We start from the raw sequence: 55274 nt of genomic DNA on the forward strand, positions 1-55274 counted from the left end.
ATGTTAAATGTGATAGCGACCGCCAAGACCACCATCGATACGCCGGCCGCGATGCGAATCTTCTTCTCTGCCGATCGATATCGCGAGATGAACTCGGAGATCCTTCGTCCGGCGATGGCAAGTGCAAGAAGGGGAATCGCTACGCCGATTGCGAAGGAGACCGTTAGTATGACGATGCTTGCATCTATCGACCCAGTAGACCCGGCAATGATTATCGCGGAAAGAACGGGCCCGGCACAAGGAACAAAAACGGCACCAAGGGTAAGGCCTAGAACTAACGGATTGCCGCCGTTCTTGTTATTTCTAGTTCTGAGTTTACGGAACGGCGCTTCGAGGATCTGCTCGAAAGAAGGGAATATAAAAGCGATTCCGAGCACAAGAAGTGCTGCCACGCCGAACCACTTAATAGCATCCTGAGGCAAGCCCATTAATGCGAGAGCCGCGGACCCTATAATAGTGAAAGCTGAAAAACTTATCACCATTCCGAGAATGATGAAGTAGGGCCGGCTTTTCTTCGCTGGGATGACCTCCGGGAGGATTTTCCCTTTCGCTGGACGCGTTCCGGCGGTCAGAAATATTACGGGAAGGACTGGAAGGATGCAAGGAGAAACACCCGTCAAAAGCCCCCCGAGAAAACCAATGAATATCGTTTGCATTATTTTCCTATCGAGGGATTAATTCAGTGCTTCCCCTGCATAGTCCCATTGTCGTGAACGATGCACTGAAAAGATTGTGATGTTCACGACAAATCTCAGCGGCTCTATCAGCCCTGCGGTGGCATGAGAACGCTGTCAATCAGATAGACCGTGGCATTGCTCGTTTCTACCCCGCCACAGACGACACTGGCATCGTTGACCTTGAGCGCATCCTCCGATCCGCTCACCTCAACGTCTTTACCCTCGACAGTCTTGTGCATTCCTGCAAGGTCAGAGGGCAGCACACGTCCGGGAACGACGTGGTAGGTGAGGATGTCGCTTAACATGTCACTGTCGGTCTTGAGGGAATCCAGCGTCGCTTCGTCGATCTTCGCGAACGCATCATCCGTCGGGGCGAAAACCGTGAACTCATCACTGTTGAGCGTGTCCACTAGATCGACATCGGGATTCAGCTTTCCGCTGACTGCGTCAGTGAGGGTCTTCAGCATCGGGTTGTTGGACGCTGCTACAGCGACAGGATCCCCCGACATTCCCTCTATTGAACCGGGGCCGTCCGGAACCATGTCAGCGTACTGCTGGCAACCGGGGCCGACGAGGTTAGCTGCAGGATCCATCATCCCCATCGATGGGTCCGTGGTCTCGGTAGCCATGCCATCGGAGCTCTCTTCGGACATCGCGGTCGAGTTGTCGGACCCGGAGGACATGGACTCGCTGTCGTCATCCATCGAACAACCGGTCAGTACAAGCGTGCCAGTGAGGAACAGGACAGCTGCTCCAGTTTTTGCGGCAGTGTGGCGCATGATCAGAACCTCCATGTCAGTGATCACCTTTTGTGACCATCTGCCACTACTTCGGAACAGACGCCGGCCCGGATTGGATCCGGCCGCAACTTCTTTCTTAGTACCCCTGTACGGGGGTGGTAAACGATATCGTCCTGGACGTGTGAGACATCACGAACGTCGCCGGGTAGTGGCTCCGAAACCGTGCCGATGAACAGTTTTGGCGGCTCAACTCATCTCAACTCGTCTCAAGGCAGTCGCGCAGCCGCGACAGCGCCGACCGGATTCGGCTCTTCACCGTAGCCAGCGGAGCGGAGAGGTAGCGAGCAACCTCGGAGTAGGTCCGGCCACCGTAATAGGCGGCCATCAGTGACTCGTTCTCCATTGCGGTCAGGTCCTCCAGGCAGGAGCGGACCTGCGAGGCCTCCTCGTGCCGGAGCATCCCCTCGTCTACTTCGCTGGTCTCCCGCGGCTGGTGGTAGCTACGGTGCTCGCGGTTGCGGCGGGACGATTCAGAGCGGACCGCGTCGACTGCACGACGATGCGCGACAGTCGCGGCCCATGTGTACGGGGTACCCCGTTTCGGAGAGTACGAGGACGATTTCGTCCATAGTTCGAGCATTACTTCCTGGGTGGTCTCCGCGGCTATTCCCTCGTCCCGGAGCACGCGGCGACAGATTCCGTACACGACCGGAGACAACACGTCGTAGAGCACACCGAACGACTGTCGATCGCCGACGGCGGCACGCTCGACCAACCTGGTCAACTCGTTGTCGTCCCGTCGCGCGGAACCGGCCGTCTCGTCGATCATGACGTCGATAGTAAACAAAGGTCAGTGACTGCTGTGGCGAACCGGCATTTCGTGGTTGTGGGTTCGGGTCTGATGTATGACCTGAGACAGCGTCGTTCTACCGCCTCCGCGGCACGCGGCATAGACGGCCTGTTCAGAGCTGTGCACAGAGAACGCGGACGACGCGACTACGCAGCGGTCGTCAGGTGTGTTTCCGTATTCAGTTCTCGCCGCAGGCAGGAGGGCACCAGCACGTCCAGCCTCCGGTCACTTCGGATGCGGCTGGTCGTCTCCCCATTGCTGCAATGCGGAGAAAACGCCCTCCAAGCTCCTGCCTCGCTCCGTGATCCGGTAGGTGACTTGTGGTGGGACCGTTGCTTCCACTTCGCGTTCCACAAGTCCGGCGGCTACGAGTGACTTGAGCTCGCTGGAGAGCACTTTCTGCGAGATACTCCCTACGCTGCGCTGGAGCTCGGCGTAGCGGCACTCCTCCTGCAGCAGTTCCCACAAGATGAGCATCGACCATTTACCGCCGATGACGTCCAACGTCCTGCGTACTGCCTCTCCGCAGTATCTGTCTGGTCGGGAACTGGCCATCCTCACATCCTACCTACAGGTTCGTTCCTGACCTGAAAGTGCCTTCTTCCGCTGGTGAGCGCACGGTGCAAGGGTGGAAGAGGAAGTTCTCATTGAATGGCACGTCGCACCAGGAGGAAGCATGCCCATCGTCAATCTCAGTATCGTCCCGGAGCTCATGGAAGGGGACCGGGACACTCAGTACCGGCAGATCTCCGCGGGCATCACTGACGTCATTGTCTCAAGTACCGGTGCACCGGCAGGGTCGGTCCACGTGTTGATCAACGAGGTGTCGGACAGTCGTTATGCGGTCGGAGGCACGATGCTGCGCAGTACGCGGCCGCGTGACTGAACGTCATTGTGATTTCAAGGCTAAAATAACCTGATGGCGAAGTTCACGACAGTTGAGATGTACTCCACCGATGCCGCGGCGTCGGCGTCCTTCATGGCCGAGGTGTTCGGCCACCCCAACACCCTCTACGGCGATTCCTACTACGACGTGCACGTCGGCGACGGCTTCACCGTCGCCTTCCAGACGAACCCGGAGCCCCCGCCGCCGTTGACGATCTTCCAGGTCGACGACCTCGAGCAGATGCGCGAGACCGTCATGGCCGCCGGCGGGGTGATCACCGTTGAGCCCTTTGATTTCCCTGGGGGCCGGCGTTTCCAGTTCCGCGAGCCCGGTGGCAACGAGTTGTCCGTGTGGACCCCGGCGGGCGACCACTGACGGAACCCGCCCTCGCCAGAATTTTCTGCGGCGCTGAAACCTCAGCCAGCAGCACTCGTCACCGACGACAGGACCCGCAGACAGCGTTCCGTCATCTGCTGTGCGGACTGGTCCGGGTGGTCGGCCCACCAGGACACCGTCGACGAGACAATGGCGAACCACCAGGTCAGCAACAGTGAATGGTCGGTGTCCAACTCGGCGTCACCGGAACTGAGCACATCGGCGACACCCTCGGAGCCCATGTCATTGAGGGCCTTCTGATGTACGCGTGCACGGTCGTAGGCCTCTCCGGGCTTCGGCAGTGTGGGGTCGTAGATGACCCGCCAGTCCTCGGTGTGCCCGTCGAGCGCCTCGAAGATCGCGGTGAGAGTGGTCACCGCGCGAAGCGATCCGGGGGCTGACTGCGCTTCGGCAACGGCGGGCACCAGCCGTCCTGCGGCACGGTCCAGACAGGCGGCGTGCAGGCCGTCACGGGAACCGAAGTAGGTGTAGATCAGCGGCTTCGACACACCCGCGGCTGCGGCGATGTCCGCCACCGACGCCCCGGTGTACCCGCGATCCCCGAACTCCGCGGTGGCGACATCGAGGATCTGCTGTTCCCGCTGCTCACGGGGCACGCCCTTCGTGCCCGCCCGGCCGCTCCCGTTCACAGCACTCACGTCGGTGTTCACGGCGGCCTCGGATCGATCAGGACACCGGGGTTGAGCACACCGGCGGGATCCAGGGCGTCCTTGCTGGCACGCAGTGATCGCGCGAAAGGCTCCGAGCGTTGCTGGTCGTACCAGGGGCGGTGGTCACGTCCGACGGAATGGTGGTGGGTGATCGTTGCCCGGTGCTCGACCAGGACCGCGGAGACCGCCTTCTTGATCTGGTCCCACTGTTCCACCGTCTTGTCCCACGTTCCGCCAGCGTAGATGCCGAAGTAGGGGGCAGGGCCGTCCGGGTAGACGTGGGTGAACCGGCAGCTCACCACGCCGGTGATGCCGAGGGACTCGAAGGCGGACATCGCCGCGGCGTTGACCGCGTCCCGTAACTGCTCGACCTTGTCCCAGGTGCAGGACGTCTCGAAGGTCTCCACGATCATCGACGACTGCGCCAGCGCGTCACGCTGGTAGGGCATGCGGATGAAGGAGGACCGCCACGTCCCCGCCGCACCGGTCCGGGTGGTCTGCTGTTCGGAGTCGGTGCTGCGTACACCGTCCGGCACGGTGCCGCCGTGATCCTGGCAGATCTCCAGGGCGACCGACATCGCGTTGTCCATGGGCCGGGACGCGGACTCGAAACCGAGGACCAGTACGCCGCCGGAGGTCGGTGTCCCGGCGTTGAGGATCGCCTCCACCGGGTCGAGGAGCCGACAGTTCGCCGGGTACAGACCGGACTGGGCGATCTCACGGGTGGCTTGTACTGCGGCGGAGTAGTCGTTGAAGATGACCGAGGCTCCGGTGCGCCAGCGTGGGCGGTCCTGCAGGCGCATCCAGGCCTCGGTGATCACGCCGAGGGTGCCCTCCGACCCCAGGAACATCCGGTCCTGTGACGGTCCGGCACCGGAGCCGGGCAGGCGCCAGGACTCCGCGGCACCGACCGGTGTGATCACACGCATGGACTCGACGAGATCGTCGATGTGGGTGTAGACGGTGGCGAAGTGTCCACCAGCGCGGGTCGCGAGCCAGCCGCCGAGGGTGGAGAACTCGAAGGACTGCGGGAAGTGACGCAGTGTCAGACCATGAGGTTTCAGACCGTCCTCGATCGCCGGTCCGTAGGCGCCGGCCTGGATGCGGGCAGCACGGCTGGTGTGGTCGATCTCCAGAATCTGGTCCATGTCGGTCATGTCGAGGCAGACCACGCCTGGGTAAGTATCCGCGAGGCCCCGGGGCTCCACGCCGCCGGTGACCGACGAGCCACCGCCGAAGGGGACCAGCGCGACGCCGGCGTCGGTGCTCCACTGCAGGACGTCCACGACGTCCTGCTCGGTGCGGGGACGCACGACGAGGTCGGGGACGTCGTCGACCTGCCCCTTGAGGTTGCGGATCACGTCACGGTACGCCTTGCCGTGAGCGTGGGCGACGCGGTCGGTGAGGTCGTCGGACGCGAGATGACCCAGGGATGTCGGCGCCTGGATGCGCGGGGCGGGGACGGTGAGGTCGGCGACCTCGGGGGGTTCATGGGTGCTGAGGTCGGCGTCCGGCAGCAACAGTCGGACGCGGTTGAGCAGTTCTTCTTTCTCAGAGCCGGTGACCGCGTCGTCGACGTTGCCCCAGCCCCACCATGACCGTGTTTTCGCTGTCGTACTCGTCATTGTCGTACTCCTCGCGGGCGTGTGGTGGTCGTTCTACGGGGTGGTGATGTGACTGGAGCGTAATTTACTCTACGGTCAATTTCAAGGGGGATATCATTGCGTGACACAGCGGAGCGCACCACACGCGGGGGTCGGGATCCACCACGTACCATGAGCACACCGGACAGTCGCCGGCAATCACACGCAAGCGGAGGGCCAGACAGTGGGACAGTGGCGCAAGACAACAGCGGTGGACGACGTGCAGGCCGGCCTGGAACGCATGGACCACGATGTCTTCGAGGCGATCGCCGGGGCAGACAATCCCCAGCTGGACGCCGTGATTCCGCGGCTCACCACGGCAGCGAACTACTCCAGATTGTGGATCGGTCTCGCCGGTGCCATGGCGCTCACGCGCAAATCCACCATGCAGCGTGCAGCAACCCGCGGGCTGGTCACACTGGCCTGCACCAGTCTCGTGGCCAATCAGCTGGCGAAAAGGTCGTGGAGTCGCGACCGGCCCGGCCACGCCTCCGTCCCCCTCGCACGCCGGATCCGACGCTACCCACGGTCGAGTTCGTTCCCTTCCGGGCATTCCGCCAGTGCCGCCGCCTTCGCCGTCGGCGCAGGACTGGAGGATGCCCCTGCCGGAGCCGCCCTCGGCGCGCTGGCGGGTCTCGTCGGATTCTCCCGGGTGTACACCGGTGCGCACTATCCCAGCGATGTTCTCGCCGGGTGGGGATTGGGCACGCTCATCGCCGTTGTCGGTGGCAAGCTCGTTCCCCCGCCCACCACGCGCAGCCGCATCTCCACCGAGCCCTACGAGATCGATGAGCCGGGCCGCCCGGACGGCGACGGGCTTGTCCTCGTCGTCAACCCGGCATCGGGGGACGGCACAGGGGAGCGGATTCTCAAGCAGGTCGAGAAGGCTCTCCCGGCAGCCGAGATCATCGCACTCACGCCGGAGGACGATATCGTCCAGGTCCTTGAGGACGCCGCGTCCAGGGCAGCCGTCCTGGGTGTCGGTGGCGGCGACGGTACCGTGGCCACCGCCGCGGGAGTCGCACTCAAGGCAGGGACACCGCTGGCGGTCTTTCCCGCCGGCACCTTCAACCACTTCGCGAAGCAGATCGGCTGCGCTACGGCCAAACAGACCATCGGAGCGGTCCGTGCGGGGACGCTGGAGATGGTGGACGTCGCCACCTTGAACGGCGAGACCACACTGCTGAACACCGCGAGCATCGGCGCCTACCCTCGGTTCGTCGAGATTCGGGAGCGGTACGAAGGCAAGATCGGCAAGACGTTGGCCGGCGTCGTCGCCGCGTGGCGGGTGTTGAAAGACGAGAACTCCGTCCGGATCCGGTACGACAACAGGACGCTGACGACGTCCCTGTTCTTCCTCGGCAACTCCCTGTACCGTCCTTCCGGTTTCGCGCCCGTCGACCGTGCCAGTGTCGGCGACGGTCTGCTCGACGTGCGGATGCTGGAGATCGGCAAGCCGTTCTCCCGGATCCGCACCGTGGTGTCGCTGCTGACCGGACGGTTGAACCGCAGCCCGCTCTACCACGAGCTGCACCGGCCGTCGTTCCGGTTCGAGGTGCTCGGCGAGCCGTCCGCCGTGGCGCACGACGGTGAAGTCGGCGAGAAGATGTCGCAGGTCGAGTTCGTCTCGCACTACCGAGTACTGCCGGTGTACCGCCCCCGGTAGAGACCCCGGTAGAGAACCCCGGAAAGACACAGGCACAGCATCAGCCACGCGTAGCCCAGCGCCCATCCGGCCAGTACGTCCGAGGGGTGGTGCACGTTGAGCGCGACCCGCGCGACTCCGATCGCGATCACCAGCAGGACGCCGAGGATCACGATGACGGCGCGCCAGGATCTGCGGATCAGGTGTGAGTACACCACCAGGAGCGTGCCGACGGCGACCAGGACGCCGAGGGCGTGACCGGACGGGAACGATGTCCCGGACGCTGAGACGAGCTGAGTGACGGGCCGGTCCCGGTCAGCCAGGTGTTTGACCACCGTCGAGACAAGCCCGCTGCCCCAGATGCTGACCGCGAGGAAACATGCGGTACGCACCTGATGACGGCGGATTTCCAGCACGATCGGCACGACGACCAGGACTCGCCACACTCCAGGACCGACGATGGTGCTCAGGCCGTCCCACAGCGGCACCCACCACCCGTGGGCGTCCGCCATACGGTAGGCGGCGTCCAGGGCTCTGGCGTCAGGCCGGTCGATCCCTGCCCAGTGGTGCACCCACCCGGTCCACAGGCCGGCGACGAGCACCAGCGCCGCCACGACGGACATTGCGACTGGTATGGCCGCCGGACGCCTGTACGTCATTCACTGAACACCATGTCGCGCCGCTGGTCGCCGTAGGAGAACTCCAACAGCTCCTTGAGGTAGTTCTGCGAGTACACCCACGGTGAGGTGTGTCCCTGCCTGGGGAACCTGTCGGCGCTGCGCCGCAGGTAGGCGGCGGGGAAGTCGAACAACGGCCGGTCTGTCGGTGTCGGCGGTGGGGCAGGGTAGTAGAGCTCGTCGCCGTTCTTCCACAGCTTGATCATGTAGCGGGACACGAGATCCGAGCGCAATGTCCAGGAACCGTTGATGTAGCCGACGGTGAAACTGAAGTTCGGCAGACCGGCGATCATCATGCCGCGGTAGAAGGCCTGCTCGTTGACCTGCAGAGGACGTCCGTCGATGCTCAGGGTGCCACCGCCGAAGGCCTGCAGGTCCAACCCGGTGGCGGTGACGATGATGTCGGTGGGGATCTCCTCACCCGAGCTCACCCGGACGCCGTCGGTGGTGAAGCGGTCGATGGTGTCGGTGACCATGCGGGCGTTCCCGCCCAGGGCGGTGAAGATATCACCGTCCGGTGCCTTGCACACCCGCTTCTCCGAGGGCTTGTGGTGTGGTGTGAAATGCTGCTCGATCAACTCTGCGTCCAGGTAGGGGCGCTGCATGCGTCGCAGTGCCCGGGTGAACAGCCAGGGGGCGCGCCGACCGATGACGTGCTGCGTCATGTCACGGACCGCGTGGTGGAGTCGTGCGACGGGGTAGGCTGTCTTCTCCGGCAGAACCTTCTTCCAGAACCTGCTGATGGTGTCCACCGCCGCCATCGGAGCCACGTAGGTGGGACTGCGCTGGAGCATCGTCACCTGCGCCCCGCGTCGTTCCAGAGCGGGGACCAGCGTCACGGCGGTCGCGCCGGAGCCGATGACAGTGATTCTGCGCCCTGCGCAGTCGAGGCTGTCGGGCCACTCCTGCGGATGGATGATCATCCCGGCGAAGTCCTGCTCGCCGGGAAATTCGGGACGGTAACCCCGGCCGTGCACGAAGTACCCCGAGGCGTAGTGGACGCGGCGGGCGTAGAAGGTGTGCTCGCCGTCCGCCGTCACGGCGGTGACCGCGTACAACCGCAGGTCCGTCCGCCAGTCCGCATCGCGGATCCAGGACCCCGTCCGGAGCCGCTCGAGGGCCCCGCACTTCTCCGCGATGCCACGGATGTACTCCTTGATGTCCGCGCCCTGCCCCAGGGTGCCGTCGTGAGGCCACGGGGCGAACGGGAATCCGTAGGTGGCCATGTCGGAGTCCGACCGGATGCCCGGGTAGGTGAAGGTGTGCCAGGTCCCACCGAGATCGTCGTTGGCATCGTGAATCTCCCACGTCCACTCCGGGAAGTCGTGTGCGACATGGTGGGCGAGGTCGACGCCGGAGAGTCCGGCGCCGACGATCAGCAGGTCGAGAGGGTTGTCCGGGGAGCCGGCGAGTGTGCCCATGCACACAGCGTACAAGCGTAGGACGCGCTACGGAGGGCTCACAGCGAATCAAGTGAACCGAGTGAACCCAGCGATCCTTCCGGCGCCACCAGCGCGCCGGGCTCCCAGACCGGGTACACCAGGCGCGGCGGGACGGTCTGCCAGGACTGGGCCAGCTCCGCAGCCGTGCGGATGTCGGTCATCGTCTGCCACTGGCCGTCGGGACGCTGCTGCCAGCAGTCGGTGGTCTGCCAGTGGAAGCCGTCGCACACGACCTTCCCCCGGTACGGCGAGTACACCGTGGCGATGGCGGTGACATCCTCCCGCCAGATCGGGCTGGGTTGTTCGTGCTCGGGGAGCTGGGGGAGGGTCTCTGCACCGGCGGTGGGTGCGAGCCCGGCGCCCAGACCGCCCAGGGCGAGCGTGGTGACGGCGAGGGTGACTATCTTCCTCCGAATGTTCGTGACTGTTCCGGACATGACGGGAACACTTCCTTCAGCCGCAGAGCGGCGGTAGTGAATGGTTCATGTAGTTAAGACATCGAACGGACACCTCTCGGGGTTAGCAGAAGACCGCATACCGCGACAGTGGTAGTCGAGGTGTCTGCGCTCGGGGGACGCGGTGGACACCCGCAGCGACGAAGCTGAGGGGCATCACGGAATCCCCGTCGTCCCACACCAAGGAGTGCCCCATGACCACGCCCGACACCAGCCTCCGCCGCAGGATCCTGCGGCGCCACACCGCATGGATCACCGCGACCATGATGGCCACCGGACTCGTACTCGGTGGCTGCTCCTCCGAAGCGGACACCGCCACTGCGACCTCGAGTGCGACGTCGGCTGTATCGGCGTCCCTCAGCGAAGCGTCCACCACTTCCGGTACGGACGCCGGTACGGCGGACACTACCTCGGCGACGATCTCCGACACCGCGACTGCCGCGCAGGCGTTCCTCGACACCCTGTCCGGCGAGCAGCGCGAGACCGTGCTCTACGACTATGACGATGAGACGAAGACGACGTCCTGGTCGAACTTCCCCGTCACGTTCGTCGAACGCGCCGGGCTGAACCTCACCGACCTCAGCGAGGAGCAGACGACTGCGGCCCTCGCCGTCCTGGAGAACCTGCTCAGTGACGAGGCGTATGAGACCGTCTCCGGCATCATGGGTGGCGACGAGTACCTGCTGGAGAACAGCGACAGCACCGAGGACTCCCTGGGCCAGTACTACATCGCCTTCTTCGGCGACCCGTCCGACAGCAGTGCCTTCGAAGTGCAGTTCGGTGGCCACCACCTCGGCATCAACGCCACCCTGGACGGTTCGGCCGGCACAGTCACGTTCGCCCCGACCCACCTGGGCGTGCAGCCGGCGGTCTACAAGGACGAGGACGGCAACGAGGTCCAACCGTTCGACGGCATCTACACCGACGCCTTCGCCTTCTACGACAGTCTCACCGCAGAACAGCAGGAGACGCTGACCAGCGGGGACGTGAGCATGTGCGCCCCCGGCGACACCTGCGACTTCGAGACCGGCGACGGCCTCACCGGTGCTGACCTGGACGACGATCAGAGGGAACTGCTGCTCGATCTCATCGCCAACTGGTCCGAGATGGCGGACGGCGAGAGCAACGCCGCCACTCGCGCCGAGATTGCCGCCACCCTCGACGACACCGTGATCGCCTGGTCCGGTGAAACCACCTACGACATGAGCACCGGCGACGGGATCTCGTTCTCGATCTCGGGACCGAACGTCTACGTCGCCTTCCAGGCGCAGCAGGGGTCCGCCGGTGCGGACGTCGACGGGGTGACCACCTCCGGGTGGGGCCACGTCCACACCATCTACCGGGACCCGACCAACGACTACGCGGGCAGTGTCGAACAGCAGGAGGCCAGCGGGATGAGCGGTGGCCCGGGCGGTGGCCCCGGCGGCGACGGTGATGGTCTCGGTGGGGGACCGGACGTCTTGTGAGCTGACGATGGTCATCATGGCGGTCCCGCTGATGATGCTGGGCTGTTTTGTCGGTGCGATCGGTGGGCCGCTGGCGGATCTGTCGTTGCAGAACGTGGAGCACGCCAATGCCGGGTCGGCCTCCGGTCTGTTCAATACCGCTATTGATCTGGGCATGGCTCTGGGGACGGCGTTGACCGGTGTGGTGTTCTTCTCGGTCACCGGCGGTTCGGCCGACGGTGCGCTCAACCGGGAGGCGTTCACCGGAGTGTTGTGGACGGTCGGGGCAGCGTCCGTGGTGATCTGGGCGTTGATGTTCCTGATCCCGCGGCGCGCCGAGGAATGACGGGGGTTGTTCCGAGTCACTCCGCCACGGTGACCGTGCCCTCCAGGTACCGGACGCACCGTCCGGAGAGCAGAACGCGATCGTCACGCAGACGGACGTGGACCGTTCCTCCGCGCGGCGACATCTGCCGTGCGGTCAACTCCACCGTGCCCAGTCGGTCTGCCCAGAGGGGAGCGAGCTGGCAGTGCGCAGAGCCGGTGACCGGATCCTCGGGCACACCGGCCTGCGCGCCGAACCACCGGGAAACGACGTCGAACTCCGTCCCGTCCCCCGGGGCGGTGACCGCGATCCCGCGTACCGGTAGGGAGGCGAGGAACGTCAGGTCGGGGGACAGGGTGCGGACTGTCTCCGCGTCCTTCACCATGTAGATCAGGTCGGTTGCCCGGTGCGCCTCCAGAACCTCGACGCCGAGTGCCTCGGCGATCCGGGGGTCCACCTTCGTCGGGACGGGTACCTCGGCGGGGAAGTCCATGGTGAGCAGGCCCTCCGGAGTCCGGTTCACGGTCAGCCCGCCGCTACGGGTAGAGAATCGGAGTGAGTCGGCGTCGGGGTGGACGTCCTCGAACAAGTAGGAGGACGCCGCCAAAGTGGCATGGCCGCACAGGGCGACCTCGATGGCCGGGGTGAACCAGCGCAGGTCGTAGGTCGGCTGCGTGGGCTCCTCGTCCGGGGCCGTCCCGGTTGCGTGGGGCACCAGGAACGCGGTTTCGGAGAGATTGTTCTCCAGGGCGAGGGACTGCAACACCTCGTTGGACGGCCATGCCTCCAAGGGCATGACGGCTGCCGGGTTGCCCTCGAACAACGTCTCGGCGAACGCGTCGATCTGTATCAGTGGGATCTGCACCCTGACCTCCGGAATCGTGTGTGGTGGAACAGTGACGAGCCTACGGGGCGATGACCGCCGCGTGTTCCTCACGTCAGACGTGGGCGGTGATCCGCAGCTAACGTGTGGTTGTCACCCCTGGCATACGTGCCTCACCGCCGAAAGCAGAGTAGGTCGTTCTAATGAAGTCACCGATTCCGGACTACCTCGACGAGATGCTGGAGAATGAACGGCCCGATGAAGCAGGTGAACTGGCCGGCTATATCCAGGAGTTGGCCTCCGCCGACCCGGACCAGCTGGGAGCTGCGCTCGCCACGCTGGACGGCGAGATCTACTGTGCGGGGGACACCGACATCGAGTTCTCGATCCAGTCGATCTCGAAGCCGTTCGCCTACGCCCTGGCACTGGCCGACCGGGGTGTTGACCAGGTGTTGGACAAGGTCGACGTTGAGCCGTCCGGAGAGGCGTTCAATGAGATCTCGCTGGACAAGGACGGCCGACCCCTGAACCCGATGATCAACGCCGGTGCGATAACCACCCATTCCCTCATCGGGCTGCCGGGGTGTACAGCCGAGGACCGCGTGGAGCGGATGGTCGAGGGACTCTCTGCCTTCGCCGGACGTCGACTCGCCGTCGACGAGGGGGTGTACAGGTCCGAGCTCGATGACGCGCACCGGAACCTGGCGATCGCCCATATGCTGCGCAGCTACGATGTGCTCACCGAGGATCCCCGGGCTGTTGTCGACGGGTACACACGGCAGTGCTCGCTGATGGTGACCGTCCACGACCTCGCCATGATGGCGGCCACGCTGGCGAATCAGGGGGTCAATCCGGTCACGGGGGAGCGCGCCGTGCCCGTCGCGGTGATCCGCCAGGTTCTCAGTGTCATGTCGACCTGCGGGATGTACGACGCGGCCGGGGACTGGACGACCCAGGTCGGGATACCGGCGAAGAGCGGGGTGTCCGGCGGCGTGATTGGAGCACTGCCGGGCCAGATGGGCATCGCAACATTCTCTCCGCGCCTCGACAATCACGGTAACAGTGTCCGGGGTGTGGCGCTGTTCGAGCGGTTCTCCTCGGACATGGGTCTGCACCTGATGGAGGTGCCGGCCGCGGCACGCTCAGTGCTCCGGGAACATGCACCTTCCGGCACGGAGACCGTGCGCATCTTCGACCTGCAGGGCAGTATCCGGTTCGCCGGTGCGGAGCGCGTCGTCCGGGAGATCGTCAGGACGGACATCGCCGAGGACCGGGTGGCACTGGACCTTACGGCGGTGCATTCGCTCGATGATGTCGCCCGCCGGATGCTGCTGGAAGTGGCCCGGCGCCTGAGTATCGAGGGTAAGGAGGTGTTTCTCGTCGATCCGGACACCGTCATCCCGGACCCGGACCCGGGGACCGACGGTTCGCTCGCCGTCGTCTCGCGTAGAGATGAGCTACACTGATATAGTTGACGTATCAACTATGTGCGCTGAGAACGACACCGGCTGAAAGGTCCGCAATGTCGAACACTGAAGAACACCCTGTCCCCGTACACTGCGGCGACGGTGGCACCGACGAGGACCGGCACGTCCCTGTCGAGATCATCACCGCACGCGACGTGCCTCTCGGCGGCCCACGTGCGATGACGGTGCACCGGACGTTGCCGCAGCGCCGACGCAGTCTCATCGGTGCATGGTGCTTCCTCGATCACTACGGCCCTGACCCGGTCTCGGCCACCGGCGGCATGGACGTGCCCCCACACCCGCACACCGGCCTGCAGACCGTGTCGTGGCTGTTCGACGGCGAGATCCGTCACGATGATTCCCACGGCATCCACGACACCGTGCGTCCGGGCGAGATCAACCTCATGACCGCAGGCGCCGGGATCTGCCACTCCGAGGTCTCTACGGAGAACACCACGGAATTGCATGGTGTCCAGCTGTGGACCGTGCTTCCTGAGGGGGCGAGACACGGACCGCGTCGATTCGACCACTACGCGCCCCGCCCAGTGTCCTTTGACGGAGGTTCGGCACTGGTCTTCTTGGGGTCTCTGCTGGGGTCGATGTCGCCGGTGCCGACCTTCACACCCCTTGTCGGCGCCGAGCTGCGTATGGAGCCGGGAGCGTCACTCAGTCTCGCCGTCGATCCGTCCTTCGAGCACGGTCTTCTCGTCGACACCGGAGAGGTCACCGTAGGCGGCGTGGCGGTGGCACGGACAGAGCTTGCCTACACCGGTACCGGTGCCGACTGCCTGACCGTGGAAAACACCGGCAGCGCCGGCGCGAGGATCATCCTGATCGGAGGGGAACCCTTCGGCGAAGACGTCGTGATGTGGTGGAACTTCATCGGTCGCGACGATGCGGAGATCCGTCGGTACCGCGAGGAATGGAAATCGCACGGCGACAGGTTCGGTGAGACTCACGGTTACCTCTCCCATGATCCGAGCGGTCCGGCCCGGTTGCCTGCGCCGGAGATGCCCGAGACGCACATCCGTCCCCGTACCAACCCCGCATCTGTGGCGCGGCCCGGGAACGATCCGTACCGCTTACGACCAGAGGAGAACCACTCATGACCGACATTCCCGCGATCTGCTCCGACGGTGGTGCCGAATGACACGGCGGCCGTACATCGACAAGATGAACCCGGAGATCTACCGCGCACTCAATGGGGCGGTCCGGGCCGCGCGGAAATCCTACGACGAGGCCGGACTGTCGCTGGACCTGGTCGAGCTGGTCAATGTCCGGGTCTCACAGATCAACGGTTGCCCGACGTGCCTGAGCATCCACGTTCCTGCCGCCCGTGATGCCGGGGTGGATCAACAGGTTCTGGATCTTCTTCCCAGCTGGAGGCAGGACACCTCGCAGCTGTTCACAGCCTCTCAACGAGCCGCGCTGGAGCTTGCCGAGGCGCTGACGCAACCGCAACCCGGAAGTGGGCGTACCAGCGTCGAGGATGCTGTAACCGCTGCATCCCGGGAGTTCGACGAGCGGCAGATCAGTGCCCTGGAGTGGGCGATCGTGCTGATCAACGCGTACAACAGGATCTCCATCGGCTCCGGCCATCCGCCTGCTCATCGGTGACAGGTGACAGGGCCGAAAACCCTGAAGTCGTTGCCCATTGGTCAGCATCCGCTGTATAGTCAGCATATGCTGACCATTCACACTCGTATCGACGTGATGAACCGCCTGGGACGTGCCATGGCCGACCCCACCCGGTCACGCATCCTCCTCCACCTCCTGGAGCGCCCCGGGTATCCGGCGCAGCTGTCCCGCGATCTGGGGCTGACCCGGACGAATGTGTCGAACCACCTGGCCTGTCTTCGAGGTTGTGGGCTCATCGTCGCCGTTCCCGACGGTCGCCGTACCCGTTACGAGATCGCCGACCCGCACCTCAGTGGCGCGCTGGAATCCCTGGTCAACGTGGTCCTCGCCGTCGACGAGGGCCGACCGTGCACCGATGAACACTGTGAGGTGCCCGGATGCTGTGCGGACTGCAGTGCCGGCAACGCAGGGGCTGCTGCCAGAGACGATGATGAGTGAGGTCTGCTGCGGAACCGGCGGTGAGGAAGTCACCGATCAGGAGGTGACACCGCCCTGGTGGCGCGACGCCGGCCTGTTCCCCTCCGCAGTCAGCGGAACAGCCCTGGTCATCGGATATTTCCTGGTCTGGGCTGATACCTCTCTGGCAGGACAGATTCTCCAGTGGACTGCATTGCTGGCGGGCGCCTGGACCTTTGTTCCCGGTGCGGTACGAGGACTCGCACGTGGTCGCCTCGGGGTGGGCTTGTTGATGACCATCGCTGCCGTCGGTGCCGTGGCGATGGGGCACGTCGGCGAAGCGGCAGCGCTGACTTTCCTGTTCTCCCTGGCCGAAGCGCTCGAGGACCGTGCTATGGGTCGGGCACAGGCAAAACTGCGGGCACTGCTGGCCCTGATCCCCGACAGGGTACGTCTCGCCCGTGGCACGGGAGCGGTCACCGTCGTCGCCGCCGAGGTGCGCGTATCCGATGTTCTGATCGTGGGCGCCGGCGAACGCATCGCCACTGACGGTGTGGTGGTGGAGGGCCGGTCGAGTATGGACACATCTGCTGTGACCGGCGAATCCATGCCCGTCGCCGTCGAACCGGGTGCCGCGGTCCCCGCCGGTGCGGTTAACGGCGCGGCGACGTTACGGATCAGGGCGACAGCGGACGGCGTGGACAATTCCTTGACCCAGATCGTCAGCCTCGTCGAGCAGGCCCATGCCAGGAAAGGTGAACGTGCCCGGTTAGCGGACACCATCGCCCGGCCGCTCGTGCCGGTGGTGCTCGCGGTGTCCGCGCTCGTCGCCGCGATCGGTATGACGTTCGGCGATCCCGCCACCTGGATCGAGCGGGCACTGGTGGTCCTCGTCGCCGCCTCGCCGTGCGCCTTGGCTATCGCGGTACCGGTGACCGTGATCAGCGCGATCGGTTCAGCCTCGAAGTTCGGCGTGGTCATCAAGTCCGGTGAGGCGTTCGAGCAGTTCGGGACGATCAGGACGGTGGCCCTGGACAAGACAGGCACGCTGACCTGTAATGAACCGCAGGTCGTTGAGGTCCGAACTGTCGAGGGGTGGGACAAGGACGGCGTGATTGCCCTCGCCGCGTCCCTGGAGACTGACAGTGCGCACCCGCTCGCCGCCGCAATTATCGCCGCCGCGCCTCCTGACGGTGGCCCGCCGGCCCGGGACGTCGTGGAAGACGCCGGTCACGGCATCAGTGGGCGCGTGGGGCAGGTCGCTGCCCGGGTCGGCAACACTCGGTGGCTGAACCCCGGCGTGCTGGAGGCTGACGCCGAGTCCATGGCGGAGGGAGGAATGACGGCTGTGGTGGTCGAGGCCGACGGCCAGATCGTCGGCGTGATCGGGATCCGCGACGAGCTACGGGCTGAAGCCGCCGAGACGATCCGACAGCTGCGCGCCCTGGGAGTGCCTACGGTGATGCTCACCGGCGACAATGAGCGCACCGCGCGTGCACTCGCGGGTCAGGCCGGGATTGCCGATGTGCGCGCGGAACAACTGCCGAAGGACAAGGCTGATGCCGTGGTGGTCCTTGCCTCGCAGGGTCCGACGGCGATGGTCGGTGACGGGATTAACGATGCCCCGGCGTTGGCGACCGCGACGGTGGGTATCGCCATGGGTGCAAAAGGCTCGGCGGCGGCGATCGAATCCGCTGACATCGCCTTTACCGGCCACGATCTTCGCCTGATCCCGGCTGCGCTCGCGCATGCCCGGCGAGGACGTCGGATCATGACGGCCAATATTGCCCTGGCGTTGGCCATCATCGTCATTCTGTTCCCGCTGGCCCTGTTCGGAGTTCTCGGCCTCGCCGGGGTGGTTCTCGTCCATGAAGTCGCCGAAGTGGCGGTGATTCTCAACGGGGTGCGCGCGTCGCGCTTACCCCTCCGGTCTGGCGACATTGCGGTCGAGAACGTACGCGATACCGCCTCGCAGAGAACGGAGAACTGCCGAGACAATGAGTGTTGCTCCGATGGCCAGGACGAATATCCCGCCAATACCCGGTCAGCCCGATGACCGCCACCAGTAGTTCGAGTACGGGTAACCGGAGTATCCAGAACGGGACCTGCGTGCGAAGCATGAGAACAGCTCCTCAGCGTCATCATCTGCGTTTTCTCGTCGTTCCGGTAGGTTACATGTTTCCCGTCGGTACTTTCTATGGCCGGTACATTCGTCGCCGGATTTCCCGTGCCTGTGCACCGGTGACCACAACGGCGATACCGGTGTCGAGTGCTCCCTCCAGCTCGGAAGTGTTCAGGGCGCGGAGGGCAGCGACTGTAAGCGCCTCGCCGTGAATGGTGGTCAAGATGGTATCGGGGTCGAGAGTGTAAACCTGACTTATCGTGTGGACTACCTGGGGCTCGGGGAGAAGAAGGCCAGACGCTTCGAGGGCGGCGACAGCAAGATGCCGCTCGTATTCGAACCGGATATATCCCTCGAGGGCCTTGTGGGCCCGCCTGCCATCACGCAAGAGGCACAGTTCCTACAGGCGTGTTGTCTTGTCCGTCACGGATTCCCCTGACCTCGCTCCGACAGGCTCCGGAATCCCGCTTCCGGAGCGCGGTTTCATCCCGCCCTAAAAACTCATGCATAACGTGAACAGCGTAGTGTCGCACGGACGATCGAACACCACCCCTAAGGACCTTTTTCATGGCCTTCGCCGCTCATCCGGTTGGCGGAACCTCCCCTGCGCGTTACACGGCGGGCGACAAGGTCGAGGCCGCCTGGCATGGCAGCTTTGCAGCGGTGGAACGGGGTTACACACCGCTGCTGGCATCCGTGACGGGCTCCGCGCTACGCGAACTGGTTACAGGAAGCCACCGACGCCACAGCCGTCACTGGCACCGCCGGCCCGCGAGTTGACGCGGTGGCCGGGCTGCTCCGGCGAGCCTCCCTCAATCGTTGACCAGGACCGATTCAGTGAGAGGGCGTCGTGTGCGAGGCGCATTCTCCCGGGAGAGCACGGCGTCATCGACACCGGTGGCATCTCCGAGCACCCCGACGGCGATCACGGTGAGCGGTACCAGGGTCTCATCGAGGGCGAATGCCTGTGAGACTGTCTCCGGGTCGAAGCCACTCATCTGATGCACAAGCAGGTCATTGGCGTGTGCCTGAATGGTGAAGTACGCTGCCGCCTGACCAGCGTCGTAACGTGCCTCCGGAAGCGGGGTGCCCTCGGCATCGACGGTCTCGGTGACGATCACGATCAGGGCCCCAGCGTCCTTCGCCCATCCCTGGTTGAAGTCAATCAGGGAGTTCAGCACGGTCTCGTGGGCGGAACTCCCTCTACGTGTCACTAAGAACCGCCACGGCTGACGGTTGTAAGCTGACGGCGCCCACCTGGCGGCTTCGAGTGCGCTGCGCAGTGCCTCCTCGTTTATGGGAGCGGCGCCGTCGTAGATGCGTGGGCTCCAGCGTTCTGCGACGATGTCGAGGACAGGGGCGTCTGTGGATGCTGTTCGGTCTGTGATGACTGTCATGTCCGGTATCAACCTTCGAGGAGGCCGCCGTGTTCCCCGTTCCGCTCACCGGTAGCGGAACAGGGTGGGGCGCGCTAGCCGATCTTGTACCCGTCGGCAGAAAGCACGGCATCGGCGGTGTCCGGGGCGTCCGCCGCCCGGAACTCCAGGATCTGGTCAGTGTGGTTGTGGTCGTAGGCCTTCTGACCGGTTCCCTCCTGGCGCTTCTTGAGCAGTTCCTCGCGCTGTTCCAACGGGGTCAGCGGGTTACCGTACATGCGGCGCGAGACCTCGGGGCTGAGCACCCGGGGGCTTTCGGCGGGAATCCCGAGGACTGCGGGCTCGTAGTAGCGCAACGCCCGGGGGGCAGATCCGCTTGATCATCCACAGGAACAGTTTCGGGTTCGCTGCCAGCACCCTGTAGATCGGCTTCCATACTGCAATCGAGAGCGTGTCCATGAGTCGGGACTGCTTCACACCGAGCATCGGGCGCATCCACCGTGGGTAGGTGGCGATGATGCTCTTGCGCAGCAGCGGGCGTCCGAGCTTCTGCAACCACCTCGGAAGGTCTGGCTCGATGGTCTCGAACCCGTCGAGGATGACGTCGACATTGCGGATCGCTGCCTCGGAAGCAGAGAGCTTCTCTCGCCAATCGTCGAGGTACTTCTGCACCTCGCCACGGGTGCGGGGGACGTCCTCCTGTCGGATCGGCTGTGCCGCGGCGGCAGTGACCATCTGAGACCAGTACTCGTTCTCCTCGTCGCGGGAGAGCTTTCCGGGGCCGAAGGTCTCGTAGACGTAGAGGATGGAGTGCCAGGCGGTGACGTGAATCCACAACTGGGACTCTGGCCTATTGGCCTCGTAATTGTTGCCGGTCACCGGGTTTACGCCGTAGGAGCGGTCGTGGACCTTCATCAGGATGTCGGACATCCGGATCACGGTCTGGGAGTCGGCGGTGATCCAGGAGGTGAAGTACTCCATGGTGCGGTCATACCGGGCGGGTGTGCGTTTGTACACCTGGCCGGACGCATCGACAGCAGCGACGAGGTCAGGATCGAGGTGTTCGATCGTCACAGCCCGAGCAAAGCCCTGCAGGGCGGCTGTCGGGTAAAGCCAGACTTTCCATGCGACGGAGCCGGGCCCGAACCAACCTTCGTCAGCGCGGGTGATCTTGTCGTCTTTGCCTCCACGGCGGAACGCCTTTGTCCCCGAGGTGCTGGTGCTGTTCGTCGCGTCAGTCTTTTCGTCGGCAGATGCGGCCCCCGGGATCGTCGCATCAGCGAGGCCGAGGGTGTTGTTCTCGTCGCCGGTAAAGGGGCAGGACATGGCGCCCTCCTTCAGGTAGACATCGTGAAAATGTAGTGTGTGTCACAGAAGCATACCGAAAACGACACCGTTGTCGAAATAAAATGAGTGAACCGGATCACATCGTTCAGTGATGGAAGCCTGAGCGTTGGGCGTCGGGCGGTGTACCGTTTGCCTGGTTGAGGTGGTCCACGCAGGCGCGGAGGTCGCGTACTAGGAAAGACGCCAGATCGTGGCTCATACCGTTGCGCACCACGATGCGTTGGACAGTGACGTCGGTGAGGTTGTCCGGCATCGGATAGGCGGGAACGATCCACCCCTTCATACGAAGACGGTCCGACAGGTCGTAGAGCGTCCACTGCCGATCGGCGGAGGCAGCGAGCCTCCAGGCGAACACAGGAATGTCCTGTGCCTCATTCCACAGGTCGAACTCCGGTAACGTTCCGATCTCTGACGCGAGATACCGCGCCACATCGATGGTGTTCTGTTGAACGCGACGGTAGCCGTCCATCCCGAGCTGCAGGAAGAGGTAGTACTGCAGTAGTACCTGGGCGCCGGGCCGGGAGAAGTTCAGTGCAAAGGTGGGCATGTCGCCACCCAGATAGCTCACTCGGGCGATCAGGTCCTCGGGGAGGTCCTCGGCCTGGCGCCAGACGATCCAACCGAGCCCCGGGTAGACCAACCCGTACTTGTGCCCGGAGACATTGATCGAGGCTACCCGGGGGAGCCGGAAATCCCACTCCAGCTCCGGCTGCAGGAACGGTGCGATCATGCCGCCGGACGCAGCGTCGACGTGGATGCGGACATCCAGACCGGTGTCATTCTGGATCCGGTCAAGAGCTGCGGAGATGTCTTTCACCGGCTCATACATGCCGGTGTAGGTCACACCCAGTATCGCCACCACCCCGATGGTGTTCTCGTCGACGTAGCTCTCCAGATCGTGACCGTCGAAGACCTTGTGCTCCTCAGTGATCGGCACATACCGGGGTTCGACGTCGAAGAAGTTGCAGAACTTCTCCCAGCACACCTGTACCGCCGAGGACATCACCAGATTGGGGCTGTCCGTGGAGGCTCCGTCCTGCCGACGTCGATGCTGCCAGCGGCGCTTCAGCGCCAGTCCGCCCAGCATGCAGGCTTCCGACGACCCCATGGTGGACGTACCGGCGGTGTGGTCGGGGTCCGGTGCATTCCACAGTGCGGCGATCATCCGCCAGCACCGGTCCTCGATGTCCGCTGTGGCGGGGTACTCGTCCTTGTCGACCATGTTCTTGTCGAAGGCCTCGCGGTAGAGACGGTTGGCGTAGTCGTCCATCCACGTGCCGACGAAGGTCGCGAGGTTCATACGTGCATTGCCGTCCAGCATCGCCTCATCGTGGATGACCTGATAGGCGGTCTCCGGGAGCGACTCCGACTCGGGGATGCGGTTGCGCGGGAAGCTCGTGGCCTCCCCGACGCGGGCGAACAGTGGATTGAGTTCAACAGTGCGGCGATCGTCAACCATTGTCTGCGTAGCCCTTTCGTACGCTGGATTCCTGACCGGCGGGTCGTTCTATGGGCGACAGTACCGTGTCATTGTTATCAGGGCGCCGCGGTTTAGACTGTTCCACTGTGAATGGAACTGCAGATGACACCCCTCCCCATGGTGACGGCGGTCGCTCTGCCCTGGCGAAAGCGCTGTTCCCGTCCGGTACTGAACCGGATCCACGGTTCACGTTGGCCAATGAGCGGACCTTCCTGGCATGGATGCGTACGGCCCTGGCGTTCATCGCCGGCGGTGTGGCACTGGAGGCGTTGCCGATCGATACCGTCCCGGCGGAACTCCGGAATGCCGGCGCCCTGGTCGCTCTGTGCCTGGGAATCGTGCTGGCCGCAGGTGCAGCTTTCCGGTGGCTGCGTGTGGAACGCGCCATGCGTGAACAGCGTCCTCTCCCCGCGCCGGCGATTGTTCCTGCACTGTCGGTGGGTGCACTCCTCATCGCGGTCGTGTTACTGGTCCTGGTGTTGCTGTGACAGACGGGGCATCGGCGAAAGGCGTGCCTCCGATTCCGTTGGCGGACCCGGGCCTGCAGCCGGAACGGACGAGTATGGCGTGGGCCCGCACGTCGCTGGCGTATCTGGTGGCCGCGGCGATAACGCTTCGGTGGGTCCCTCACCACGGGGCGGCAGTGGCCCTCGTTACCGCCGGGCTGACACTGGTGGCCCTCGGGATCTACGCGGGGCAACGGCGGCGCTACCGTGACGCCGCCGTCGGAGTTGCCAATGAGCGCCTGAGGGCTTCTGGCGGCGCCGTCATCGTCCTCACCCTGTGCACGGTGGCTCTGGGCGTGTTCAGTGTGGTGCTCATCGTCGTCGAGAATTACTGAGGCGAACACTGCAGGGTGGTGGCGGGCGGAAGAACCAACGTGAGGTCGTCGTCCCAGCATCCGAGGGTAAAGCGGCACCTGTCGTAGGCGCCAGCAGGCGCTGGTGTGCGCGATGTAACATGGGGCAATGATAAAACGCCTCATCGCCAGCGCGTTTTGGTTCGTCAGTAGATGGCGCCTGGCCTCGGAGCCGGCGCCGCGGCGTCCCACGATTCTCATCGGCGCCCCGCACACCTCCAACTGGGACTTCATCCTCATGCTCGGCATCGCCTGGAAACTGGGCATCAGAATCCGGTGGCTGGGCAAGACCAGTCTCTTCGACGGATGGCAGGGCCCCGTGATGCGCAGCCTCGGTGGAATCGCCGTTGACAGGGAGTCGCCGGGGGAGGTGGTGAGCGACCTTGTGCAACAAATCAGCGAGGACAAAACAGCCGCGCTTGTCATCACGCCGGACGGAACCCGAGGGCCGCACACCCACTGGAAGTCCGGTTTCTACCGGCTCGCTGAGCAGACGGGGTTGCCGGTGACCCTGGGCTATGTCGACCGTCCGACGATGACCACGGGCCTCGGGCCGACGTTCGACATCACGGGTAACGTCGCCGCCGACATGGAGCGTATCCGTGACTTCTACCGGGACAAGTCAGGTTTGCGGCCGGACGCACGTGTTGAACCGCGTCTGCGGAGCGAACCAGGAGTGGACTGAGAGAAAAGCCATGCCAACAAGCCGCACCGTCTTCTACCGCGGTCCTCGCCCCGTTCTGCGGGGGTATCTGCACCTGTTCGCATTCTGGTTCTTCCTCGGCACAGGGACGAGTCTGACTGTTCTGTCCTTTGCCAACACCGGCTTCTCGGGGCTGGCAGTGGCGACCACGGTCTACACCCTGTGCCTGGCGGGCATGCTGGGCGTCTCCGCCTTGTACCACAGGGTGCCGTGGAAGAGCGAGGGCTCTGTCCAGTGGTGGCGCCGGGCCGACCACTCCATGATCGCGATATTCATTGCGGGCACCTACGGGCCGGTGTTCATCGGTGCAGATGCGCCCGGGAACCGGACACCGATCCTCGTCCTGTGCTGGATCACCGCAGTTCTCGCCGTGGGGGTCAACATCCTCTGGATTAGCCACCCGCGGTGGTTGTCCGTCCTGATCTACCTGTGCCTGGGGTGGATCGCGCTGTTCGGGATGAAGATCCTCTGGTCCGGGCTGACGCTGCCGGAGCTTGTGCTGATCCTGGTCGGTGGGGCGATTTACAGTCTCGGCGCGCTCGTGTACGCGCTGAAATGGCCGACGATCAGTGAACACTGGTTTGGCTTCCACGAGGTTTTCCACGCCGGCACCATCATTGCCGCCGGGCTCCACCACATCGCCATCTGGATGATCGTCCTGGGGTCCAGCTGACGGCAGAGGAAAACCCCGGCACCGTCGTGTGTGACGGTGCCGGGGTTGTCGAAGCCTCGTTTAGAGGACGGTAACGGAGACCGCAGCGGGTCCCTTGTTGCCGGCTTCCGTCTCGAACGAGACCTTCTGGTTCTCGTCCAGGCTGCGGAATCCGCCGCCCTGGATCTCCGAGTAGTGGACGAAGACGTCCGCTGAGCCGTCCTCGGGGGTGATGAAGCCGAAGCCCTTTTCAGCGTTGAACCATTTGACTGTGCCGTTGATCATGTGATCATCCCTTCTTCAGTGTCAGTGCCCGGATTCTTCCGCTCACTGGGTTGACCGAATGTTCCTTGAGGAATCAGTTCGCGTCCTAAAGACAACTTCCGTGAACTTGATTCCTCCCGGTACTCGGAAGGGAAAAACAACTCAGAAACTGTAACCACGGGCCACACTACACTCAATGCGGATCAAAGCCAATGGTGGTTTCCAATGTGAGCAACGTTGTCTTCGCCTCCAACCCGCCGAGGTAGCCGCCCAGGCTGCCGTCAGACCGTAGGACCCGGTGGCAGGGGACCACGATGGGCAGGGGATTCGTCGCGCATGCCGTGCCCACCGCGCGCACGGCCTTCGGGTTCCCGACGCCCGCGGCGACCTGCTTGTAGGACTGTGTCTGTCCGTAGCCGATGTGCGGCAGGTAACGCTGCACGTCCTGCCGGAAGCCGGAGGACATCGCAAAGTCCAGGGGCAGGTCGAACTCCTGCCGACGCCCCGCGAAGTACTCGTCGATCTCGACCGCGACAGCGTCCAGACGGGGCCGGGACTCCAGGACCCGCGGGCTGGCCTTGTCCGCCAACGCCGTCAGCACGGTGTCGAAGTCCTCCAGGCCGAATGCCACGCGGACCAGACCTTTTTCTGTGGCGGCGATCAGTAGCGGACCTATCGGTGAGTCGATGGTGCGGTAGGCCACCTCAAGGAGACCCGATGCCGAGGCGTCGACGGCGAGACGGGTCCGCAGGCGGGCCAGGTCGGCGTCGTCCACGGGAAAGTGGGTCATGTCGTGGGGCAGGTCGTGGGTCGTGTCGTTCATCGTGGATCTCCTTCGGTCAGGTACGTCCGTCGCAACGTCCGGATGCCGTCTGCGCTGGCACGGCGAACTGCAGCGGCACTGCCACCGATCAGGGCAGCGGTGTCGGCGTGTGGAAGTCCACCGAAATAGTGGTAGGCCACGGCGAGGCGTTGTCGCTCCGGGAGTGCGGCCACCGCCTCCCATACGGCGGCACCGCCGTGGCCAGGGTTGCCGAGCCCGGACACCTGTTCAGGCAACTTGTCGGTAGGCACGGCCTGGCGTCCGCGTCGGCGGGTGATGTCGATGGCTTTTCGGTGGGCGACCCGTACCAGCCAGGCCTCCACGTTTGTCTCCTCGTCCAGGTCCGGCCAGGAACGCAGCAGGGCGAGGAAAGACTCCGACCAGGCGTCGTCGGCGTCATCTCCGGGGCCGAGGACGGCACGGCAGACCCGCAGCACGGTGGCACCGTGCTGCGTGACAGCCTGCTCGAATGGTGTCTTCATCGTCATCACACACCGTAGTCGCGCCGGGTCAGCGGTATGTGAGGTCTGGACCTAGTTTTCCCCGTTCCGTAGGTGCGCCCACCGGGCTAGTCGTTCCCGAATGGCCTTCTCGTGGCCGTTGCTGGTCGGTTCGTAGAGCGTCTGCCGGTCCATGCCGTCCGGGAAGTAGTCGGCGCCGGAGAAACCGTCCTCGGTGTCCGGGTCGTAGCGGTAGCCGTCGCCGTAGCCGAGGTCCTTCATCAGACGGGTCGGCGCGTTGAGGATGTGTGCCGGCGGCATCAGGGAGCCGGTGCGTCCCGCCAGCCTGGTGGCGGCGGTGAAACCCCGGTAGACCGATACGGACTTCGGTGCCGTGGCCAGATACACGACCGCCTGGGCGATGGCCAGCTCGCCCTCCGGGGATCCGAGGCGTTCATAGACGTCCCACGACGCGAGGGCCTGGTGGATGGCCTCCGGATCGGCGATGCCGATGTCCTCGGTGGCGAACCGCACCATGCGCCGGGCGACGAACAGGGGGTCTTCACCGCCGTCGAGCATGCGTGCCAACCAGTACAGGGCGGCGTCCGGATCGGAGCCGCGCATGGACTTGTGCAGCGCAGAGATCAGGTTGTAGTGAGCCTCCTGCGTCTTGTCGTAGACAGGCGCACGCTGCTGCACAAGCTGCATGAGACCGTCCACGTCCAGGGTGTCGGGAACGGCCTGGACCTGCTCGATGAGGTTGAGCAGGTAGCGCCCGTCGCCGTCCGCCAGAGCCAGGAGCGCCTGACGGGCCTCGCTGTCCAGGGGGAGGGGTTGTCCGGACACTTCTTCTGCGTTGTCCGTCAGCGCGGCCAACGCTGTGGCGTCCAACCGGTGCAGGACGTAGCCCTGGCATCGGGACAACAGCGCTGCGTTGAGTTCGAAGCTGGGGTTTTCCGTCGTCGCGCCGACCAGGATGATCGTGCCGTCCTCCACGTAGGGCAGGAAGGAATCCTGCTGGGCACGGTTGAACCGGTGGATTTCGTCGACGAACAGCAGAGTGCCCTGTCCTACCTCCCGGCGTTTCTGCGCTGCCTGGAACACCTTACGTAGTTCGGCAACGCCGGAGAACGTCGCCGAGAGCGGAGTGAAGTGCAGACCCGTCGCTTCAGCCAGCAGACGCGCGATCGTCGTCTTGCCGCAGCCGGGCGGGCCCCACAGCACCATCGACACCAGGCGGCGTGCTGCGACCATCCTGCCGACAGGACCGTCCGGCCCCAGCAGGTGGTCCTGACCCACGACCTCCGCCAGCGACTGCGGGCGCAACCTGTCAGCGAGAGGCCGCGAACTGTCGTCTGCGTTGAACAGGGAGGGTGGATCCTGGGCGCTCACGGGACAGCCTTAGGGCACCAGTACGATACGCCCGCTGACTTTGCCGTCCCGCAGGTCGTCGAAGGCCCGTGCCGCGTCATCGAGGGAGTACTTCGTGGTCTCCACGTGGAGCTTGCCCTGCTGCACGAGCGCCACGGCCTCCCGCATGTCCGAGCGGGTGCCACCATAGGAGCGTTCGATGTTCACACCCCACGGCAGAGCAGAGCTGTCGGCGTCATAGGTGAACTTCCCGCCGCCAAGGCCGACGAACCGGATCGCCCCACCGACGCCGATCACGGAGAGGGCGAGGTCGACCGTCGGCTGCACACCGACGAAATCGAGGACGACGTCCGCGCCCCGGCCGTTGGTCTCTTCCATGATGCGGGAGGCGGCGTCGGCGTCACTGACCAGTGCGACGTCGGCACCGTGGCTGGCGGCGTAGTCGACCTTGTCCTTGTCGGTGTCCAGGGCGATGATGCGCGCGCCGGTGGTGGCGGACAGGATCTGCAGGCCGACGTGGCCGAGCCCACCGATACCGATTGTCACCACGGTCGCGCCACCGACGAGGCGATCGCGGACACTGTTGACCGCGTGCATCGGGGTCAGGGCGGCATCGGCCAACGGGGCGGAGGTTGCCGGGTCCAGGTCACCGAGCGGGTCAAGGTGATGTGTCTTTACCGCGAGGTACTCGGCCATACCGCCCGGGGAGCCGATGCCGGGTGACAGGGGAGCCAAGGAACCGCGCGGGCTGGCAACTTCACACTCGTTGTCACGGCCGGCCAGGCATTTGTCGCACTCGCCACAGCTGAGGACCAGCGCCACCAGGGCACTGTCCCCGACATCCCAGCCGGTCGCTGCGTCACCGGTCTTCTCCACGACGCCGGCGACCTCGTGTCCCAGGGTCGAGCCGACCAGGGGACTGTCGTCACCCCCGGCGATAATGTGCAGGTCAGAGTGACACAGGCCGGCACCGGACACCTTCAGCAGAACCTCATCGGCCTCGATCTCCGGAACTGGCTTCTCCTGCACCTCGACGGTGTTGTTCCGGACGTAGGACACTGCTCGCATGACTGCTCCTTCTTCGAGAACTGAACGCGGGGTTATCGCCCCGTTCATCTCTCCACGCTACGCCCTGTAACGGACCTGGTTCAGAACAGCCGGGAGTCCGTGATCTCCGCCGGTTCTTCCAGTTCCAGCAGTCGGCGCTTCCGCTCCAGCCCGCCGGCGTAGCCGGTCAGGGCGCCGTCGGCACCAACCACGCGGTGGCACGGGATGATGATACTGACCGGGTTGTGCCCCACCGCCTGGCCGACGCGCTGGGCCAGGTGCGGGTTTCCGAGTCGGCCGGCGAGGGCGCCGTAGGTGGTGGTCTCGCCGAAGGGGATCTGCCGGAGCATCGCCCACACCTTCTCGGAGAAGTCGTCGCCGTGGGTGGCGACGGCGATGTCGAATGTCTTGCGGTGGCCGGAAAAGTATTCCGTGAGCTGCGTGGACGCAGTGGCTAACAGCCCGTCCCCGGCCGTCTCGACACGCTCTCCGAACAGTGCCGCGTCGGGCAGGTACGTGTGCCCGGGGAAGTACAGGCCGGTCACCGCGTCTCCGTCGGCGACAACGGTGAGCTCGCCGAGAGGCGTAACCACCTGCGTGTGTCGTGTCATCATGTCAACCACCACCACCCTTTCCAGTTACCCGGTAGACGCACCGGGTGAGTGGTCTGTGAGATCCGTCCGTTGGAGAATCCTATTCTGTCGCACCACGGTAGAAGCGTGCGGCGTTGTTCCAGAAGACATCCTCGACATGAGCGGCGCCTACGGTATCGGTGACCACCTCGGCGATGAGTTCCAGGTCGGTGTCGGCGAACGGACGTGCTGCCCGGGTCGAGGGCAGATCGGTACCGACCATCAGGGCGGTGGGATCGATCTCCATGATCTGTCGGAGCACCTCGCCCGGCTCCAGTTCGACGCGGCCGAACCCGGTCGCTTTGATCTTCACTCCGCTTTCCACCATCCGTAGCAGCGCGGGCACGCCCTCGTGGTGCATGCCGAGGTGGTCGATGCTCACCGCGGGCAGGCGACTCAGGACGCCCTCCAGCCCGTCGAGTTCGCGGGCGTCGACGTAGAGCTCGGTGTGCCAGCCGACGAGGTCGTGGACGCGTCGAGCAAGCGTGGCGAGGTCGTCGGTCCCCGCGGATCCGCCGCGTTTCAGGTTGAACCGGACTGCCCGGATCCCGGCCCGGTCAAGATCCCGGATCATCTCGTCGGTGGTGTCTGCGGGGATCTGGGTCACACCGACGAAATCGGGTCCCAGCACGCTCAGCGCGTCCCGGAGATACCCCTGGTCGAACGCCTGGAAGGATCCGGAGACCACGGCCCCACCGCCGACATTCAGCTCGGCGACGCGCTGCAGGTAGTCGTGCGTGGTGAACGGGTCGGGCAAGTAGCCGTTGTTCTCCACGAGCGGGTGCCTCGGGTCGATGACGTGGAAGTGGGCGTCGAACAGGCGGGGTCTGGTCACTGGGGTGCTCCTGTCACTGGTGGAAGAGTCCACCCGCAACGATATCTCTCCGCTGACGCGTCGGGAATCCAGGTACTATAGCGGCCCCGCACGCCCCTCGCGCTTCCTGATCCCCTCACCGAAAGCTCTCCACATGCCCCCACAGCATCCTGCCCTCGGCCCGTACCACGACCGCCGCGAGATGAACCTCGGCATCGTCCTCGCCGGACTTGCCGGAGCGATGGGAGCAGCTGCCTGGCTGCACACCTCCGGCTGGTACGTGACCTTCATGACCGGCAACACCGAACGCATGATCCTTGAACATTTCAAGGGCAACCACATTCTCGGACTCGGTGCCCTGGCCACCGTGCTCGCGTTCCTGGTGGGCGTGATGGTCGCCACGCTCGCCCGCATCCACTGGTGGAAGAAGTCCCGGCACGGCGCCACCCTGGTCACCATGGCCGCCGCCTACGTCGCCTGGCTGGTCGACGTGCTCACAAATGATTCCGACGCGCCCCTCGGTGTGGTCCCGATCCTGTCACTGGCCTTCGGCCTCGGGGCGTTGAACACGTCGATCAGCCGTCAGAACCAGGTCGCCATGCCGCTGTCGTATGTCACCGGCACCCTGGTGAAGATGGGGCAGGGGTTCGCGCTGCACCTGTCCGGGGTACGCCGTTGGGTGTGGGTCGCCCAGGTCGTGACCTACGCCGGCTTCCTCGCCGGGATCGTGCTCGGCGGCACAGTGTTCCACTCCATCGGCACACACAATTCCCTGGCGGCCCTGGCCTTGATGTCCACTGTGATCGCCGTGATCACCTGGAAACTCGACCACCCGCGGTTCGCGGACAAGGACGCGGGTGAATAGACCCCTCCACGGACGTCGCCTGTGTCATCGGTCACGAAGCGGCGTTCACCTGCTGCGCTGCGCGCCGCAGCGTGTTATCACAGAGCCCTGACGTTCCCCGTCCTTCCCGCCCTCGCTCCTATACACCCCTCTACAGCCCGCACCGAGCTCCCGGCCCCGGCGATCCCCGCCCTTTCACGCTTCACCTCACCCCTGACCCTGGAAAGGACTCTTTGTCATGGAATACACCGAACTGTCGGCGTACCGGCTGCACGCCGGGCACGTCACCACCTGGACCCCCACCGCGACCGACGCCTGGGCTGTTGACCCGCGTCCGCTCTCCAGCAACCACGAAGCACACGTCCGGGAGTCACTCTCCTCCCCGTCGACGGGCGCGCCGGGCGAGTCGCCCCGCGGAGACAACTGGATCGGTACGGCGTTCCGTATCCACCATCCGTTCGACGCCGAGGTGTTCAGCGCCACCCTGCGGCTGTGGATGGTGAGGCATGAGGCCTACCGCACGACCGCGGTCGCTGGGACGGTCGGTGACACCGGGGTAGAGGGCGATGCCCTGCACCGCGAGACCCTCCCCGCCGATGCCGTCGACGTGTCCGCCCAGCCGGTCGGCCACCTGCCGGACGCCGGTAGCGTCCACGACTTCCTGGACCGTCACTTCGCCACCGAGGTCTCCGCACTGCGCTGGCCGCATCTCACGGTCGCCACGGTCGGCCCTGACGCAGAATCCGAAGGCGACCCTGCCGTCTCCCTCGGCAGCCAGGACGGCCCGTGGTTCACCGTGGTCTTCGCCGCCGACCATGCGGTGATGGACGCCTACACCCAGATCGTCTCCATTGCGGAGCTGCGTGAGGTCTATGCCGCACAGTTGGCCGACCGCACCCCGGAACTCCCGCTGGCCGGGTCACACGTCGACTACAGCCGGGTCGAGCGCGACCTCGCCGACAGCCTCACCGTGGACCATCCCGTCGTGCAGCGGTGGCGTGATTTCCTGGTCGGGGCCGAAGCTGCTGAGAGGGCATCTGCGACCCCGCGGCTCCCCCTGGCCGGTGCCCACAGCGACGCGGAGCGGGACGTCCAACAGGTCAGTACCTCGATGTGGCTGCTCGGTGAAGTGGACGCCACCGTCTTCGGGCAACTCAGCAAGCGCTACGGCGGCAGTCAGGTCACCGGTCTGTTGGCGGCGCTGAAGGTCGCCGCCGCGCGGGCCGACCGTGACGGCCTGTGCGGTGACACCTTCCGCTATGTCATGCCGATGCACACCCGTACCTCCCCGGAGTTCGCGTTGTCTGCCGGCTGGTTCGTCGGGCTGATGCCCGTGGAGGACCCGATGCCCCGCGGCGCGGCGTTCTCGGAGGCTGTGTCGGCGACGACCGCGGCGGTGAAGGAGAACCGTGACCTGGTGGCGTACCCGTATCCGAAGGTCGCGGAGCTGCTCGAGGTCACCGAGCCACCGCGTTTCGTGGTGTCGTACGTGGACACCCGCTTCATCCCCGGTGCGGAAGACTGGACTCCACACGACCGGACGTTGCGCGGTGTCGCCTACAGCTCCACCGACGTCTACATCTGGGTCGTCCGGACGAAGGGTGGGGTGAATATCTCGATGCGGTACCCCGACGCCCCCTGCACCCGCGATTCCGTGCGAGCCCTGGTGGCCGAGTACTTCGCCGTCCTCCACAGCGTGGTCGACACCGGCGACGCCGCCTCATTGCCGTTCGGCGCGGCTGAGGCTGGCGAGACGGCTGGCGAGACGGTCGGCGAACCGGTGTACGAGGGCTGAGTCAGTGACCCACCTGCCCGACGGGGAACGGCTCACTGCCGACGATCACCTGTTCGTCGTCATGGAGCAGGTGATGGGCGTCCCCGTCATCCCCCAGGTCATCTGGCGGGTGACAGTGGGGGACGGCGCGTCTACCTCGATCGCCGACGTCCTCGGCCATGTCGCCGAGGTGGGGCGACGGCTCACCGAAGGGCGTCTGTCCCGTCTCGTCCGACGGACACGCGGGCCCGTCCGCGACCGGTGGACGTTCACCCCGACCGCCGGACGCGTCCGGATCGACCGCGATCCGGTGGCACCGGATGAGGTGACCAGGTGGCTGTATGACCGGCTCGAGACCGACATCGACAGTGTCCGGGGTCCAGCCTGGGAGCTCAGCGCCGTGCCCACCACGGACGGTCACCTCATCGTCTCCCTGGTGCGCAGTCATGTCATCGCCGACGGCGGCGCAATGATCCGGGCGGTCACCGAGGCTGTCGCCGGGCAGGCCAGGACGCCCCGTCGCCGGGAACGCCGTGGCGACAACGTGCGCGACGCCCGGTCACTGCTCACCGCGGTAGGCCGGGCGGCAGTATCGATGCGGAATCCCACGTCAGGGGGAGCATCCGTCCCGGAGAACGACGGTGCGGCACCCGCGGGACCGGCGATGGTGCCCACCGTGGCGGTGCGGGTCGACGCCGGACGGTTCAATGAGACGGCGGCCTCGCGGGGCGGTACGTCCAACACCCTGTTTCAGGCGGTGACGCTGGGGGTCCTGGCCGGCTCCGGGCGCGTCGGCGAGGGTGACACCGTGCCCCTCGCAGTGCCCATGTCTGTCAGGGACGACGGCGAGGAGGGCGATCGGGACCTGCGCGCCAATGCGACCACCGGCGCCACGGTCATCGTCCACCTGGACCCAGGGCGGTACGACGATCTCGGGGATGTCCGTGCCGCGGCGAAGGCCGCGTACCGGGACGTCGCCACCCGTACGGGTCCTGACAAAGTCGCCGCCATGGCGCAGATCGCTCAGGTCCTGCCCGATGCCGTGGTCCGACGCGCCGCTGCCGGATCCACCACACCGCTGTGTCTGGCCTCGAACCTGGGGGAACCGTCGGACGCGTTCATCGGACTGGGGCTGGACCACGGCCCGGAGCACGCAGGCTGCGATGTCGCCCTGCGCTCGGTGATCCGCGCCGGGTCCGCACGCGACCTGGCTGCCCGGCAAGGTGGAGTGAGCGCCTGGGCTGTACAGACCGGGGATTCGCTCTCCCTGTCGTTTACCTCGCTCGACCCGGTCCATGTGCGTGACGCCGCACACCTGCTGGACCTGGTCAGGCAGGAGATGGCCAGGTGGGGCCTGGAGTGGGGCCGCGACGTCACCCAGTGGCTGTAGGGGTTCAGGGTGCCGGTATGCGACGATGTTGCACACCACTGGCGAGAGGAACATCTATGAGCGCAACCAGGCGCCACATCGTCTGGCTCAACGGCGCATTCGGTGCGGGGAAGACGACTGCCGCGAGGATACTGGCGGCCGAGATTCCGGGTGCTGTCATTGTCGACCCCGAGGAGATCGGCACCCTGCTGCGGCCGGTTCTCCAACCGGTGGCCCCGGTGCGGGACTTCCAGGAGTGGCCCGCGTGGCGACAAATCGTTGCCGCCACGCTGAACGCTGTTCTCCGGGAGCTGGCGGAGGGCGGCCCGTCACTGGTCATCGTTCCGCAGACCGTCATCGTCGAGGAGTACTGGTCAGAGATTATTTCTGACCTTGATCCATCGGTGCGACTCACGCCTGTGGCGTTGCACATCGATTCGGATGAGCATCGTCGCCGTGCGACCGACGACACTGAGGAGCCTGGTGCGCTCCGGTGGCGACTCGGCCGGTTCGCATCCTTCCGCGAAGCCGAGTGGATTCGGCGCGAATTCATCGGCATTGATGTCTCCACGCTCAGCCGGGATGCGACGGTCGCGGCGATCCGTGCCTCGGCCTACCTCAGCGCCGCAGACAGACGGTCCAGCACCCCGCCCATGATCTGACGTGCCTCCGGTGTCTCCGGGTACTTTGCTCGGACTGCCAAGCCGTCGCGGGTGCGGGAGAACCATAGCTGTGCGGTATCGGTGGGAGACGTCGACGAGATGTAGCGCGCCTGCGGCAGCGGGTCACCGCGGTGACGGAAATCCATGTAGGAGACCATCGGCACCACACCGTCGGGCAGTACCGGTCGGCATTCCTGGATCATCGTCTCCAACGGGAGGCCTGCCACGGTCACCGCGTCGCGCAGCCAGCCTGCTGCCGACGCGACGTCACCGGCACGGGCGACGACAGGGGCATTACTGACCATCCAGCCGACGACATGGTGGCGTGGGTCGTCCCGCCGTCCCCGGGTGTGTACCGGAACGATCGTAGCGAACTCCGGGGACCCGGTGAGCGGTTCCAACGCCTCAGCCAGCGAGGTGAGGAGGACAGCGAACGTCCGACGATCGAGCTCCCCGGTGATCCCGGTGGCACGGGTGAGGCGTCGCACATCATGGACGGGGTCGGCCATCCCCGCGCAGAGCTGCACCGGGAACGCCGGGACGTGACCGTCGGTCAGCCTGAAGAACCTCCCCCAGACCTCCAGCGCAGCACCGCTGTCGCTCTCCACGGCGGGAAGAAGTAGGTCAGCGCCGGATTCGATCACAGGGCGACCGTGCAGCGCGTCCCACAACCGACGCAGCACCAGGTCGATGCTGAGCATGTCGGCGTGTACATGGTCCACGGCGAACAGCAGGGTCGTCCCCGCACGGGCCGCAAAAATGCCCGGTGCCGCGCCGGGCAGGCAGGCCGCAGCGATCCGTTCCCCCAGGGCACGCTCCGCCGGTGGCTCAGGACGGGTCTCGCCGACCGTCACCGTCACGGCGTCCGACGGGAAAGGAACATGAGCAGAACCGGAGGCGACGCTGCACAGGGAAGGCGCTCCGGCGACGACGCTGCGCACCGCGGCGGCGAGGTCCTCGTCCGACCAGAGGGGTACACCGTCGGCGCCACCGATGTCGACGGTTCCGCCGATCCACGTTGACCGGCCGGACGCGGCGACGGCGGTGAGATGATTGCGCTGGTTGAAGCTCAGCGGCCGTCCCGCCTCCAGCGGGACTCCGTGCCAGTGCAGCTCCAGCTCCACGAACGGGCCGGGCAGTGGTACGTAGTCGAGGTAGGTGACGTCCACGGCGGTCAGGCGGTGACGGCACTGTCGAGGATGTCGTGGACCGCGGTGATGTAGGTCGCCACAGACTCCCGCGCCGTCGGGTTGTCCGGGGCCTGGGACCCGATGCCGAGGCCGTCGGCGTTGCGGTAGATCCACAGATTGGCGTTGCTGGTCCTGCCGAAACCGGTGAACAGGCGGATATCGGCGCCCTCCGGTTCTGCGAACCATCCGAGATCGAGGTAGGTCACCATCTGCGGACTGCCCATCACCGACGGATCCACCTGGCCGCTGAGGATCAGATGTCCCAGCGACGCGTGTACCGGCTCGTCCAGTGCCGCCTTCATCCGTGCCTGGGCGGTCACGACGTCGGGGAGGACTTCCTCGACCGTCGTGCCGGTGACGGGGAAGTACAGCGGGGTGAAGTTGCAGAACCATCCCTGGGAGACCGCGTACGGCCGCCCACGGGTGGCAGAGACCACCACGGTGGCGTAGTGGTCCGCGCCGGTGAGCCGCACGTGCGCCACGCCGAGGGCGGCGTACACCACCGTGCTGAAACTGACCCCGTGCTCGCGGGAGAGCGCGCGCAACCGGTCGGTGAGGTCCCGGTCAGCCAGGGTGCCGTCGATACCGACGACCGGCTGCGGTTCACCGTCGACGATGCCTGTGGGCAGCGGGAAGCCCGGCACCCGACCTCCGGTGATCTCAAACAGGCCGCGCCAGGCACGGACCCCGGGGGAGTCGTCGTTGACAGTGGCGGCCCGGGCGTACTCGCCGCGGACGTAGTCGAGGAAGCTGGGGTGGGTGTCGACCGTCAGCGCCTGCGCGGCATCTCCTGTGTCCCCCGAATAGCGCGCCATGAGCTCCAGCAGCCCGGTCATCTGGGATATCCCGTCGCCAGAGGCATGGTCCAGGGCCAGCAGCAGGTCGAAGGATCGGCCGTCCTCACGTGCCACCGTGACCACCGCGAGGGCAGGAACGTGGTCGAAGACTGCGGTGGTGGCGAGCAGGTCGGTGATCGTCTCAGTGGCCGTGCCGGTAACCTGCGTCGGCACGAGGTCGACGGCGTCGGTGGGCAGTGTCCTGCGACGGATCGAGCCGTCCGGCGCGTCGTCGTCGACGGACAACGTGGACCGGAGCCCCTCATGCGCCGAGACGAAGTCGTTGACCGCCCGGGTCATGCGTTCCTGGTCGGGGATGCCGGGCAACGTCGCCACCGAACAGGTGTAGGCGTGGTGTCGTCGCCCGTGTGCCCGTCCTGTCAGCACACCGCGGACATGGTCGGTCTGCAGGAAGGAGGCCGGAGTCGGGTCGTCGGTGGCGTCGGTGTGGGCGGCGGTCATGGTGTCGGAGGGCAGCCACGTGGTCACGGAGCCTTCCGGTGACCAGTCGTGTCCGTCAATGATTCTCATTCGTGGATCCGCTCGTGAGGGGTGGAACAGGACATGTCAGCCCCTGACTATAGGTCGGCACGGCGGCTGCCGCATCACAGCGGCAGCTTGAATCCCTGGTGGCTGGCGGTGTAGCCCAGCCGCTCATAGAAGCGGTGGGCGTCCGTCCGCGTGACGTCGGAGGTCAGCTGGGCCAACGTCGCACCGTGGGACCGGCCGTAGGCGTGGGCCCAGTCGAGGACGGCCGAGCCCAGTCCGCTGCCGCGTGTCTCGGCCGCGACCCGGACCGCCTCGATCTGCAGTCGGGTTGCCCCGCCCCGGGAGAGTCCGGGGAGCAGCGTCAGTTGCATGGTCGCCACCGCGGGACCGGTCGTCGGTGAATCCTCGCGCACGATCAGGAGAAGATGGTTCGGATCCGCGTCGATCCGGTGGAACGCGTCCATGTAGGGCGACAGGGATGAGGACTCCCGTGTGCGCCCCAGGGGATCGTCGGTGAGCAGTGCGACGATGTCGGCGACGTCGACGTCCCGGGCACGGGACAGATGGAATGTGCGGTCGACGAGGGTGAGGATGTCCATGTCTGTGTTGCGGTCCATGGTGTTGATGCTACGTCCGTTTTTCCCGACGATAAGGAACTGGCAGTGAGGGAGGGTGACCGCGGGAAAGTGCGGGTGTGGCATGATTTCCCTTGTCGTAGGGGAATGTGTACGGTGCTTACATGAGTGATAGGAGAGGATGTTAGCGATGGCGGCTTCAGGATCAACATCGACAACGCAGCGTTACCACCATGGCAACCTCCGGCAGGCATTGATCGATGCCGCCGTGGAGATGCTCGAGCAGGGGGAGAACTTCTCGCTGAGAGCGGTCGCTCGCTGGGCAGGTGTGTCGCAGACTGCGCCCTACCGGCACTTCTCTGACCGGGCGAAACTGGAGTCCGCCGTCGCTGCGCAGGGGTTCCGCGCCCTTGGTGAGGAACTGTTTGCGGGTCGGGAAGCGCCGTCGACGCCCGAGGATCTGCCGGACTTCGCGGTGGGCTACGTCCGTTTCGCCGTCGAGCGGCCGAGAATGTTCCGGCTGATGTTCGGAACTGAGTGCGACGATCAGAACGATGAACGTGTGCAGGCTGCCGGGATGCTCCAGGCTGCCCTGTCTGAGAATCTCCGGGCCGTTTATCCTGATGCGCCTGTCGACGATCTCGCCGTCGGGCTGTGGAGTACTGCCCATGGTCTGGCGTTCCTTCACCTGGACGGCAAGTTCCCGGCGGAGCCTGCCGACGAGATGTATGACCGTGTCCGGTCAGCGTTCCTCGCGGTGCTCGGGCTGGCGGGTTAGGGGTCTCGCGGATTGTTCTAGCTCCGTGCGCGTTTCTGGGAGGCTGGCGTGCGCGAAGCGAGACCCTTTTCGCCATCGGGAGGTGTTGACAGCGTTCACATCTGGTTTTACTCTGGGCGGTGCCCGGCACGGCGCCGGGGCATCACCGACCACTGTGCCGCGGCAGGGTCTCCTGCCCCACGTGAGACCACGAGAGGTATATCTCCATGATCAACGTCCTGATGGCAGTCACCGCAGCACGGCACTGGACCCTTACTGACGGAACCGAACATCCCACCGGTTTCTGGGCCGAGGAGTTTCTTGTCCCCTACGAGATCTTCACCGACGCCGGATTCGATGTCACCGTCGCCACCCCGGGAGCGGCCACGCCGATCGTTGATGAGCTCAGCCTGGGTCTCACCGGCGGCGTTCTCCCTCACACGGTCAAGAAGTACCGTGCGAAACTCGAGGAGCTCGCCCCGGTTCTCGAGAACACCGCTGACCTGCATGCGGTCACCGCGGAAGAGCTCGACGGCTACGATCTGGTGTTCTATCCCGGAGGCCACGGCCCCATGGAGGATCTGGCCTTCGACACGCTCTCCGGCAGGATCCTGACAAGCCGTCTCGAGTCTGGACGGCCGCTGGCGTTGCTGTGCCACGCCCCGGCTGCGCTGCTCGCCACCGTTGACGAGGACGGAAAGACCCCCTTCGCCGGGTGCCACGTCACCGGTCTGTCCAACCGCGAGGAGCTGATCAACTCCTTCGCAAAGAAAGCCCCCTGGCTGCTGGAAGACAAGCTCAAGGAGATCGGCACCGACTACGACAAGGCGCTGATCCCGTTCCGGCCCCACGTGGTCCAGGACGGCAACCTCTTCACCGGCCAGAACCCGCAGTCATCGAAGAAGCTCGCAGAAACGCTCGTCTCTACCCTCAGCTAGAACTTCTCCAGAAAGGACGACCTATGAACGCGAACCCGAAGAACATCGCCCTCGAACCCGCGGCCCAGGCTTTCGCCGAAGCGACCTCTGAACCCCCGTTTCTCTACCAGCTTCCTCCCGAGGAGGGCCGCAAGGCCGTCGACGAGGTGCAGGACGAGGAGATCCACAAGCCTGAGATCGATGAAGAATGGATCACCGTGACCGGCGGTCCGACCGGTGAAGTACCGACCCGTATCGTGCGGCCCAAGGGGGCCACTGGCGTAGTGCCAGTCGTGCTGTACACCCACGGTGCCGGCTGGGTCTTCGGCGACGCCCACACCCACGACCGGCTCATCCGTGACCTCGCCGTCGGAACCGGCGCGGCAGTCGTCTTCCCGGAGTACGTCCGCGCGCCGGACGCGCAGTACCCGTCGCAGAACGAGCAGTCCTACGCGGTCGCCCAGTGGATCGTCCATCACGGCACCGAGCACAACCTGGACCCCGAGCGGGTCGCGATCTCCGGCGACTCCGTCGGTGGCAACATGGCGATCGCCCTGAACATCATGGGCAACGAGCGTGGTGATGTGTCTTTCAAGGGTGCGGCTCTGTTCTATCCGGTCACCGACGCGAACTTCGACACGGAGTCCTACCGGGAGTTCGCCGAGGGGTACTTCCTCGCCCGCGACGGGATGAAATGGTTCTGGGACCAGTACACCACCGACGAGGACGCCCGGAACGAGATCACTGCCTCACCGCTGCGCGCTTCCGAGGACGAGCTGGCGTTCTTCCCTCCGACGTTGGTGATCACCGCCGAGGCCGATGTACTGCGCGACGAGGGTGAAGCCTTCGCCGCGAAGCTACGGCGTGCCGGGGTGCAGGTGACCGCCGTGCGTTACGGCGGCATCATCCATGACTTCGTGATGGTCAACTCCATGCATGAGACCCCGCAGGCTGTCGCCGCCGTTGCCCAGGCCGTCGCGCACCTGAAGGACGTGCTCGGTATCGAGGGGTAGGGTGCCGGAGCTCCTGGCTCCTGATCACTCAGGGCCGGAGCAGTACCTTGCCTACCGAATCAGCGGAGTCGAGCATCTCGTGTGCGGCACGGGCCTCCGCCAGCGGCAGCGTCGCCGAGATCACCGGTTTCACCGTCCCGTCCTCCACCAATGGCCACACGTTCTTCACCACCTCGTCGGTGATCGTCGCCTTCGACCCGGGCCCCGTCAACGGACGTCGACGCACATTTGTACCGATTACCCGGGCCCGCTTGTTGATCAGCGCGCCGATGTCGAGGTCCCCGTGGGTGCCGCGCATCATGCCGATGATCACGAGTGTTCCACCTGGGGCGAGGACACGGACATTACCCGGCAGGTATTTGGCGGCGATGATGTCCAGGACCACGTCCACGCTGTTCTCGAGTTCTTCGGCGAAGTCCTGCTCGCGATAGTTGATCACCCGGTCCGCACCGAGTTCACGTGCCCGCTGGGCCTTGCCCTCGGACCCCACGGTGACGATCACCGTGGCGCCGATGGCCTTGGCCACCTGAATGGCGTGGGTGCCGATACCGCTGCCGCCCCCGTGAATCAGTACGGTCTGTCCGGCGGTCAGGCCCGCCTCCATCACCAGGTTCGACCACACCGTGGCCGCGGTTTCCGGCAGTGCGGCGGCCTCCAGCAGGGTCATACCGGCCGGAATCGGCATCAACTGGCCGACGGGGACCACGGCGTACTCGGCGTAGCCGCCGCCGGAGATGATCGCTGCGACCTCGTCGCCGGGTGCCCAACGGCCCTGCCGTGCGACGTCACCACCGAGTTCGGTGATCACGCCGGAGAGCTCCATGCCGATGATGTCGGTGACACCGGGCGGCGGAGGATAGTTGCCTTCGCGTTGCATCACATCGGCGCGGTTCACACCGGCGGCGGTGACTTTCACCAGGACCTCGTCGGGCCCGGGTGCCGGGACGGCGGTGTCCTCGAGGTCGAGGTTGTTGTTCCAGATTGCTTTCATTGTCTTGTCAGTCATTGCGAGATCCTTCCGGAGAGCGCCAGGGTGAGGCGCCGGGGAGCCAGTCGCGCGATGGCGGCGACGACGGCATTTCTGCGTCCGGAGACGATGCTGGGACGCGGATTCTTTCGGTCGAGTTCCTGTAATGCCAGGGAGACGACCTGGTCGGCGGTCTGGAAGCTACCGACAGCAGCGTCGGTGCCCCCGCCGAGAACATCGAAGAACTCCGTCTTTGTCGGTCCTGGGCTTAGCGCGAGGACCCGCAGCGGAGACGTTTTCGTCTCATAGGCGAGTGCTTCAGTGAGAGAGAGGACGTACGCTTTCGTCGCGCCATAGGCGGCCATGCCCGGGGTGGGTTGGTAGGCGGCGGTACTGGCGATGTTGAGCAGGACGCCCGGCCCGCCGCTGCGCCGTGAACGTTCCACCAGCTGAGGCAGCAGCAGGCGTGTGAGGTCGGTGAGCAGACCGACGTTGAGGTCGATCATCCCGGAGAGACGCCCGGGCTCCTCGTCGGCGAACTGTCCTCCCATGCCGAAGCCGGCGTTATTGATCAGTGAATCGACGTGAAGGCCGCGCTCGTCCAATGTCTCCACCAGTGAGGCGGCGGCGTCCGGGACTCCGAGGTCGGCGGTGACCACGGTGGTGGAGACGCCGTGGTTCTGCTCGAGCCGGTCGGCGAGGTCGGTCAGACGATCCTCGCGCCGGGCGACGAGCACCAGGTCGGCGCCGCGGGCAGCGAACTGGGAGGCGAACTCCGCCCCCAGGCCGGAACTCGCCCCGGTGATCAGGACCGTCGTCCCCGCGTAGTTCAGGGGATCATGCGCCACGGTTACTTCACCCCCGGGAGCTTCTTGGCCAGGCGCAGAGCACCGGTCATGACTTTCGCGTAGCGTCCGGCATCCAACCAGTCCGGTGCACCGACCGGTATCAGGCGCTCTACCGCGATGGTCTGGGACTCGGTGTACTTCATGATCCCGTGCTCGCCATGACGACGCCCCACACCGGATGCCTTCATGCCGCCCATCGGGGCGTCGACGGAGCCCCAGGTGGGGGCGTAGGCGTCGTTGACGTTGACGGTGCCGGCCTCGAGCTGTTCTGCCACCCGACGTCCATGGGTCGGATCGCTGGTCCACACACTGAAGTTCAGGCCGTACTCGGAGTCGTTGGCCAGGCGGATCGCCTCTTCCTCACTGCTCACACGGTAGAGGGAGACGACAGGGCCGAAAGTCTCGTGGTCGAAGACTGTCATGTCCTCGGTGACGCCGGTGAGGATCGTCGGTTCATAGAACAGCGGACCGAGATCGGGGCGGGCCTTACCACCCGCGAGGACGGTCGCCCCCTTGCTCCGGGCATCCTCCACGTGGTCGCTGACGGTTGTGAGCTGCTTCTTGGAGACCAGCGAACCCATGTCCGCGGAATAGTCCAGCTTCGGTGAGAGCGTCATGTTCTTCGCCGCAGCGGCGAAGCGGGAGGTGAACGAGTCCCACATCGAGTCCGGGACGTAGATCCGTTCGATCGAGATGCACAGTTGACCGGTGTTGGAGAACGACGCCCTCACCGCGCCCTTGACCGCCTTGTCGATGTCGGCGTCGTCCAGAACGAGCAGGGCGTTCTTGCCGCCGAGTTCCATGGAGTAATCGATGAGGTGCTCACCGGCCTGTGCGGCGACGGTGCGGCCGACCGCGGTGGAGCCGGTGAACATCAGGAAGTCGGAGTGCTCGATGATCGGGGTGCCCAACTCTGATCCCCGGCCTGTCACGACCTGCACCAGACCTTCCGGCATGCCCGCCTCTTCCAGGAGCTGGACGGCCCACAGGGTGGCGTAGGGGGTCTGCTGGTCCGGTTTGGTGAGGATCGCGTTGCCCGCGATGATCGCCGGCAGGGAGTCGCTGATCCCCAACGTCAGCGGGTAGTTCCACGGGGAGATCACTCCGACGAGGCCTTTCGGGTGGTGGACTTCGACCACCTTGGTCAGGGAGAGCTGGACTCCCTGACGACGTTTCGGCTTGAGGTAGTCGGCGGCAGTGTGGGCGTAGTAGCGGGAGTTCACCGCGACATCCATGATCTCCTCGTAGGCGTGACGGCGCGCTTTGCCGTTCTCTCGCTGAATGAGATCGAGGACTTCGTCCTGGCGTTCCAGGACGAGGTCGTGGAAGCGCAACAGGACGCCCGCACGCTCTTCGACAGGACGTGCAGCCCAGGCGCGCTGCAGACGGCGGGCGCGCGTCGCGGCAGCGGCGACGTCCTCTGTGGTGGAGGCGGGAACGGTGCCCATCACCTCGCCGGTCATGGCGTTGGTGATCTCCAGGATGCGGTCGGGGTCGGCGACCTGGACGCGATGGGCGAGCCGGTCGAGGAATTCGACGGAGGCGGGGTCGATGCCGGGGAAAGTGGCGGAAGAGGTGCGTGACATGGTGTTCGTTCTTTCTCGCGCGGTGGGGTGGGTGTTATCGGCTGGCGACAGAGATCGGGGCGGGCATGTGCAGGGCGATCTGCGATTCGGTGGCGACGTCGAGTTGCATCGGACGGATGAACTCCAGTGACCGGACGTCGTCGGAGGCACGGCCGGAACCCAGAGTGAGATCGATGTCGCGGGGGAACAGGCTCACCCCACCGGAGAGCACGTTGGTCTGGGTGAGGGTGGAGTGCCAGTTTTCACCGATCTTCGTGTACGACGTCAACGAGCCGACTTTCTCGCCGCTACGGTAGCGCTTCTGCTTCGGGGTGGATGCGGCGAGAGAGATGTCGTTGGTGCCGTCGCCGTTGAAGACCTGGGCGGACACGCGCCTGCTGTCGATGTTCACGTCGATGTCGGTCCGCCATTTCGGGAAGCCGTATCCGTCGTGGCCGCGTACCTGTGCGATGTCGGTATTGACCGGCAGGGACAGGACGTAGGCGTGGAGATGGTTGTTACCCATCCCGGTAACAAGGTCGGCGACGCCGACCTTGCCGTGGCGGGCGGGCCGTACAGCTACACCGACGGCGGCCTCAGTGTAGAAGTCGATGTCGGCGACGTCGTACCGGAAGAACATGACGAATCCGAGGGCGATGCCGGGGGCGACTTCCAGTGGGTCGAGTTCGATGGGTAGGCGCGTGCGGGCGGCGCTGGACTTGGCGAGGAAGGCGACCCGGGCGGTGGAGTTGCGGTAGTAGAAGTTCGGCGTGAGCGTTTCGCCGATGGGGGAGTCGACCCTGGTCTTGGTGAGCGTGCGAAAGAAGTCGACGCTGCTGACCCGCGGGTCCTCGGCGATGGCGTCGAGGTCAGGGTCCATCCGGTAGCGGTCGTAGAGGCCGCCCTTGGGGACCTCTACGGTCCGGTTCCCGAGGGTGACGGAGACGGTGTCGGCGGATGCGGAAGTTGAGGACATGGGCTGGAGCCCCTTCGTGAGTTGACGGTGCTTACATTGTCGAACCGTAGTCCGGGACGTGAGCAGTGTCAACATCTTTGTGCCTTTATTCCTTGTGCGGGCGGTCAGTCCAGCGAGAACCGGCGGACTGTGGAGGTGACCCAGCGGTTCAGCAGCTCCGGTCCGTATGCGCTGAGATCGGTTCCGAGCTGGTTGAATACCTCGGCGCTGATGGTTCCGATCAGACTCGTCCAGACATCGACGCCGGCAGCGAGGAACTGCGGCGACATCCCTGGCATGCCGAGTTCGGCTGCGGACGCCTGGAGTTTCGCGGCGAAATCAGCGGAGGGTGGGGGAGTCGGCTCTCCGACGGTCCCGTGGGCGAGGATCTCGAGGAGTGTGGCCATGACTCGTGTATCTGGAGGTGTGGTTTCTTCCGCCGGCGCGGCGTAGCCGGGGACGGGGGTGCCGTAGATCAGCGCCCAGCGCGTCGGGTTGGTTACGGCCCAGGAGCGGATGCGGTGTGCCAGGGAGCTGAGCAATGCGGACGGCTCGGCACTGGCGGCACTGTCTGTGATGTCGGTATACGGCGCGGGGGAGGTGGCCTCGGCCAGATCGTTGTATGCATCGACGACGAGCAGGGTCACCAGTTCATCTCGGTTCTTCACGTGGCGATACACCGCTGATGACGCAACTCCGAGTCCTCGGGCGATTTCGCGTACTGAGAGTTCGCCAGCGCTCCGTGTGGCCAGCTGCTCGCGGCCCAGGCGGAGGATGCCGTCACGCATCTCGGCACGCGCCTGGGCATGGGTACGACGTGGGTGGTTCATGCCTGTCGAGTCTTCCACGGGGGCTCGACGTCGACAAGAAAGTGAGCACTGCTCTTGATATTGACGGAGAAGGCCAGTACCGTCTGGTGAAAATAGAGAGCACTGATCACAATATCGAGGAGGAGTTATGCATTACGTCATCACCGGTGCAGGTCAGATCGGCAGTCAGCTCGCCCGCGACCTGTTAGATGCCGGCCACAGCGTCACCGTCATTCGTCGCGGTACCCCGGTTGAGGAAGGAGCCCTCCTTCTGCAGGGGGATGCGGGAGACCGCGCCCTGTTGCAGCGGGCCGTCGCCGGGCAGGAGGAGGCCGCGTCCGCGATCTTCCACTGCATCCACACGACCTATGACTCAGTGGCATGGCGCAGAGAGCTACCCCACCGTGAACAGGCGGTGATGGACGTGGCTGCGGACGCGGGTATCCCGGTCATCTTCCCCGAGTCTGTCTATGCGTTCGGTACACGCGCCCAGAACCTCAGTGAGCCGTTGACCACCGGCTCCGTGGCTCCCGCCTCGCCGCTCGGTGAGGTGCGGGCCGAACTCCTCGCCGCCCGGAGGCAACACCGTGCCCGGACCATTTCTGTGGTGGCCGCTGACCTCGTCGGCCCGACGGCCGATCCCAGGACCTCTGTTTTTACACTGCTGCTCTTCGGCCCGGCGCTCTCCTCCCGGATGGCCTGGGTACTGGGCGATCCGGACGTTGAACGGTCGGTGACGACGATCCTGGACCTCACCGCAGCGATGGTCGCCGCCGCTGATGATGCGAACGTTCTTGCGGCGGAGGGGGACGCCGTGCTGACGGCACCGTCCACCAGGCCGCTCTCGCAACGGACGATGGCGGCAGACATTGCGGAGACTGTCGGCGTCCGCCCGCGTCCGGTGCGCAAGACACCCTGGTGGGTGGTGCGGCTGGCGGGATTCTTTTCCGCGACGATGCGGGAACTCCACGGCAACCGGTATCTCTGGGACGCGCCGGCGGTCATTCACCCCGGGATCCTGGAAAGCAGATACGGACACACTCCCGCCTCCTGGGACAACGTGCTCCACGGAGTGGCCGGTGTGGCGACGGTCGCCGACTAGGCGGCACCTCCGTCGGAGATGTCCTTCCAGTCGCCGAGCAGTTCACGGGTGGTGTCCGCCAGGGCGGCCTGGAGCAGGGGCCCGAAGGAGATCCGGCCGACTCCGGTCCGGGCGGCGTCGGCGAAGCTCATGGATCCCGGGATCGCTCCGGTGCGCGGATGTGCGGTGACGTTCACGGGCGTCGATACCTCGTCGAGAATGCGTTGCAGGGTCTCGGTGGAGGGGATCAGCACAGGATACAGGGAGTCCGCCCCTGCTTCTTCGAGGAGACGAAGCCGGGTGAGGGCGTCGTCGAGTTTTGCTTCATCCTCGCCGTCCTTGGTGAAGGCGTCGGTCCGTCCGTTGATGACCAGGTGCACGTCCTGCGCCTCAGCAGAGGCTCGGACGGCGGCGATGTAGGCGGCATGCTCCTCGGGGCTTCGATAACGGTCCTCGGTGTGGACGGTGTCTTCGATGTTCACGCCGACGGCACCGGCCTCCAGGACCTTCTGGACGAGTTCGGCGGGCTGCAGTCCGAGGCCTGACTCCACGTCCACCGACACCGGGACGCTCACCGCGGAGGTGATGCGCGCGACGACCTGGAAATACAGATCAACCGGGGTGTTCTCCCCGTCGGGGTACCCGAGGGAGTCGGCCACGGGGTGCGAGCCCACGGTGAGGCCGTCGAATCCGGCGTCTTCGGCGAGCCGGGCGCTCCACACGTCCCATACGGTGGGAAGGACGAGGGGTGTGCTGCGGTGATGCAGGTCGAGGAGTAGTTGGGCCTTCTGGCTGAGTTCAGCGGTGGTGTGCGACATGACGCCACGGTACGCCGATGTGAGATGCCGGTCGTGTGCGTGAATGGAAGGAGACGTCGCCAGACTCGGAAACCGCCCGCGCCGCGACGTCATTGTCCTTCCTGCCCCGCCAACTGCCCGATCCGGGCACGGAACACGTGGGCCGCTCTGGTCGCCGGGGCATGTAGTGTCGCCGCGATGTCGGCGCGGGCAGCATCGGTACCTGCGGCCTGCGTCTCCTCCCACTCCCTCTTCGTCCGTTCCGAACGGCGGTGGTTCCGGATCGTAACGATGCCGATTCCGATGCCGATGAGTACCGGCACCCACACCTTCGAGTACTCGGCCAGGAACTCCACCCACCACGGCGCGTCCCAACTCGGCAGGGTGATGTCCGGCCAGGGGATGGATGGCAGATTGATGGACGGGAGGTTGATGTCCGGCCAGGGGATCGACGGAAGGTTGATCTCCCAGTCGGGAAGGTACGGGGACAGCCACTGCCAGAGTCGTTGCAACAGGCGGACGACGAGGGGGCCGAGGATGATGACCCCCAGCGCCCAGCCGCCTTTACCGACTCCGCCGAGAAGCGGGTAGAGCCACCGCTTGAACGCGGAGCGCTCCATGGCCTGTTGTCGCTTGCCGGCGCGTGAGCCGACGGGGGCGTCGAGGAGGACGGCAGTGTCCCGTATGCGGACGGTGATGCTGCGTACCCACGTGTCCGCCCAGTTGGACTCGATCTCCAGGAACGGCTTGAGGACGGTTTCCTGGTGGCTGTACTCGCCGGGAGCTGGGCGCTTTTCGGGGTCGTCGAGTGTCTTCTCCGAGAGATCGATCTTGGTGTTGGTCAGCGACTTCTTCCGGGCGACGACGGTGTCCCCGACCCGGACGAGGAGACGGGGTGAGTCTGAACTCTGCTTGCCCTCCTTACCCTGCGGGAAGCCCGGGTCCAGCACACGTAACTCATCCTCGGTGCCGGTGGATACCTCAATGCGTCCGAGGGACGGGTGTATGATGCTCCAGGTCTCTACGGTCATCGGTGTGCAAGCCTCAGTCGAGACAGAACTCATTGCCCTCGACATCCTGCATGACCAGGCAGGACTCATTCACGTCGTCAGCGGGGAGCAGCCGTAGACGCCGCGCGCCGAGTGCTTCGAGCCGGGTGGCTTCCGTCTCGAGCGCGGAGACGCGTTCGTCGCCGCGGAGTCCCGTGCCGACGCGAACGTCGAGGTGCACGCGGTTCTTCACGGTTTTGGGCTCGGGGACGCGATGGAAGAAGAGCCGCGGCCCGACACCTTCAGGATCCTGGCACGCCCAGGCGGATCCCTGGTCAGCCTCGGGGAGCGAGGCGTTGAAAGCTTCCCAGGAGTCGAATCCTGACGGGACCGGAGGATCCACATAGCCGAGTGCCGCCTTCCAGAATTCCGCCACCGTCGTCGGCTCCTGGCAGTCGAAGGTGATCTGCACCTGCCGTGTCGTGTTCATGGTGCCTAGCGTAGCCGTGTGCGTGCCACTGGGAATGGCAGCTTGCTTAGTTCGATGATGGCAGATTGCCTAGTAAGATCGTGGCAGATTGCCTAGTGGCGGGAATTTTCCGTGGTAGAGTCCACATATGCCGTATCGGACCCGGGTCATTGATGAAACCCTTGACGAGCTGTTCCCGCATCTGCCGGTCATTGCTCTCGAAGGCGCAAAAGGTGTGGGGAAAACGGCGACTGCCAGTCAGCGGGCGGCGACCATCCTGAATCTCACCCGTCCGGCCCAGAGGGAACTCCTCGCGGCAGATGAAGACTATGTGACCAAGGTTCCGCCGCCCGTCCTTATCGATGAATGGCAACTCGAGCCGTCTGTCTGGGACAGAGTCAGGACGGCGGTGGACGACGACAGTGACGGAGGACGGTTTCTCCTGGCTGGTTCAGCGACAGTCCCCGGGGATGCGCGAGTCCATTCAGGTGCGGGACGAATTGTCAGTCTCCGCATGCGACCGTTGTCGTTCGCTGAACGAGGCTTGATGGATCCGTCGGTCTCACTCCGAGAGCTTCTTGCAGGTGACCGGCCTGAAATCACCGGACAGTCAGAGTTCGCATTGTCGGACTATACGGACGAAATTCTGCGTTCGGGATTCCCCGGTATTCGGCACCTCCCGGAACGTGCGAGGGACATTCAGCTCGACAGCTACCTTTCCAGAATCGTGGAGCGGGAGATGCCGGAGAACGGAATCGTCATCCGCCGACCGTCAGCTCTCCGGGCGTGGTTGGCTGCTTACGGCGCAGCGGTTTCCTCAGACGCGTCCTATTCGAAGATCCTTGATGCGGCTACCCCTGGAGACAATGAGAAACCTGCCCGGGCCACGGTGGACTCTTACCGTGAGCATCTCACCCGGCTGTTTGTACTCGACCCGATTCCAGCGTGGGCCCCTGCGTTCAATCCTCTGAAGCGACTCACTCTCGCACCGAAACACCAGTTGGTTGATCCCGCGCTTGCCGCTCGACTGGTCAGAGTCGGCAGGTCCGGGTTGCTTCGCGGTGACGGAGTCCGTGTGGCGGATGGTGTCGGGTCGTGGTTGGGTGCACTTTTCGAGTCGCTGGTTGCACAGAGTGTTCGTGTGTACGCAGACGCGGTAGATGCAACGACATCACATCTCCGAACCCGTGACACCACGCATGAAATCGACCTGATCGTGGAGGGGCGCGATCGGCGAATCGTTGCCGTGGAAGTCAAGCTGGCAGCCAGCGTCAGTGATAAAGACGTGAGGCATCTCAACTGGATCGAAGACCAACTCGGTGATCAAGTAGCAGATAAGGTGCTGGTCACTACGGGTGAGTACGCTTACCGGCGCCCTGATGGAGTTGCCGTGATTCCGTTCGCACTGCTCGGTCCCTAAGTCGCTGGACACGGGGGTTATTGGTACAGACAGTCCCTACCGGAAATTTCCGGCGTGCAGTGCGTCGGCCAGCGGAGCCAGCTCAGGGACGGTGGACGCCTCGTCCAACGCGTCTTCGAGGGTGCGGTCGTGGGTGGGGCGGGCGGCATTGAGCAGGTCCCGGCCGTCATCGGTGAGCTCGGTGTAGATGCCGCGGCGGTCGTCGTCGCAGAGGATGCGGCGCAGTAGCCCACGGTTCTCCAGGCGGCTGACCAGGCGGGTCGTGGCGCTGGGGGAGAGGGCTGCGGCGCGGGCGAGTTGTGCCATGCGCATGTGCCAGCCGTCCTGTCGGTCGAGGGAGTCCATCACGGCGAACTCGACGACGGACAGGTCGTGGCCATCTTTCAGCGCCCGTTCCAAGGCGGTGTCGATCGCGCCGTGCAGTGCGGCGAGCGTGCGCCAGCCCCGGGTGCGGACTTCGACCGCGTCGTCCGAAATGCTCATGCTGGCCAGTATAGCCGACTTGCGCGCATATCCCGCGTGTGCAACTATCTTCAACGTTGCGCGTGCAACTAGTGCACATGCAACTGATGCATACGCAAGGAAAGGACGTCACCCATCATGCCCGCTGCCCTCTACGCGCTGGCTCTCGGAGGATTCGGCATCGGTCTCACCGAGTTCGTGATCATGGGCCTCTTACCCGAGGTCGCCGCTGATTTCGGTGTCACCGACACCGCCGCCGGTTACCTGATCTCCGGCTATGCCCTCTCCGTCGCCGTCGGCGGCATTATCCTGACCGTCGCCCTGCGGGGCCTGGAACGGCGTAAGGCCCTGCTCGGCCTCCTCGTCCTGTTCATCGTCGGCAACATGATGTCGGCCCTCGCGCCGACGTACGAGTTCATGCTTGCCGGACGCATTGTCGCCGCTCTGTGCCACGGTGCCTTCTTCGGTATCGGCGCCGTCGTCGCCGCCGACCTTGTCGCCCCTGTCCGACGAGCCGGAGCAATCTCGATCATGTTCGCCGGGCTGACCATCGCCAACGTCGCCGGTGTGCCGCTGGGGACCTTTATCGGTCAGGCCTTCGGCTGGCGTGCGACGTTCTGGGCCATCACCGTCATCGGTCTCGTCGCTTTTGTCGCGATCACGTCCCTCGTGCCGTCGACTCCGGCCTCGGCGGGATCGGTCCGTCAGGAGTTCGCGTTGTTCCGCTCCCGTCAGGTCTGGTTGTCCATGGCGGTGACCGTGCTCGGCTACGGCGGGATGTTCGGTGCGTTCACCTACATCGCCTTCACCCTGACCGACGTCTCCGGCTTCGCGTCGTCCACCGTGCCGTGGCTGCTGGTGATCTTCGGCGTCGGCCTGTTCATCGGCAACCTCGCCGGAGGACGTGCCGCTGACCGCAACCTCGGGGCCACCCTGATTGTCCTGCTCAGTGTGCTCACCCTGATCCTCGTGGCATTTGCGCTGACCGCCACCAACCAGGTTGCCGCCGTCATCGCCCTGGGGTTGATGGGTGGAGTCGGCTTCGCGACGGTGCCGGGCCTGCAGATGCGCATCATGAACTACGCGTCGGACGCTCCGACCTTGGCGTCAGGGGCGAACATCGCCGCCTTCAACGTCGGCAACGCCGTCGGCGCCTGGCTCTCCGGACTCGCTCTCGCCGCCGGTTTCGGCTACACCTCTCCGCTCTGGGTCGGTGCAGTCGTCACCGTCCTCGGTCTGGTCCTGTTCCTCGTGGCGACCCGCATCCGCGGCGGTGAGTTCGCCCACCACTCCGACACCGCCGCCACCCCGTCCGTTCCCGTATGCATGTGAACACCCCTGAACACGTAAGGAAGAAACCATGATCCCCACCATCGCTCTCAACGACGACCACCTCATGCCCCAGCTCGGCTTCGGCGTCTTCCAGGTTCCCGACGACGATGCCCACCGCGCCGTCGCCACCGCCCTGGACGCCGGCTACCGCAGCATCGACACCGCTGCGGTCTACGGCAACGAAGCCGGTGTCGGCCGCGCTATCGCAGAGTCCGGACTCGATCGCGGAGACCTGTTCATCACCACCAAGCTCTGGGTGGACGGTCTGTCGCGAGACGGGGTCCGCCCCGGGTTGGAGGCCAGTCTCGAACGACTCGGCCTCGGCTCCGTCGACCTCTACCTCATTCACTGGCCTGCTCCTGCCACCGACAGCTACCTTGCTGCCTGGGAAGGAATGGAGGAGGTCCGTGACCTGGGGCTGGCCCGCTCGATCGGTGTCTCGAACTTCCTCCCGGAGCACCTCCAGCGCATCGTCGACCTCGGTGGAGCCGTCCCGGTGGTCAACCAGGTCGAACTCCATCCGGCGCTGCAGAACCGGGAGACCATAGCCGCGAACACCAGTCACGGCATCGCCACCGAGGCGTGGAGTCCGCTCGGACAGGGCGCTGCACTGACCGACCCTGTGGTCGCGGAGATCGCCGAGGCGCACGGGGTGACGCCCGCGCAGGTCGTCCTGGCGTGGCACCTGCAGCAGGGGCGGATCGTGATCCCCAAGTCCGTGACCCCGGCACGGATGACCGAGAACCTTGAGGCCACCCGAGTCGTCCTCCGGGAGAGGGACCTGGAAGCGCTCGACGGGCTCGATCGGGGAGCCCGTACGGGCCCGGATCCGGAAAACTTCAACGGATAACCGGTATCGTTCCGGAGACATAACTATGGTGTAGCCATGACTACAGAATCTGGCACCGTCGACCAACCCCTCGATCTCCTGATCGTGGGCGCGGGCCTCTCCGGAATCGACCTCGCCCATCATGTCGCCCAGAACTTCCCTCACTGGTCGTGGGAGATCCACGACACCCATGACGACCTCGGCGGAACCTGGCACACCTTCACCTACCCGGGTATCCGTTCCGACTCCGACATGGCCACCTTCGGGTTCCCGTTCCGCCCGTGGCCGCACAAGGGCACGTTGGGGCAGGGCGCGGATATCAAGGAGTACATCCGTGACGTCGCCCGCGACTGCGGTGCCCTCGAGCGTCTGCGGACCGGCTCCTGGATCAAGGATGCTGACTGGCAGACCGACAAGAACCTCTATGCCGTCACCTCTGTGACCGACAAGGGGGAGCGCACGATCTACACGCGCCGGGTCCACTACGCCTCCGGCTACTACTCCCATAACAAGGGATTCCGCCCTGACTTCCCCGGCGAGGAGAACTTCACCGGACAGATCATCCACCCGCAGGAGTGGCCGGAGGACTTGAATGTCGAGGGATCGAAGATCGTGGTCATTGGATCCGGTGCCACGGCGATCACGCTGATTCCGGCCCTGGAGAAAGCCGGGGCGGACGTCACCATGCTGCAGCGCAGTCCCAGCTATGTCGCGCCGCTGCCGGAGATCGACATCATCAGCAGCATCTGGAAGAAACTCCTGCCCGCCGGGCCCGCCTACCGGGCCGCGCGATTCAACCACGCAGCCCGGGACATGGCGCAGTTCGTCGTCGCCCAGCGGACCCCGTGGCTGTTCAAGAACGCGCTACGTCTGATGCAGCGTCCGTACCTGTCCAAGGACCAGATCGACGAGCACTTCACACCCCGGTACAACCCGTGGGACCAGCGCGTCTGCAAGGCACCCAACGGTGACATCTTCTCCGCGCTGAAGCGCAACGCCCACGTCGTCACCGACACCATCGAACGATTCACTGCCGATGGCATCCGTCTGGCGTCGGGGAAGGAGTTGGACGCAGACATCATCGTCACCGCCACCGGACTGGAGATCGAGGTCTTCGGCGGTGGAAGCCTCAGTATCGACGGCAAGCCTCTCGACAACCACCAGCAGGTCTTCTACCGGGGCATCATGCTGGCCGGCCTGCCGAACTTCAGCTTCACCGTCGGCTACGTGAACGCCTCCTGGACGCTGCGCTCCGACATGGTCTCGCGCTACATGGTCAAGCTGTGGAAGACGGGTGAGGAGTTCTACAGCCCGGCACTGCCCCCCGGTCGTAACGACCGTCCGCTACTCGACTTCGCCGCCGGGTACATTCAGCGCGGTGAACACCGCCTGCCCACCCAGGGCGACGGTTCGCCCTGGCAGTACACGCAGAACTACCTCACGGAACTGCCAGAACTCGCCTACGGTGACCAGCGTCGCGACATGGTCTTCGGCGACCGGTGCCTGGCACTGGCGGGCAGTCCACGCCCGGGGCCGGAGGTCCAGACCGTCCATGCCGACAGCCCGTTCGTTGAAACGGACACCCGGGCGCTCCCACCCACGGAGACCGTCACCGTGGACGGTCGTACGGTGCGGTTGCGCCGCGGTGGGCCGGCAGCCCGACAGGACGGACAGGAGAGCCGGGACGCCATCGTCATGATCCACGGCATCGGGCGCTCGCTGGAGGACTGGGACGATCAGGCGGTCCTCATCGGTGAGAACAGCCGGTACATTGCCCTGGATATTCCCGGCTTCGGTTTCAGTGACCCTGCGGATCGCGTCACCCTGGCTGACACGGCCGAGCTGCTGTGGAAGACCCTCGACGCGCTCGGCGAGACACGCATCAACCTTGTCGGAAACTCTCTCGGCGGCGCGCTCTCGATGGAGATGACCGCACAGCGTCCCGACGCCGTTTCCAGCGTCTCCCTCGTCGATCCGGCAGGGTTCGGTGACAGTACTACGCCATTGCTGCGGCTGATTGCCATCCCGGGCCTGGGGCGGCTCAATGCCGCGACCACCCGGCTGCGTGCCATGTACCAGCCGGTCGAACACGTGATTCTGCGGCGTCGTGGTGCCGTGACCCGACGCCGCCTGGATGTCCAGGGGCGGATCGCACGACACCCCCACCGTAACGCCACCTTCTACTCCTTTGTCCGGCACCTGGGGTCCCCACTGGGGATCAGGGAGGGATGGCGCCGTGAC

General features: G+C 65.2%; 60 protein-coding genes (2 of these 60 only partly in view). 26 read left to right on the forward strand and 34 right to left on the reverse strand.

The features are described 5' to 3' along the window. The 4 genes from CGLY_RS00550 to CGLY_RS00565 all read right to left on the reverse strand — a co-directional run. Nucleotides 1–656: the start of a redoxin family protein gene (locus tag CGLY_RS00550; RefSeq protein WP_038545137.1), read on the reverse strand. Its footprint begins 1057 nt before the window's first position; only the first 656 of its 1713 coding nucleotides appear in the window; the start codon lies at nt 654–656; the stop codon falls past the left edge of the window. A 107-nt stretch (nt 657–763) separates the two neighbouring features. Then, nucleotides 764–1471, reverse strand: coding sequence for a fasciclin domain-containing protein (locus tag CGLY_RS00555; protein WP_144313608.1), 708 nt, complete (start codon nt 1469–1471; stop codon nt 764–766). A gap of 202 nt (nt 1472–1673) precedes the next feature. After that, the gene (locus tag CGLY_RS00560; protein ID WP_052539383.1) at nt 1674–2246 is read right to left on the reverse strand and encodes a sigma-70 family RNA polymerase sigma factor; all 573 of its coding nucleotides are present in this window, start codon (nt 2244–2246) and stop codon (nt 1674–1676) included. 246 nt (nt 2247–2492) lie between these two features. Then, nucleotides 2493–2822, reverse strand: a complete 330-nt coding sequence (locus CGLY_RS00565; protein ID WP_052539384.1) for a winged helix-turn-helix transcriptional regulator — start codon at nt 2820–2822, stop codon at nt 2493–2495. A gap of 121 nt (nt 2823–2943) precedes the next feature. Between CGLY_RS00565 and CGLY_RS00570 the strand changes: the two genes are divergently transcribed. After that, nucleotides 2944–3153, forward strand: a complete 210-nt coding sequence (locus CGLY_RS00570) for a tautomerase family protein (protein WP_038545140.1) — start codon at nt 2944–2946, stop codon at nt 3151–3153. A 33-nt stretch (nt 3154–3186) separates the two neighbouring features. Further along, nucleotides 3187–3528 (forward strand): VOC family protein, encoded by a 342-nt coding sequence (locus tag CGLY_RS00575; protein ID WP_038545143.1) that lies wholly within the window; start codon nt 3187–3189, stop codon nt 3526–3528. 41 nt (nt 3529–3569) lie between these two features. Here CGLY_RS00575 and CGLY_RS00580 read toward each other — a convergent pair whose 3' ends face one another. Together CGLY_RS00580 and CGLY_RS00585 are read right to left on the reverse strand one after the other, a co-directional pair. Then, on the reverse strand, nt 3570–4187 hold the full coding sequence (locus CGLY_RS00580) for a TetR/AcrR family transcriptional regulator (RefSeq protein WP_038550738.1): 618 nt from the start codon (nt 4185–4187) through the stop codon (nt 3570–3572). Between the two features lie 8 nt (nt 4188–4195). Next, nucleotides 4196–5824 (reverse strand): FAD-binding oxidoreductase, encoded by a 1629-nt coding sequence (locus CGLY_RS00585; protein WP_038545146.1) that lies wholly within the window; start codon nt 5822–5824, stop codon nt 4196–4198. Nucleotides 5825–6083: 259 nt separating this feature from the next. On the opposite strand from CGLY_RS00585, the gene CGLY_RS00590 reads away from it, so the two are divergent. After that, nucleotides 6084–7508 carry a bifunctional phosphatase PAP2/diacylglycerol kinase family protein gene (locus CGLY_RS00590; protein WP_081803995.1) on the forward strand — a complete coding sequence of 475 codons (1425 nt, stop codon included), beginning with the start codon at nt 6084–6086 and terminating at the stop codon, nt 7506–7508. Here CGLY_RS00590 and CGLY_RS00595 read toward each other — a convergent pair. Genes CGLY_RS00595 through CGLY_RS16580 form a run of 3 tightly spaced genes read right to left on the reverse strand, consistent with a single transcriptional unit; the run spans nt 7475 to nt 10043 of the window. After that, nucleotides 7475–8146: a phosphatase PAP2 family protein gene (locus CGLY_RS00595; RefSeq protein ID WP_081803709.1), complete on the reverse strand. Its 672-nt coding sequence runs from the start codon at nt 8144–8146 to the stop codon at nt 7475–7477. The two genes, CGLY_RS00590 and CGLY_RS00595, sit on opposite strands and share 34 nt — an antisense overlap. Next, the gene (locus CGLY_RS00600) at nt 8143–9585 is read right to left on the reverse strand and encodes a flavin-containing monooxygenase (protein ID WP_038545152.1); all 1443 of its coding nucleotides are present in this window, start codon (nt 9583–9585) and stop codon (nt 8143–8145) included. The genes CGLY_RS00595 and CGLY_RS00600 overlap by 4 nt, the downstream gene beginning before the upstream one ends. A gap of 38 nt (nt 9586–9623) precedes the next feature. Then, the gene (locus tag CGLY_RS16580; RefSeq protein WP_052539388.1) at nt 9624–10043 is read right to left on the reverse strand and encodes a hypothetical protein; all 420 of its coding nucleotides are present in this window, start codon (nt 10041–10043) and stop codon (nt 9624–9626) included. A gap of 212 nt (nt 10044–10255) precedes the next feature. Between CGLY_RS16580 and CGLY_RS00610 the strand changes: the two genes are divergently transcribed. After that, the gene (locus CGLY_RS00610; RefSeq protein ID WP_038545158.1) at nt 10256–11527 is read left to right on the forward strand and encodes a DUF3500 domain-containing protein; all 1272 of its coding nucleotides are present in this window, start codon (nt 10256–10258) and stop codon (nt 11525–11527) included. 16 nt (nt 11528–11543) lie between these two features. After that, nucleotides 11544–11852: an MFS transporter gene (locus tag CGLY_RS00615; protein ID WP_144313609.1), complete on the forward strand. Its 309-nt coding sequence runs from the start codon at nt 11544–11546 to the stop codon at nt 11850–11852. Nucleotides 11853–11868: 16 nt separating this feature from the next. Here CGLY_RS00615 and CGLY_RS00620 read toward each other — a convergent pair whose 3' ends face one another. Next, a complete protein-coding gene (locus tag CGLY_RS00620) occupies nt 11869–12696 on the reverse strand; it encodes a PhzF family phenazine biosynthesis protein (protein WP_038545164.1) in 828 nt (275 codons plus the stop codon). Nucleotides 12697–12857: 161 nt separating this feature from the next. On the opposite strand from CGLY_RS00620, the gene CGLY_RS00625 reads away from it, so the two are divergent. The 5 genes from CGLY_RS00625 (at nt 12858) to CGLY_RS00645 (ending at nt 18210) form a co-directional block, all read left to right on the forward strand. After that, nucleotides 12858–14120, forward strand: a complete 1263-nt coding sequence (locus CGLY_RS00625; RefSeq protein WP_038545167.1) for a glutaminase — start codon at nt 12858–12860, stop codon at nt 14118–14120. Between the two features lie 56 nt (nt 14121–14176). Continuing rightward, nucleotides 14177–15229, forward strand: a complete 1053-nt coding sequence (locus CGLY_RS00630) for a pirin family protein (protein WP_052539391.1) — start codon at nt 14177–14179, stop codon at nt 15227–15229. Between the two features lie 37 nt (nt 15230–15266). Continuing rightward, the gene (locus tag CGLY_RS00635; protein WP_038545170.1) at nt 15267–15737 is read left to right on the forward strand and encodes a carboxymuconolactone decarboxylase family protein; all 471 of its coding nucleotides are present in this window, start codon (nt 15267–15269) and stop codon (nt 15735–15737) included. A gap of 66 nt (nt 15738–15803) precedes the next feature. Then, a complete protein-coding gene (gene cmtR, locus CGLY_RS00640; RefSeq protein WP_038545173.1) occupies nt 15804–16196 on the forward strand; it encodes a Cd(II)/Pb(II)-sensing metalloregulatory transcriptional regulator CmtR in 393 nt (130 codons plus the stop codon). Beyond that, complete coding sequence (locus CGLY_RS00645; RefSeq protein ID WP_081803710.1) at nt 16189–18210, forward strand: heavy metal translocating P-type ATPase; 2022 nt, start codon at nt 16189–16191, stop codon at nt 18208–18210. Before cmtR ends, CGLY_RS00645 begins: the two co-directional genes overlap by 8 nt. A 139-nt stretch (nt 18211–18349) precedes the next feature. On the opposite strand, the gene CGLY_RS17500 is transcribed toward CGLY_RS00645, so the two are convergent. The 5 genes from CGLY_RS17500 to CGLY_RS00665 form a co-directional block, all read right to left on the reverse strand. Further along, a complete protein-coding gene (locus CGLY_RS17500; protein ID WP_158407358.1) occupies nt 18350–18499 on the reverse strand; it encodes a hypothetical protein in 150 nt (49 codons plus the stop codon). Between the two features lie 589 nt (nt 18500–19088). Beyond that, nucleotides 19089–19673 (reverse strand): nitroreductase family protein, encoded by a 585-nt coding sequence (locus tag CGLY_RS00655; protein WP_038545180.1) that lies wholly within the window; start codon nt 19671–19673, stop codon nt 19089–19091. A 74-nt stretch (nt 19674–19747) separates the two neighbouring features. After that, nucleotides 19748–19930, reverse strand: a complete 183-nt coding sequence (locus CGLY_RS17730; RefSeq protein ID WP_227590318.1) for a hypothetical protein — start codon at nt 19928–19930, stop codon at nt 19748–19750. Beyond that, nucleotides 19920–20978, reverse strand: coding sequence for an oxygenase MpaB family protein (locus CGLY_RS00660; protein WP_227590319.1), 1059 nt, complete (start codon nt 20976–20978; stop codon nt 19920–19922). The genes CGLY_RS17730 and CGLY_RS00660 overlap by 11 nt, the downstream gene beginning before the upstream one ends. Before the next feature lie 106 nt (nt 20979–21084). After that, nucleotides 21085–22458 carry a glutamate decarboxylase gene (locus tag CGLY_RS00665; RefSeq protein WP_038545183.1) on the reverse strand — a complete coding sequence of 458 codons (1374 nt, stop codon included), beginning with the start codon at nt 22456–22458 and terminating at the stop codon, nt 21085–21087. A 107-nt stretch (nt 22459–22565) separates the two neighbouring features. Here CGLY_RS00665 and CGLY_RS00670 point away from each other — a divergent pair, with 107 nt between their 5' ends. From CGLY_RS00670 to trhA, 4 genes are all read left to right on the forward strand, one after another. Next, nucleotides 22566–22967: a YidH family protein gene (locus tag CGLY_RS00670; RefSeq protein WP_052539392.1), complete on the forward strand. Its 402-nt coding sequence runs from the start codon at nt 22566–22568 to the stop codon at nt 22965–22967. Further along, nucleotides 22964–23320: a DUF202 domain-containing protein gene (locus CGLY_RS00675; protein WP_227590320.1), complete on the forward strand. Its 357-nt coding sequence runs from the start codon at nt 22964–22966 to the stop codon at nt 23318–23320. Before CGLY_RS00670 ends, CGLY_RS00675 begins: the two co-directional genes overlap by 4 nt. A 127-nt stretch (nt 23321–23447) precedes the next feature. Next, nucleotides 23448–24023, forward strand: coding sequence for a 1-acyl-sn-glycerol-3-phosphate acyltransferase (locus tag CGLY_RS00680; protein WP_038545186.1), 576 nt, complete (start codon nt 23448–23450; stop codon nt 24021–24023). A gap of 10 nt (nt 24024–24033) precedes the next feature. Then, the gene (gene trhA, locus CGLY_RS00685) at nt 24034–24714 is read left to right on the forward strand and encodes a PAQR family membrane homeostasis protein TrhA (protein ID WP_227590321.1); all 681 of its coding nucleotides are present in this window, start codon (nt 24034–24036) and stop codon (nt 24712–24714) included. Nucleotides 24715–24774: 60 nt separating this feature from the next. Here trhA and CGLY_RS00690 read toward each other — a convergent pair whose 3' ends face one another. The 7 genes from CGLY_RS00690 to CGLY_RS00720 form a co-directional block, all read right to left on the reverse strand. Then, nucleotides 24775–24978, reverse strand: a complete 204-nt coding sequence (locus tag CGLY_RS00690; protein WP_038545189.1) for a cold-shock protein — start codon at nt 24976–24978, stop codon at nt 24775–24777. A gap of 172 nt (nt 24979–25150) precedes the next feature. After that, nucleotides 25151–25780 carry a methylated-DNA--[protein]-cysteine S-methyltransferase gene (locus CGLY_RS00695; RefSeq protein WP_052539396.1) on the reverse strand — a complete coding sequence of 210 codons (630 nt, stop codon included), beginning with the start codon at nt 25778–25780 and terminating at the stop codon, nt 25151–25153. Further along, complete coding sequence (locus CGLY_RS00700; protein WP_038550749.1) at nt 25777–26262, reverse strand: RNA polymerase sigma factor; 486 nt, start codon at nt 26260–26262, stop codon at nt 25777–25779. The genes CGLY_RS00695 and CGLY_RS00700 overlap by 4 nt, the downstream gene beginning before the upstream one ends. 51 nt (nt 26263–26313) lie before the next feature. Then, nucleotides 26314–27612, reverse strand: coding sequence for a replication-associated recombination protein A (locus tag CGLY_RS00705; protein ID WP_038545193.1), 1299 nt, complete (start codon nt 27610–27612; stop codon nt 26314–26316). 9 nt (nt 27613–27621) lie between these two features. After that, nucleotides 27622–28659 carry an alcohol dehydrogenase catalytic domain-containing protein gene (locus CGLY_RS00710; protein WP_038545196.1) on the reverse strand — a complete coding sequence of 346 codons (1038 nt, stop codon included), beginning with the start codon at nt 28657–28659 and terminating at the stop codon, nt 27622–27624. 80 nt (nt 28660–28739) lie between these two features. Continuing rightward, nucleotides 28740–29252 carry a methylated-DNA--[protein]-cysteine S-methyltransferase gene (locus CGLY_RS00715; protein ID WP_038550751.1) on the reverse strand — a complete coding sequence of 171 codons (513 nt, stop codon included), beginning with the start codon at nt 29250–29252 and terminating at the stop codon, nt 28740–28742. 79 nt (nt 29253–29331) lie between these two features. After that, on the reverse strand, nt 29332–30105 hold the full coding sequence (locus CGLY_RS00720) for an amidohydrolase family protein (RefSeq protein ID WP_038545198.1): 774 nt from the start codon (nt 30103–30105) through the stop codon (nt 29332–29334). 133 nt (nt 30106–30238) lie between these two features. Between CGLY_RS00720 and CGLY_RS00725 the strand changes: the two genes are divergently transcribed. The 4 genes from CGLY_RS00725 to CGLY_RS00740 all read left to right on the forward strand — a co-directional run bounded on the left by CGLY_RS00725 (nt 30239) and on the right by CGLY_RS00740 (nt 34733). Further along, entirely contained in the window at nt 30239–30949 is a 711-nt protein-coding gene (locus tag CGLY_RS00725; protein ID WP_038550752.1) for a YoaK family protein, read from the forward strand. Nucleotides 30950–31166: 217 nt separating this feature from the next. After that, a complete protein-coding gene (locus tag CGLY_RS00730; RefSeq protein ID WP_052539397.1) occupies nt 31167–32723 on the forward strand; it encodes a condensation domain-containing protein in 1557 nt (518 codons plus the stop codon). 4 nt (nt 32724–32727) lie between these two features. Continuing rightward, nucleotides 32728–34092, forward strand: coding sequence for a hypothetical protein (locus tag CGLY_RS00735; RefSeq protein ID WP_038545201.1), 1365 nt, complete (start codon nt 32728–32730; stop codon nt 34090–34092). A gap of 56 nt (nt 34093–34148) precedes the next feature. Beyond that, a complete protein-coding gene (locus CGLY_RS00740; RefSeq protein ID WP_052539399.1) occupies nt 34149–34733 on the forward strand; it encodes an AAA family ATPase in 585 nt (194 codons plus the stop codon). On the opposite strand, the gene CGLY_RS00745 is transcribed toward CGLY_RS00740, so the two are convergent. The 3 genes from CGLY_RS00745 to CGLY_RS00755 all read right to left on the reverse strand — a co-directional run bounded on the left by CGLY_RS00745 (nt 34685) and on the right by CGLY_RS00755 (nt 37865). After that, nucleotides 34685–35902 (reverse strand): hypothetical protein, encoded by a 1218-nt coding sequence (locus CGLY_RS00745; protein WP_038545204.1) that lies wholly within the window; start codon nt 35900–35902, stop codon nt 34685–34687. The genes CGLY_RS00740 and CGLY_RS00745 overlap by 49 nt on opposite strands. A gap of 5 nt (nt 35903–35907) precedes the next feature. Continuing rightward, nucleotides 35908–37290: a condensation domain-containing protein gene (locus CGLY_RS00750; protein ID WP_038545207.1), complete on the reverse strand. Its 1383-nt coding sequence runs from the start codon at nt 37288–37290 to the stop codon at nt 35908–35910. 74 nt (nt 37291–37364) lie between these two features. Further along, nucleotides 37365–37865: a GNAT family N-acetyltransferase gene (locus CGLY_RS00755; protein WP_227590322.1), complete on the reverse strand. Its 501-nt coding sequence runs from the start codon at nt 37863–37865 to the stop codon at nt 37365–37367. 148 nt (nt 37866–38013) lie between these two features. Here CGLY_RS00755 and CGLY_RS00760 point away from each other — a divergent pair, with 148 nt between their 5' ends. The 3 genes from CGLY_RS00760 to CGLY_RS00770 all read left to right on the forward strand — a co-directional run bounded on the left by CGLY_RS00760 (nt 38014) and on the right by CGLY_RS00770 (nt 40510). Continuing rightward, on the forward strand, nt 38014–38601 hold the full coding sequence (locus CGLY_RS00760) for a TetR/AcrR family transcriptional regulator (protein ID WP_038545210.1): 588 nt from the start codon (nt 38014–38016) through the stop codon (nt 38599–38601). Between the two features lie 206 nt (nt 38602–38807). Beyond that, a complete protein-coding gene (locus CGLY_RS00765; RefSeq protein ID WP_038545213.1) occupies nt 38808–39518 on the forward strand; it encodes a type 1 glutamine amidotransferase domain-containing protein in 711 nt (236 codons plus the stop codon). Between the two features lie 23 nt (nt 39519–39541). Then, nucleotides 39542–40510, forward strand: coding sequence for an alpha/beta hydrolase (locus CGLY_RS00770; RefSeq protein WP_038545216.1), 969 nt, complete (start codon nt 39542–39544; stop codon nt 40508–40510). A gap of 28 nt (nt 40511–40538) precedes the next feature. Here the strand turns inward: CGLY_RS00770 and CGLY_RS00775 are convergent, their stop codons facing one another. From CGLY_RS00775 to CGLY_RS00795, 5 genes are all read right to left on the reverse strand, one after another. Beyond that, nucleotides 40539–41501, reverse strand: coding sequence for an NAD(P)H-quinone oxidoreductase (locus tag CGLY_RS00775; RefSeq protein WP_038550756.1), 963 nt, complete (start codon nt 41499–41501; stop codon nt 40539–40541). A gap of 11 nt (nt 41502–41512) precedes the next feature. Continuing rightward, nucleotides 41513–42325, reverse strand: coding sequence for an SDR family NAD(P)-dependent oxidoreductase (locus CGLY_RS00780; RefSeq protein ID WP_038545219.1), 813 nt, complete (start codon nt 42323–42325; stop codon nt 41513–41515). Between the two features lie 2 nt (nt 42326–42327). Beyond that, entirely contained in the window at nt 42328–43911 is a 1584-nt protein-coding gene (locus tag CGLY_RS00785; protein ID WP_038545222.1) for a succinic semialdehyde dehydrogenase, read from the reverse strand. Between the two features lie 34 nt (nt 43912–43945). Next, complete coding sequence (locus CGLY_RS00790) at nt 43946–44866, reverse strand: acetoacetate decarboxylase family protein (RefSeq protein WP_038545225.1); 921 nt, start codon at nt 44864–44866, stop codon at nt 43946–43948. Between the two features lie 104 nt (nt 44867–44970). After that, complete coding sequence (locus tag CGLY_RS00795) at nt 44971–45675, reverse strand: TetR/AcrR family transcriptional regulator (RefSeq protein ID WP_038545228.1); 705 nt, start codon at nt 45673–45675, stop codon at nt 44971–44973. A 127-nt stretch (nt 45676–45802) separates the two neighbouring features. Here CGLY_RS00795 and CGLY_RS00800 point away from each other — a divergent pair, with 127 nt between their 5' ends. After that, complete coding sequence (locus CGLY_RS00800; RefSeq protein WP_052539401.1) at nt 45803–46756, forward strand: NAD-dependent epimerase/dehydratase family protein; 954 nt, start codon at nt 45803–45805, stop codon at nt 46754–46756. Here the strand turns inward: CGLY_RS00800 and CGLY_RS00805 are convergent. From CGLY_RS00805 to CGLY_RS00815, 3 genes are all read right to left on the reverse strand, one after another. Next, entirely contained in the window at nt 46753–47553 is an 801-nt protein-coding gene (locus CGLY_RS00805) for an isocitrate lyase/PEP mutase family protein (protein WP_038550759.1), read from the reverse strand. The two genes, CGLY_RS00800 and CGLY_RS00805, sit on opposite strands and share 4 nt — an antisense overlap. A gap of 89 nt (nt 47554–47642) precedes the next feature. Continuing rightward, a complete protein-coding gene (locus tag CGLY_RS00810) occupies nt 47643–48563 on the reverse strand; it encodes a hypothetical protein (RefSeq protein ID WP_052539403.1) in 921 nt (306 codons plus the stop codon). 13 nt (nt 48564–48576) lie between these two features. Then, on the reverse strand, nt 48577–49011 hold the full coding sequence (locus CGLY_RS00815; RefSeq protein ID WP_038545231.1) for a VOC family protein: 435 nt from the start codon (nt 49009–49011) through the stop codon (nt 48577–48579). Between the two features lie 127 nt (nt 49012–49138). On the opposite strand from CGLY_RS00815, the gene CGLY_RS00820 reads away from it, so the two are divergent. Next, entirely contained in the window at nt 49139–50410 is a 1272-nt protein-coding gene (locus CGLY_RS00820) for an ATP-binding protein (RefSeq protein ID WP_038545234.1), read from the forward strand. Between the two features lie 36 nt (nt 50411–50446). On the opposite strand, the gene CGLY_RS00825 is transcribed toward CGLY_RS00820, so the two are convergent. Further along, nucleotides 50447–50893 (reverse strand): MarR family winged helix-turn-helix transcriptional regulator, encoded by a 447-nt coding sequence (locus CGLY_RS00825; protein WP_038545237.1) that lies wholly within the window; start codon nt 50891–50893, stop codon nt 50447–50449. A 117-nt stretch (nt 50894–51010) separates the two neighbouring features. Here CGLY_RS00825 and CGLY_RS00830 point away from each other — a divergent pair, with 117 nt between their 5' ends. The 3 genes in view from CGLY_RS00830 to CGLY_RS16585 are tightly spaced (at most 36 nt apart) and all read left to right on the forward strand, a layout consistent with a single transcriptional unit that may run on beyond the window. Beyond that, the gene (locus tag CGLY_RS00830; RefSeq protein ID WP_038545240.1) at nt 51011–52204 is read left to right on the forward strand and encodes an MFS transporter; all 1194 of its coding nucleotides are present in this window, start codon (nt 51011–51013) and stop codon (nt 52202–52204) included. 28 nt (nt 52205–52232) lie between these two features. Then, on the forward strand, nt 52233–53054 hold the full coding sequence (locus CGLY_RS00835) for an aldo/keto reductase (RefSeq protein WP_038545244.1): 822 nt from the start codon (nt 52233–52235) through the stop codon (nt 53052–53054). Nucleotides 53055–53090: 36 nt separating this feature from the next. Further along, nucleotides 53091–55274: the 5' portion of an alpha/beta fold hydrolase gene (locus CGLY_RS16585; RefSeq protein WP_052539406.1), read on the forward strand. 270 nt of this gene lie beyond the right edge of the window; the window shows 2184 of its 2454 coding nt (coding positions 1–2184); it begins with the start codon at nt 53091–53093; its stop codon lies off the right edge, out of view.

The organism is Corynebacterium glyciniphilum AJ 3170, assembly GCF_000626675.1.
GTDB classification, from domain to species: Bacteria; Actinomycetota; Actinomycetes; order Mycobacteriales; family Mycobacteriaceae; genus Corynebacterium; species Corynebacterium glyciniphilum.

Coding starts and splice junctions, on each gene's coding strand:
- CGLY_RS00805 (WP_038550759.1), bottom strand. CDS start 47,553: ATGTCGCACACCACCGCTGAACTCAGCCAGAAGGCCCAACTACTCCTC.
- CGLY_RS00645 (WP_081803710.1), top strand. CDS start 16,189: ATGAGTGAGGTCTGCTGCGGAACCGGCGGTGAGGAAGTCACCGATCAG.
- CGLY_RS00655 (WP_038545180.1), bottom strand. CDS start 19,673: ATGACAGTCATCACAGACCGAACAGCATCCACAGACGCCCCTGTCCTC.
- CGLY_RS00730 (WP_052539397.1), top strand. CDS start 31,167: ATGGAATACACCGAACTGTCGGCGTACCGGCTGCACGCCGGGCACGTC.
- CGLY_RS00800 (WP_052539401.1), top strand. CDS start 45,803: ATGCATTACGTCATCACCGGTGCAGGTCAGATCGGCAGTCAGCTCGCC.
- CGLY_RS00595 (WP_081803709.1), bottom strand. CDS start 8,146: ATGACGTACAGGCGTCCGGCGGCCATACCAGTCGCAATGTCCGTCGTG.
- CGLY_RS00555 (WP_144313608.1), bottom strand. CDS start 1,471: ATGGAGGTTCTGATCATGCGCCACACTGCCGCAAAAACTGGAGCAGCT.
- CGLY_RS00565 (WP_052539384.1), bottom strand. CDS start 2,822: ATGGCCAGTTCCCGACCAGACAGATACTGCGGAGAGGCAGTACGCAGG.
- CGLY_RS00755 (WP_227590322.1), bottom strand. CDS start 37,865: ATGGACCGCAACACAGACATGGACATCCTCACCCTCGTCGACCGCACA.
- CGLY_RS00615 (WP_144313609.1), top strand. CDS start 11,544: ATGGCGGTCCCGCTGATGATGCTGGGCTGTTTTGTCGGTGCGATCGGT.
- CGLY_RS00610 (WP_038545158.1), top strand. CDS start 10,256: ATGACCACGCCCGACACCAGCCTCCGCCGCAGGATCCTGCGGCGCCAC.
- CGLY_RS00665 (WP_038545183.1), bottom strand. CDS start 22,458: ATGGTTGACGATCGCCGCACTGTTGAACTCAATCCACTGTTCGCCCGC.
- CGLY_RS00775 (WP_038550756.1), bottom strand. CDS start 41,501: ATGAAAGCAATCTGGAACAACAACCTCGACCTCGAGGACACCGCCGTC.
- CGLY_RS00815 (WP_038545231.1), bottom strand. CDS start 49,011: ATGAACACGACACGGCAGGTGCAGATCACCTTCGACTGCCAGGAGCCG.
- CGLY_RS00690 (WP_038545189.1), bottom strand. CDS start 24,978: ATGATCAACGGCACAGTCAAATGGTTCAACGCTGAAAAGGGCTTCGGC.
- CGLY_RS00785 (WP_038545222.1), bottom strand. CDS start 43,911: ATGTCACGCACCTCTTCCGCCACTTTCCCCGGCATCGACCCCGCCTCC.
- CGLY_RS00710 (WP_038545196.1), bottom strand. CDS start 28,659: ATGCGAGCAGTGTCCTACGTCCGGAACAACACCGTCGAGGTGCAGGAG.
- CGLY_RS00695 (WP_052539396.1), bottom strand. CDS start 25,780: ATGAACGACACGACCCACGACCTGCCCCACGACATGACCCACTTTCCC.
- CGLY_RS00835 (WP_038545244.1), top strand. CDS start 52,233: ATGATCCCCACCATCGCTCTCAACGACGACCACCTCATGCCCCAGCTC.
- CGLY_RS00765 (WP_038545213.1), top strand. CDS start 38,808: ATGATCAACGTCCTGATGGCAGTCACCGCAGCACGGCACTGGACCCTT.
- CGLY_RS00715 (WP_038550751.1), bottom strand. CDS start 29,252: ATGATGACACGACACACGCAGGTGGTTACGCCTCTCGGCGAGCTCACC.
- CGLY_RS00725 (WP_038550752.1), top strand. CDS start 30,239: ATGCCCCCACAGCATCCTGCCCTCGGCCCGTACCACGACCGCCGCGAG.
- CGLY_RS17730 (WP_227590318.1), bottom strand. CDS start 19,930: ATGTACGGTAACCCGCTGACCCCGTTGGAACAGCGCGAGGAACTGCTC.
- CGLY_RS00575 (WP_038545143.1), top strand. CDS start 3,187: ATGGCGAAGTTCACGACAGTTGAGATGTACTCCACCGATGCCGCGGCG.
- CGLY_RS00795 (WP_038545228.1), bottom strand. CDS start 45,675: ATGAACCACCCACGTCGTACCCATGCCCAGGCGCGTGCCGAGATGCGT.
- CGLY_RS16580 (WP_052539388.1), bottom strand. CDS start 10,043: ATGTCCGGAACAGTCACGAACATTCGGAGGAAGATAGTCACCCTCGCC.
- CGLY_RS00820 (WP_038545234.1), top strand. CDS start 49,139: ATGCCGTATCGGACCCGGGTCATTGATGAAACCCTTGACGAGCTGTTC.
- CGLY_RS00740 (WP_052539399.1), top strand. CDS start 34,149: ATGAGCGCAACCAGGCGCCACATCGTCTGGCTCAACGGCGCATTCGGT.
- CGLY_RS00830 (WP_038545240.1), top strand. CDS start 51,011: ATGCCCGCTGCCCTCTACGCGCTGGCTCTCGGAGGATTCGGCATCGGT.
- CGLY_RS00630 (WP_052539391.1), top strand. CDS start 14,177: ATGTCGAACACTGAAGAACACCCTGTCCCCGTACACTGCGGCGACGGT.
- CGLY_RS00585 (WP_038545146.1), bottom strand. CDS start 5,824: ATGACGAGTACGACAGCGAAAACACGGTCATGGTGGGGCTGGGGCAAC.
- cmtR (WP_038545173.1), top strand. CDS start 15,804: ATGCTGACCATTCACACTCGTATCGACGTGATGAACCGCCTGGGACGT.
- CGLY_RS00570 (WP_038545140.1), top strand. CDS start 2,944: ATGCCCATCGTCAATCTCAGTATCGTCCCGGAGCTCATGGAAGGGGAC.
- CGLY_RS00680 (WP_038545186.1), top strand. CDS start 23,448: ATGATAAAACGCCTCATCGCCAGCGCGTTTTGGTTCGTCAGTAGATGG.
- CGLY_RS00825 (WP_038545237.1), bottom strand. CDS start 50,893: ATGAGCATTTCGGACGACGCGGTCGAAGTCCGCACCCGGGGCTGGCGC.
- trhA (WP_227590321.1), top strand. CDS start 24,034: ATGCCAACAAGCCGCACCGTCTTCTACCGCGGTCCTCGCCCCGTTCTG.
- CGLY_RS00600 (WP_038545152.1), bottom strand. CDS start 9,585: ATGGGCACACTCGCCGGCTCCCCGGACAACCCTCTCGACCTGCTGATC.
- CGLY_RS00700 (WP_038550749.1), bottom strand. CDS start 26,262: ATGAAGACACCATTCGAGCAGGCTGTCACGCAGCACGGTGCCACCGTG.
- CGLY_RS00760 (WP_038545210.1), top strand. CDS start 38,014: ATGGCGGCTTCAGGATCAACATCGACAACGCAGCGTTACCACCATGGC.
- CGLY_RS00560 (WP_052539383.1), bottom strand. CDS start 2,246: ATGATCGACGAGACGGCCGGTTCCGCGCGACGGGACGACAACGAGTTG.
- CGLY_RS00625 (WP_038545167.1), top strand. CDS start 12,858: ATGAAGTCACCGATTCCGGACTACCTCGACGAGATGCTGGAGAATGAA.
- CGLY_RS00810 (WP_052539403.1), bottom strand. CDS start 48,563: ATGACCGTAGAGACCTGGAGCATCATACACCCGTCCCTCGGACGCATT.
- CGLY_RS00590 (WP_081803995.1), top strand. CDS start 6,084: ATGGACCACGATGTCTTCGAGGCGATCGCCGGGGCAGACAATCCCCAG.
- CGLY_RS00750 (WP_038545207.1), bottom strand. CDS start 37,290: ATGAGAATCATTGACGGACACGACTGGTCACCGGAAGGCTCCGTGACC.
- CGLY_RS00635 (WP_038545170.1), top strand. CDS start 15,267: ATGACACGGCGGCCGTACATCGACAAGATGAACCCGGAGATCTACCGC.
- CGLY_RS00770 (WP_038545216.1), top strand. CDS start 39,542: ATGAACGCGAACCCGAAGAACATCGCCCTCGAACCCGCGGCCCAGGCT.
- CGLY_RS00790 (WP_038545225.1), bottom strand. CDS start 44,866: ATGTCCTCAACTTCCGCATCCGCCGACACCGTCTCCGTCACCCTCGGG.
- CGLY_RS00660 (WP_227590319.1), bottom strand. CDS start 20,978: ATGTCCTGCCCCTTTACCGGCGACGAGAACAACACCCTCGGCCTCGCT.